Raw genomic sequence first — 57,671 nt, forward strand, 5'->3', positions numbered from 1 at the left:
ACGCGCCCCGCAAGGGAACGGCGTTCGCGGCGGAGACAGAGTCTGCGGAGGCAAGCGAGGAGCCTCGGGAACTCGCTGCCGCCGGGGCCTAACAAGGCCCATTATCGCAAGGACAAATCCCCGGGAAATGCCCCGGGGATTTGTCGTATTAACAGGGGTGAATTCTGGGTAGGCTCTGTCCATGCTGATTGTCACCTCAAACAAGATTCCGGGCCATAGGATCGACGCCGTCTTCGGCGAAGTCATGGGCCTCACCGTCCGCTCGCGGGATCTCGGCGCCCAAGTGATGGCTGGTTTCCGCTCGCTCGGCGGCGGCGAACTGCCCGAAATGACCAAGGCGCTCTATGAAAGCCGCCAGGAAGTCATGGCCCGGATGGTCAACGAGGCACAGCAGCGGGGCGCCAACGCCATCGTCGCCATGCGCTTCGACACGTCCGAGATGGGCGGCAACTGGACTGAAGTGTGCGCCTACGGCACCGCGGTGTTCGCCATTCCCCTGGCCGAAGGCGAGCCGGGCGCCACAGGCCAGTCGATCTACCTGACGAGCGCCGCATCCAAGCAAGGCGCATCCGAGCAATCAGCGCAGCCCGCGACGTCGGCCGCGGCCCAGGAACACGAGGCCTCACCGGAGATTTAACTTGCCCTGAGTGCAAAGTTGCACTTAGTGTAAGTACGTGACAACCACCGACACCACCGCCCTCCCCTCGCGCCGGGAACAGAACAAACTGGCCAACCGCCAGGCGATCGCGGACGCGGCCCTCGCCATGTTGCGCAGCAAAGGCGTTGGCAACTTCACGGTGGAAGACATCGCGGAAGCGGCCGGCGTATCCCGTCGTACCTTCTTCAATTACTTCCCCAGCCTCGAAGCCGCCTTGGCCTCCGTAACCGAAGGCTTCCTGGACCATGCCCTGGAGCAATTCCGGCTGCGCCCCTCGGACGAACCCATCCTCGATTCGGCCCGGGCGGCCCTCATGGCGCTGGCCGACCCGATGACGGTCTCCCCCATGGCCGAGCTCTTCAGCCTCACCCACGACAACCGGGCTTTGGTGCGCTCCGAACTCGAAGCCTGGGACCACTGCACCACGCAGATCATCGATGCCGCCCGTCTCCGCCTCGGTCCGGGTGTCGACGAGCTCTATTTGCGAGCCCTGGCCGGGTCCATCATTTCCTGCGGCAAGGCAGCCATGAGCGTCTGGTTCGAACAACACGGCCCGGATCTTTCCCCCGAATCCCTCGCAAGCTTGCGGCAGCACTTGATCGACGCGATCGGTCTTCTCGGTTCAGGCTTCACGGCACCCGCCCCTCACGGCACGGCACCCGCCCCTCGAAGCCCGGCGTCGCACAATCAGCCCGCAGCTGATCCCCACCACTCGGCATAACCACACACCGAAAGATCGGTTCCGATATGGCACTCCTGCTCTACCGTCTTGGCAAGTTCTCCTACCGTCACCGCTGGCTGGTGATCTCCCTCTGGCTTGCCGTGCTCGTGGCTGTCGGCGGCTCCGCCGCTGCCTTCCACGGCACCATGTCCAACAACTTCCAGATCCCCGGCACGGAGACCCAGCAGATGCTGGACAAGCTCAAGAAGGACCTTCCGGCCTCTTCGGGTGGTTCCGCGGGTATCGTCTTCGAAGCCGGCGACGCCGGATTCAACCAAGCCGGCAAGGACGCCGTTGCGTCGGCCCTCGCCCAGCTGGAAAAGCTTCCGGATGTGCAGTCCACGGTCAACCCCTTCACAACCCAAGCCACCTTGGACAAGGCGCCGTCCGACCTTGCCGCCGGGGAACAGAAGGCGGCCGCCGGGCAGGCTGAGCTGGACAAGGCCCGTGCCACCCTCGACGCGGGCGACGCCCAGCTCAAGGCTGCCGAGCAGCAAATGACCGCTGCGGGCATGCCGGCAGCCCAGATCGAGGCCCGACTTGCCCCGCAAAAGGCCGAACTCCTGGCCGGGCGCCAGAAGCTCGACGCCGGACAGAAGCAAGCCACCGACGGCGCCGCCGCGCTTGCCTTGGCCAAACGCGAGGTGACAGCTTCCCAAGGCATGCGGTTCGTCTCCACGGACGGTAAAGCTGCGATTGCCCAGGTCCAGTTCAAGACCTCCATCAATGGCCTGACCCCCGCCGTCCGGCAGCAAGTCCAGGACATCGTCCACGGAGTCTCGTCGGCCGGTGTCACGGCCCTGGCCAGCAAGGAAATCACCGAGGACGTCTCGCAGTTGTTCGGTGTCTCCGAAATCATCGGCATCGCGGTGGCTGCGATCGCCCTCATCGTGATGCTGGGAACGCTCGTCGCCGCGGGCTTGCCCCTCCTGATGGCGATCATCGGCGTGGCCGTTGGTGTCGGCGGAACGTTTGCCCTCACCGGCGTCATCGACATGAGTTCCATTTCCCCGATGCTCGCGCTCATGCTGGGCCTCGCCGTCGGAATCGATTACTCGCTCTTCATCGTCAACCGCCACCGCGGACAATTGCTTTCGGGGATGGACGCGGAGGAATCAGTGGCGCTCGCCACGGGCACCTCGGGCAACGCCGTCCTTTTCGCGGGCCTCACTGTCGTCATTGCGCTTGCGGCGCTCGTGGTTCCGGGGCTCCCGTTCCTGGCCGTCATGGGCGTGTCGGCCGCTGCGACGGTGGCAGTCGCCGTCGTCGTCTCCCTGACGCTAACGCCGGCAGTCCTCTCGCTGGTGGGCCGCAAACTGATCTCGAAGCGGGCCTGGGCCAAGGCGGAACACCACAACGCCGAACCGGAGCACGCCGCTGCGGACCGTGCCGAGGATCACCGGCGAAGCAGCCGTGGGTGGGGCGGCCTGGTGACCCGGCACCCCGTGATCTGGCTGCTTGCCGGCGTCGTGCTGCTCGGGGTGCTGGCCCTTCCGGCCTCCCAGCTGCGCCTCGCTTTGCCCGACGGCGGTTCGGAACCGGTCGACTCGCAAGCGTTCAAGGCCTATGACCTCACCCGGACCAGCTTCGGCGAAGGCATGACCGGCCCCATCGTTGTTGTCGGCACGTTCCCGGACGGCCTCAGCGACGACCAGGCCAAGACCAAGCAGTTCGACGTCGCGGATAAACTGCGCAGCGTCGACAACGTCGTGGCGGCCGTTCCGGTAGCCCTCAGCCCGGACCACCGCACCGCCGTCTTCCAGGTCATCCCCAAAGACGGACCCGCGAGCGCCAGCACCGTCCAGGTTGTCTCGGAACTGCGCGCCAAGGGTTCCGAAATCCAACAGGCCACGGGCGCCACCATCGGGCTGACGGGGCAGACAGCCGGCAACATCGACGTCTCCGCGAAGCTCGGTGCCGCGTTGCCGCCTTACTTGGCGATCGTCGTCGGGCTCTCGCTGGTCCTCCTTCTCCTGGTGTTCCGCTCGATCGTGGTTCCGCTGCTCGCCACCGGCGGCTTCCTGCTCTCGCTCGCGGCGGCGTTCGGCGCCGTGGTGGCCGTATACCAGTGGGGCTGGCTGGGCACCGTGTTCGACGTTCCCAACCCCGGAGCCGTGCTGAGCTTCCTGCCGATCATCCTGATTGGTGTGCTGTTCGGCCTCGCCATGGACTACCAGGTGTTCATCACCTCCGGCATGCGCGAATCGTTCATGCACGGAGAGAACGCGAAGCAAGCGGTCCGAACCGGCTTCCGCCATGCCGCCGCTGTGGTCACGGCCGCCGCCATCATCATGGTCAGCGTGTTCTCCGGGTTCATCTTCAGCCACCTGACCATGGTCCGGCCGCTCGGTTTCGCGATGGCGTTCGGCGTGCTCGTGGATGCGTTCGTGGTGCGGATGACGATTGTTCCGGCCGTGATGTACCTGTTGGGCGAGAAGGCCTGGTGGCTGCCGCGTTGGCTGTCCCGGATCCTGCCCGACGTCGACGTCGAGGGCGCCAACCTCCAGCGCACGACGCCGGCAGGCGAGGCCAAGGAACTGGTGCACTAAGCGCCTGGTTGCCTTTGAGCGGGCGTCGGTTCTGTGTCCAGAACCGACGCCCGCTCACCTTTAACGCCTTTTCCCCAAACGCTCGCTCACGTGGGTGAGCGAGCGTCGGCTCAAACACCCACATATGTGAGCGAGCGTCGGAGGAAGGCCCCGCGTACTACGCTTGAGCCGTGACCCGATTGATCCTCGCTTCCCAGTCCCCCGCCCGCACCAAGCTCCTTACCGACGCCGGCATCCACCACGAGGTGCTCGTCTCGGACGTGGACGAGGACGCGGTGCAAGCCCGGTACGGGGTGACCGACGCGCACGACACCGCGCTCCTCCTGGCCCGCGCCAAGGCCGAGGCCGTCGCTTCCCTGCCCGACGCCGAGGGGGCCCTCGTGATCGGCTGCGATTCCGTATTCGAGTTCGACGGCGAATCGCACGGCAAGCCCTACACGGCGGACGTTGCCAGGGAACGGATGCTGCGCATGAGCGGCTCCAAGGGCGTCCTCCACACAGGGCACTGGCTGGTGGACTGCCGCGACACCGCAGCGGACATGAACGACGGCGAGACGGCCGACGGCACCGGGGCCACGGTGGGTGCCGTGTCCAGCGCAGAAGTCCACTTCGCGGAGATGAGCGAGGACGACATCGACGCCTACATCGCAACCGGCGAGCCCCTGCATTGCGCGGGTTCGTTTACGATCGACGGCTTGGGCGGCGCCTTCATCCGCAAGGTCGACGGCGACCCGCACGCCGTCGTCGGGCTCTCCATCTCGACCCTCCGCGATCTGCTCGGGCAGGCGAACGTCGGAATCACCGAACTCTGGACCCACAACGGCTCCGGCATGCCCACCGAATAGCGGCCGGCCAAGTGGCCGGGCCGGTCGCCCGGTTGCGGCCTTTGTAGCAACCCTACAAAGACAGGCCGTCTTACACACGGAATCCCCCATCAATATGGGCGGAACCCTCAAAATCACGCTAGGCTCCCTGAAGGACAGAAGGAGTCAACTTGTCAGCTAATCCGGCGCAGCCCATTTCCAGCCCTCTCACCAAGGTCTTGATCGCCAACCGAGGCGAAATCGCGGTCCGCATTATCCGCGCAGCCCGCGACGAAGGCATCGCCTCAGTGGCCGTCTACGCAGACCCGGACCGCGACGCCCTGCACGTCCGGTTGGCAGATGAGGCGTACGCGCTGGGCGGCAACACCGCCGCTGAGTCGTACCTCGTGATGGACAAGTTGATCGAGGTCGCCAAGCAGTCGGGCGCGGACGCGATCCACCCCGGCTATGGCTTCCTCGCCGAGAACGCCGAGTTCGCTGCCAAGGTCATCGACGCCGGCATCACCTGGATCGGCCCGTCCCCGGACGCCATCTCGGCACTGGGCGACAAGGTGCAGGCCCGCCACATCGCCGAAAAGGTCGGCGCTCCCCTGGTTCCCGGCACGGCCGACCCCGTCAAATCCGCCGACGAGATCCTGGCCTTCGCCCAGGAATTCGGCCTCCCGATCGCCATCAAGGCCGCCTACGGCGGCGGCGGACGCGGCATCAAGGTGGCCCGCACCATCGAGGAAATCCCCGAGCTTTTCGAATCCGCAGTGCGCGAGGCCATTGCCGCCTTCGGCCGCGGCGAGTGCTTCATCGAACGCTTCCTCGATTCCCCGCGCCACGTCGAGACCCAGTGCCTCGCCGATGCCTACGGAAACGTCGTTGTGGTCTCCACGCGCGACTGCTCCCTCCAGCGCCGCAACCAGAAACTCGTGGAAGAAGCCCCCGCACCGTTCCTGAGCCCTGAGCAGAACGAGCGACTGTACGAGTCTTCCAAGGCCATCCTCAAAGAGGCCGGCTACCTGGGCGCGGGAACGTGTGAGTTCCTCGTGGGCCAGGACGGCATCATCTCCTTCCTCGAGGTCAACACCCGTCTTCAGGTGGAGCACTGCGTTTCGGAGGAAGTCACGGGCATCGACCTGGTCCGCGAGCAGTTCCGCATTGCCCGGGGCGAGAAGCTCGGCTACGGGGATCCCGAGGTCCGCGGCCACTCTTTTGAATTCCGGATCACCGGCGAAGACCCGGGGCGCAACTTCATGCCCGCTCCGGGAACCATCAGCACCCTGAAGAACCCGACGGGTCCCGGCGTCCGCATCGACTCCGGCGTCGAGCAGGGCGATGTCATCAGCGGGAACTTCGATTCCATGCTGTCGAAGCTGGTCGTCACGGGCGCCACCCGTGAACAGGCCCTCCAGCGTTCCCGCCGCGCCCTCGAGGAAATGGTGGTCGAAGGCATCCCCACCGTCATTCCTTTCGACCTCGCAGTGGTAACCGATCCTGCGTTCGCTCCGGCCGAAGGCCCGTTCAAGGTTCACACGCGCTGGATCGAGACTGAGTTCGTCAACAACGTCCCCGCGTGGACACCCACCGGAACCGGGACAGAAGCCGCCGACGCCGGTGAGCGGCAGCGCGTCGTCGTCGAAGTGGGCGGCAAGCGCCTGGAAGTTGTCCTTCCCGCGACCCTCGGCTCGGTTTCCGCGGCTTCCAGCGCCGGCACCAAGGGCGCGAAGGCCAAGAAGCGTTCCCGCTCGGCCGGCGCCACGGCTGCGGTTGCGGGCGGCAACGCCCTTACTTCGCCAATGCAGGGCACCATCGTCAAAGTGGCGGTAGCCGCCGGGGACGTGGTTGCCGAAGGCGATCTGATCGTGGTCCTCGAAGCCATGAAGATGGAACAGCCCCTCACTGCCCACAAGGCCGGCACCATTCACGGTCTGGTGGCCAAGGCAGGCGAAACCGTCTCCGCAGGCGCCGTCATCGCGACGATCGAAGACTAAAGCAGCACTTAAATGGTTCCGGACCCGCACCCATGGGTGCGGGGCCGGAGCCATTTAACTCGAGCCTGTTAATCGCGAGCCTGTTAATACAGGGTCAGGCGACGTTGTTCTCGTAGTCCGTGTCCTTGGTTTCCTTGGACAGGAACAGTGCCACGAGCGTCAACACTGCCATGGCGCTGAGGTAGACGCCCACCAGGACCGTGCTGCCCTTGGCTGATTCCCAGAGCCAGACCGCGATGAACGGAGCCACGGCCGCGCCGAGGATGCTGGACATGTTGTAGCTGACGGCGGAACCGGTGTAGCGGACGTTGGTGGGGAACAGTTCCGGAAGCAGCGCACCCATGGGCCCGAAGGTAAGGCCCATCAGCGTGAAGCCGAGGATCAGCAATGCCATGGTCCCGACGAAGCCGCCGCTGAACAACGGCACGAAGAGCAAGCCGAACACCAGGATTCCCGCCGTCACGGCCAGGAGCATCTTGCGGCGGCCATACTTTTCGGCCAGCGGGCCCGCCACCAGGGTGAAGATGCCGAAGAAGACGACGCCGGCAATCAGCATCCACAGGAAGTCGTTCCGGCTGAAGCCAAGGCCCGGGACGAACGCCGCGGCGGCCGCGTCCGTCATGGGCTTTCCGGCCTTCACCGCTGCGGCCTGAGCGCCCGCCAGCGTGGGCTTCGTGCCGTAGGTCAGGGTGAACGTGGTCATGAGGTAGAACAACACGTACGTCGCCAACATGATGAAAGTACCGAGGATGAGCGGGCGCCAGCTTGTCTTGAACACGCGTCCGATGGGCAGCTTGGCTACTTCGTTCGACTCCAGCACCTTGGTGAACGCAGGAGTTTCAATCAGCTTGAGGCGCACGTAGAGGCCAAGGATCACCATGACGGCGCTGAGCAGGAACGGCACGCGCCAACCCCAGGCGGCGAAGGCCTCGGGAGTCAAGGTGTAGCTAAAGACCAGGAAGATGATGTTGGCCAGGATGAAACCGATCGGCGCACCCATCTGAGGGAATGTCCCATAGATCGCGCGTTTGTTGGCCGGCGCGTTCTCGGTTGCGAGCAGCGCGGCGCCGCTCCATTCGCCGCCGAGGGCCAGGCCTTGGGCGAAACGCAGGACTACCAGCAAGGTGGGTGCCAAGAAGGTCCAGCCCGGGACCTGGGCAGTCGGGAGGCAGCCGATCAGGAACGTGGCAATGCCCATGGTCAGGAGGGACGCAACTAGGGTTCCCTTGCGACCGAACTTGTCACCGAAGTGGCCGAAAATGATGGAGCCAAGTGGCCGCGCGACGAAGGCGACACCGAATACCGCGAAGGAGCTCAACAGCTGGGTGGTCTCGTCCGCCGTCGGGAAGAAGAGTTTGGGGAAGACGAGCACGGCTGCCGTGGCATAGACGTAGAAATCGTAGAACTCGATGGACGTGCCAATGAGACTGGCAAAGATCACCCGCCCCCGCGAGTTGACCGGCTTGACTGACTCGCTTTCCTTGGATGCAGCGATGGAAGACATGTAGTGGTTGCTTTCGTTCACGCCGGCCCGGCGTTCCTGAGCCTGCCTGCAGATTATTTGAGAGTTCAATAATAGTTCCGGGTATCCAACAAATGGACAATTCCGTCCATTATGCGGACACTTCGAAAAGTCTCATCCTGTGGTCCGCGCCACAACCTCACCATCGCCTCACGCACCGGTGACCCCCTCCGATAGGTGAATGTCACAGCACGTTTACACACCGCGACGGTCCGCGAAACGCGCTCTCCCTAACGTGGAAGGACAACGTCCCCACAAAGGAGGCACCCCGTGACAGTTGACCGAAGCACTGAAATCCTCACCACCGAGCAGGCGCCCACCGCCCTCGTCCCCGAGCTTGAACACCGCCCTGGCCGCTGGATTGCCAACTGGGATGCAGAGAACAAGGAACAGTGGGAAGCCGCGGGCCGTTCCATCGCCAAGCGCAACCTGTACTGGTCCATCTTCGCCGAGTTCCTCGGCTTCGTCGTCTGGCAGCTCTGGTCGATCGTTGTCGTCCAGCTCCCTGCTGCAGGCTTCAAATTCGACACCAACCAGATCTTCTGGCTCATCTCGATCCCCAGCCTGGTCGGCGCCACGCTGCGTATCCCCTACACCTTCATGGTTCCGAGGTTCGGCGGCCGCAACTGGACCATCGTCTCGGCCCTCCTGCTGCTGATCCCGACGGCGGGCCTCGCCTTGTGTGTCTCAAACCCCGGCACCCCGTTCGGCGTCATGCTGCTGGTCGCCGGTCTCGCTGGCTTCGGCGGCGGCAACTTCGCCAGCTCGATGGCAAACATCACCTTCTTCTACCCTGCCCGTGAAAAGGGTTGGGCGCTGGGCCTGAACGCCGCGGGCGGAAACCTCGGTGCCGCCGTCGCGCAGCTTGTCGTCCCGATCGCCGTCACCGTCCTGGCCGCCGGGACCGTCAACCTGCCCATGGCCGGCCTCATCTGGATTCCCCTCATCCTTGTCGCTGCGTTCGGCGCCTGGAAGTACATGAACAACCTCACCAGCGCCAAGGGTGACGTCGCAGGCTCCATCGCCGCACTCAAGGAACCGCATCTGTGGGTCATGGCTTTCCTGTACATCGGCACCTTCGGCTCGTTCATCGGCTTCTCCGGAGTCTTCCCCAAGCTCATCAAGGACTACTTTCCGGCCTTTTCGTCCATGCACCTCGGCGCGGTTGTCCTCTCGCTCGCCTTCCTTGGCCCGCTGGTCGGCTCCCTTGCCCGTCCCTACGGCGGACGCATGGCCGACCGCATGGGCGGAGCCCGCATGACCGTCACGGCGTTCGCGGCGATGGCGGTCATCACGTTGACCATGATCTGGACCCTTCCCCTCAAGAACTTCTGGCTCTTCCTGCTCCTGTTCCTGTTCCTCTTCACCGCAAGCGGCTTTGGAAACGGCGCCACCTACCGCATGATCCCGGTCATCTTTGCCACGTCCAGCCGGGCAGCGCTCTCCGGTGCAAAGCCCGCCGAAACGGCCCGGCTCGCGGCTTCCTCCCTCGGCCTGATCTCGGCGATCGGCGCTTACGGCGGATTCGTCATCCCCCAGGTGCTCAACGCATCCAGCGCTTCCGGCTCCTACACCCCGGCGTTCTATGGCTTCGTCGGCGCCTACGTGCTGATGCTCATCGTCTGTTGGGCCTGCTACCTCCGGAAGGCCAACCGCAACGCGATGGGACACATCTAACATGCCCAATGGCGCCAACACCCACTGCCCGTATTGTGCGCTGCAGTGCGCCATGACCCTGACCCCGGCGGCGCCCACAGCGCAGCCGGGGTCAGGGGTTGCGCAGCCGGGGTCAGACCCCGCTCCCGCGGCAAAGGCGCTTCCGCTCCTGGAAGTAGCCGGCCGCGACTTCCCCACCAACCGGGGCGGGCTGTGCCGCAAGGGCTGGACATCGCCGTCGTTGTTGAACCACAGCGGACGCGTCACGGAACCCATGCTCAAAGGGTCCGACGGCGTCCACTGGCCGGTTACGTGGGACCAGGCACTCATGCTGGTGACCGGAGCCGTCAAGCAGACCCGCGAGCAGTACGGTCCCGACGCCGTCGGCGTGTTCGGTGGCGGCGGACTCACCAATGAGAAGGCCTACCAATTGGGCAAGTTCGCCCGCCTGGCGCTCGGAACCTCGCGCATCGACTACAACGGGCGCTTTTGCATGTCTTCAGCTGCGGCAGCCGGAAACCGCGCGTTCGGCGTGGACCGCGGCCTTCCGTTTCCCGTCGAGGACCTTGATTCGGCAAGCGTCATCTTCCTCCTCGGCTCCAATGTTGCCGAGACCATGCCGCCGTTCGTCCAGCACCTGCAGGGCGCGCGGGATTCCGGCGGGCTGATCGTGGCCGATCCCCGCCGTTCCGCGACCGCCGCATTCACCGGTGACGGCGGCGGCATCCACTTGCAGCCGACCCCGGGAACGGACCTCGCCCTACTGTTGGGTATCTCCCACGTGGTGGTCCACGAAGGCCTCGCCGACACCGACTACCTCCAGGACCGCACCACGGGTTACCCCGCGATCGTTCGCAGCCTCGCCGGCTTCTGGCCGGAGCGCGTCCAGTCGATAACCGGCGTGCCCGCCACGCTTATCCGGGACACCGCCCGCCGACTTGCCGACGGCGCCCGGCGCGGCGGCAGCTACATCCTGACCGGCCGCGGCGTCGAGCAACACGTCGACGGCACGGACACCGCGACGGCAGCGATCAACCTCAGCCTCCTCCTCGGCCTGCCGGGATCTGCCCGCAGCGGCTACGGCACCCTGACGGGCCAAGGCAACGGCCAGGGCGGCCGCGAGCACGGTCAAAAGGCCGACCAGCTCCCTGGCTACCGCAAGATCACCGATCCCGCCGCCCGCGCCCACGTCGCCAAAGTGTGGGGCGTCGACGAATCCCTCATCCCCGGCCCCGGACTTCCGGCCGTGGAGCTCTTGAATTCTTTAGGACAGCCCGACGGTATCCGTTGCCTTTTCGTGCACGGCGCCAATGTGGCAGTGTCAGCCCCCGACGCCGGTGCCGTGATCGAGGGCCTGCGCAGCCTGGATTTCCTTGTCGTCTGCGATTTCTTCATGTCCGAGACGGCGCTGGAAGCCGACCTGGTCCTCCCGGTGACCCAGTGGGCCGAGGAAGAAGGCACCCTGACCAACCTCGAGGGCCGCGTGCTCCGCCGTCGAAAGGCACTCAGCCCTCCCCCGGGCGTCCGCAGCGAATTGTGGCTCATGGCCCGGCTCGCCGAATCGCTCGACGCACCGTCCACGTTCAGCGACGATCCCGAGACCGTCTTCGAGGAGCTCCGGCTTGCCTCGGCGGGCGGCCTGGCCGACTACTCCGGAATCGACTACGCCATGCTGGACCGCGGGGAAGCCGCCTACTGGCCTTATCCCACCGGCAGTTCGGGAACGCCGCGGCTCTTCCTCGACGGTTTCGCGCACGCCGGCGGACGCGCGGTGATGGTCCCGGTGGCGCCGCAGAAGCGGTCCCGGCACTCCGCCGTCGTCGGCTCTGATCCTGATCCGCTGACGCTCGTCACCGGGCGGCTGCTGGAACACTACCAATCGGGCGCCCAGACCCGCCGCGTGGCCGAACTTGCGGCGGCGCAGCCGGAACCGCTGTTGCAGATCCACCCCGCGACGGCGGCTGTCAGGAAAATCTCCGACGGGGACTTCGTCCGGGTCTCCAACGAGCGCGGAGAGGTCGTGTGCCGGGTGGAGCTCAGCAACAGCATCCGGACGGACACCGTCTTCCTCCCCTTCCATTTCCCCGGACCGGGCAGCGCCAACCTGCTCACCGAAGCGGTCAGCGATCCTATTTCCGGCATGCCGGAGTTCAAGACCAGCACGGTCTGGGTCCGTAAGGCGGCACTGCCAATTCAAGTCAAGGAGGCGTCGTGAGCGAGCGAATTGTGGTGGTGGGATTCGGGCCGGTCGCGGCCCGGCTGGTGGACGAGTTGGTGCCTGCCGTGCGGAGCGGCCTTGTCCGGTTGCTCGTCGTCGGACAGGAAGCCGAAGCCGCGTACAACCGCGTCATGGTGGCGGAACTCGGCGTGGGGCGGACCACCGCGGAGGCACTCGCGATGGCGGACGCTGCCGCTTTGGCGGCCGACGGCGTCGAGGTCCGGCTGGGCGTCACGGTCAAACGCATCGACCGCGCCCGCCAGCAGGTGGTCCTATCGGATGGGACCACGCCCGGTTACGACCGCCTGGTGTTCGCCACAGGCTCGCGGCCCGTCATTCCGAACCTTACGGGTATCAACCCCGATCCTTCGCACCCTGTACTCCCTTCAGGGGTGACGGCCCTCCGCGACCTTCGTGACGCCGCGCAATTGCGCGACGCCGTGACTGCCGGCAAGCGCGTGATCGTCCTCGGCGGCGGTGTACTCGGCCTCGAAACTGCCTTGGCTGCGGCCGAAGAAGGCGCCCTCACCACAGTGGTTCACAACGGCGCCTTCCCGCTGGGCCGCAATATCGACCGCGGAGGCGGGGCCGTTCTCGCGGCGAGCTTGCGCAACAGCGGGATCACCATGGTGGGCAACGCCCGTTCCACGGCGGTGGAACACAACGGCCCGCACGGAATGTTTTCCGCCCTGGTACTCAACGATGGATCGAGGGTCGAAGGTGACCTGCTGGTTCTGTCCTGCGGCGTGCGTCCGCGGATCGAACTGGCCGAAGGTTGTGGGTTGCCTGCGGCCACCGGGATCCTAGTGGATCACCACTTGCGGACCTATCACGAGCCGCACATGTTCGCGATCGGCGACTGCGCCGAAGTCCGCTGCGCCGATGCCGAGTGCCCCGAATGCCGCACCGCGCTCGGTCCTTCAGGCTTGGTGGGTCCGGGCTGGCGGCAGGCCGAGTGGCTTGCCGAGTATCTGATCCTCCTTGCAGAGGGCGGCCAGGGCGCTGCGGACACCTTGGCACCGCTCCCGCAGGAGAAGCCCGGCGTCGTGGTGTTGAAGGCGCGCGGCATCAACCTGGCGGTTGCCGGGGACAACAGCGCCGAACCGTGGGATGACGAGTTATTGTCCGCCGGCGTCTCCGAGGGGATGCCGCGGCGCCAGGTCGCCCAGTGGGCCGATCCGGAACACGGCCGCTACGTCAAAATGACCACGCGGGGCGGCGCGCTCGAAGGACTCGTGACGGTAGGCATGCCGCGCACGGCCGCGGAGCTCGTGATGCTGTTCGAACGCGGCTCCGAGCTGCCCGCAGACCGTTCGCTCCTGCTTCGACTGGACGGTCCGGACCAACTCGGCCTTTCCGCTTCGAATGATGACCCGCAGCGCACGGTGTGCCGCTGCGCCGGCGTCAGCGGTGCGAGCATCGAGGAAGCCGTGCTGGATGGCTGCTCTTCCGTGCCGGAGGTTTCCAAAGCGACCCGCGCGGGGACCGGGTGCGGCGGGTGCCATGGGGACATCAAGGGGATTATTGAAAAGCACTTTCAGGGGGTTGCGGCGTAGGGGCTCGATCTTGGGTTCGGCGTTGTTGCGGTTGCCGATAGCTGCCCGTGCATCGCCTAGCCTGACAGTTTCCATCACACGGACACACGTGGTCACAGCTGAAAGTAGCGGTTCTTGCGTGGTCTTTGCCGTGGGTCGATGTGGGGTGGCGGGATGAACCAAGGCAAGCCGGTTCGGACTTGGATGAGTGGATCAGATGGTGGTGGTGGCTGCACAGCAAGCTGCAAATAGTCCAGCGTGCGGGAGAGTTCCTCCACACGGGAAGCAAACGCGGCGGAATCCTGCAGCCCCAGCGGCCCGACGTCGTCCACCGCCGTCCGTGCCAGCGAGCGCAACGCCGCGAGTGCGCCCACCAGAACCCGCTGCGGATCACCGCCGCCGCCGTCGTGACCGCGGTCGCGATCCTCGGGCGGATCCAGCAGGGCGAGCCGGCGCGGCCCCGGCATTTGACCCGGCGCTTGGGCAGCCGCCGTCACCTTCCGAGGACCGCGCACCTTACGGAACACGACGAACCCGCCGCCGGGCGCAGCGGCCTGGCGGGTAGTGGGATGTCCGATCCACCGCGAGTACGGAGCGGTTTGGATGGCGCATCTGGTTTCACGCGACGCAAAATGCCCCACGACACGCGAATACGCGCGTCGCGGGGCATTTAATGTGTCACAAATCCGAATGCGAGTCGAGAGCCATGCCCTACATATGCACGTGCAACCGTCGCGCAGCTTCCGAGATGGACCCGGTCAGCGAGGGGTACACGGTAAAGGTACTCGCGAGGTCGTCGACATGCAGTTTCTGCTTCACTGCGACGGCGATCGGGAAGATCAACTCGGAGGCGTTCGGTCCAACGACGACGCCGCCGATCACGGTGCCCGAACCCTTGCGCGCGATGATCTTGACGAAGCCGTCCTTGGAATTGCGCATCTTGGCGCGGGCGTTGCTCAGCAAGGAGAGCATGACCACGTCACCCTGGTATTTGCCGGATTCGAGGTCGGCCTCGGAGACGCCCACGGAGGCGATTTCCGGTGAAGTGAAGATGTTTGACGCCACCTGGCGGAGCTTGATCGGCATGACCGCGTCGCCCAGGAAGTGCGCAACCGCGATGCGGCCTTGCATGGCAGCGACCGAGGCGAGGGCCAGGATCCCGGTGCAGTCGCCCGCCGCGTAGATGTTCGGCGCCGTGGTGCGGGACACGCCGTCGACCTTGATGTGGCCGGACTCCGTGACAGCCACGCCGGCTTCTTCCAAGCCCATTCCGTCAGTGTTCGGGATGGAGCCAACACACACGAGGCAGTGGCTGCCCGAGACGGTGCTGCCATCGCCGAGCGTCACCTTCACGCCGGCGTCGGTCCTCTCAACCGCCTCCGCGCGCGAGCGGGACAGAACGCGCACGCCGCGTCGCTTGAAGACACCCTCAAGGACCTGGGCCGCGTCGGTGTCCGAGCCGGGAAGCACCTGGTCGCGGCTCGAAATCAGGGTGACGTTCGAGCCAAGGCCGTTGTAGGCGGAAGCGAACTCTGCGCCGGTGACGCCGGAACCGACGACGATCAGGTCTTCCGGAAGCTCCTCGAGGTTGTAGATCTGTGCCCAGTTCAGGATGCGCTCACCGTCGGGCTTTGCCGTGGGCAGCTCGCGCGGGTGGGCGCCGACAGCGAGAAGAATGGCGTCGGCGGTGATCGTCTTGACGCCGTCCGAGGTGATGACCTCGATGGTGTGGTTGTCGAGGAGCTTGCCGGAGCCCATCAGGATTTCCACGCCCAGGTTTTCGAGGCCCACCCGGATGTCGTCGGACTGCTCCCGCGCGAGGTGCAGCACGCGGTCATTGATGTGTGCGAGGTCCGCGCGCATGCGCGGCGCTACATCGCCGCCGTCGACGGCGAACTTGACTCCCAGCTCCCCCGCCTCGCCGACGCGGGTCATGAGATCCGCCGTCGCGATCAGGGTTTTGGAAGGTACGACGTCGGTGAGGACGGCTGAGCCGCCGAGCCCGGCGCGCTCGATGAGGGTTACCCGCGCGCCCAGGTGCGCTGCGACCATGGCCGCTTCATATCCGCCTGGACCTCCGCCCAGGATCGCGATTCGTGGTGAGCTGAAGTCTGGATGCATGGTCACAATGTTCAATTCTCACTTAATGCCGGCGGACCTGCCACTAAGCCCCGCCTGAGGACGCCCGCCGAGGCCGTTTACCTGCCCGACTGCGCCCTGTTCAACAGCGCGCGCGGCACTGTAGTTTGTACCAGTGAGTAACACAGAGCTGATGAAAACAGACCCATTCGAGGCCGCCAAAGCTGCGGCCGACTACATCGCGGCGGAGACCGGCGTCGAATCGCACGACGTCGCGCTCGTCCTCGGCTCAGGCTGGGGCGCGGCTGCGGACCTCATAGGCGAAACGACGGCGACCCTCACGGCGTCGGAGGTTCCCGGCTTCCATGCTCCTGCCGTTGAGGGGCATGTGGGCACCATCCGCTCGGTCCTGACGAAGCAGGGCAAGCGGGCCCTCGTCCTGGGCGCGCGCACCCACTACTACGAAGGCAAAGGCGTCCGCGCAGTGGTCCACGGCGTGCGCACGGCCGCGGCGGCCGGATGCAAGACCTTGGTGGTAACCAACGGTTGCGGCGGATTGAACGAGGCCTGGACCCCCGGAACTCCCGTGCTCATCAGTGACCACATCAACCTGACGGCGGCTTCGCCCCTTGAAGGCGCCACGTTCGTCGACCTCACGGACCTGTACTCCTCGCGCATCCGTGGCCTGGCCCGCGAAGTGGATCCGACGCTTGATGAAGGCGTCTACGCCCAGTTCACAGGCCCGCACTACGAAACTCCGGCCGAGGTCCAGTACGCCAAGCGAATCGGCGCGGACCTGGTGGGCATGTCCACTGCTTTGGAAACGATCGCCGGCCGGCATGCAGGCATGGAGGTCTTCGGCATCTCGTTGGTGACAAACCTCGCCGCAGGCATCAGCCCGGTACCGCTGAGCCACCAGGAAGTCATCGAGGCGGGCCAGACGGCGGGTGCACGCATTTCGCGCCTCCTGGCGGACATCATCGCCAAACTTTGATCGAGTGCCGGGGGGTCAAAGCTCCCCGGCGCTTCGGGCCCGGGCGGCACCGTAGAATTTGAGTGATTCTCCGCCACTGCCACCGAACCGGAAAGGACCGCCGATCATGACATCCGCGCCTTTCCGGCTATTACGAACAACCCTGATCGGCGCAATCATCCTGGGCTTGGCCGCGGGTGGTCACCTTGCCGGCGGCGGAAACCTTCCGGCGCCAGCCATTTTGACGGCGCTCTGTGCTTTGACGATCCTCCCTGTCGCCATCCTGACGCGCGCCCGGCTGTCGTTTCCGGCCCTCGCAGGACTACTAGGGGCCGGGCAGCTCTGTCTTCACTGGGCGTTCGGCGCCCTGTCCGGGACCTCCACCGCGGCCCAATTACCGTCCGGGCATGCTGGACATGTCCCTTGGTCGCCGGCACCCGACGCCGTAGGCGTCATCGCCTCGAGCCACGCCGCGGCAAGCGACTGGCAGATGCTCGCGGCGCACACCCTGGCAACCGCGGGCACTGCGCTGGTGCTTGCACGCGGCGAACAAGCGCTGTGGGCCTTGGCATCGTGGCTGCGACCGTTGGTCCAACTGCCGGCTCCAACAGCGATTCAGCCGCTCCGCGCCCCAGCCCCCTGCACGCCTCCGGCTGTGCGTCCTCGCGGCCTTGCCGGACTGCGGCTTCCCTCGCGGCGCGGTCCACCCACCCTGGTGCCCGCCGCCTAAGACCCGTCATCACACACGGAAAGGGTCCCGGCGGCGACTCGCTGCCTTCACCGGTCCGGACCCACGTCCGCCCGGCCACCCACCGCTTTTCATTTGTGAAAGGGCACCTTGCCATGAAATCCTCACGCCGCCGTACCCTCAAAACCGCCTCCGCTGCCATGATGGCCGCGGGGCTGCTCGCCTTCGGCGTCTCAGCCGCCTCAGCACACGTCAACGTCAATCCCGACGACCCCGCAGCTGGTGGCTACACCCACCTGACCTTCAACGTCCCCAACGAGTCCGCGACAGCCAAGACCAACAAGCTCGAAGTCGCCCTCCCCACCGATACACCCTTCAACTCGGTGTCCGTGAAACCCGTTGAGGGCTGGACGGCCCAGCTCGTCACCACCACCCTGCCCAAGCCCATCACGGTTGCCGGAGCAACAGTGACCAAGGCGATCAGTTCAGTGGTGTGGACTGCGGACGCCGCCCACCAGATCGGGCAGAACGAATACCAGGCGTTCTCGATCTCCGTGGGGGTCCTGCCCGACGCCGGCACCACTGTGTCGCTGCCGGCGACCCAGACGTACACCGACGGCTCAGTAGTGAAATGGGACGAGAAGACCGTTGCGGGACAGCCCGAACCGGAACACCCGGCTCCTTCGTTCGTGACCACAGCTAGTGACGATGCCGCGGCTTCCACGTCCTCACCGTCCGCGACACCTGCTCCGTCAGCTGCGGCGTCGACGAGCGACGCCGGATCCACGGCCGGCTGGTTCGGCCTCGCGGCCGGCCTCATCGGCCTGGCCGTCGGCGTCACAGCCCTGGTGCGGACCCGCTCGACCCAAGCTGCCAAATAGCGCCACCACGAACAGCGGAACCGCCCCCGGCATCCCAACTGACTCGCAGTACTTGTCGTTAAAACGCCCCATAACGACAACAAATGCGAGTCAGTTGGGGTGGGGGCGACCGGACTGTGACGGCTGCCATAGCTCGTGACCTCGGCATTCAATCTCTTTGACGATAGCTTTGTTCCTATGACATCGAGCGATGCCGAATTTGAAAAGCTGATATCCGACGCCGGCGAGTGGGCTGCCCAGGACCCGGACCCGATCACTGCGGCAGCACTGGCCGAACTGACCGGACTCGCCTCCAGCGGCGTCGCTGCAGCCCGTCAACAGCTTGAAGACAGCTTCAGTGGAACCCTGCAGTTCGGTACCGCGGGACTCCGGGCAGCCCTCGGCCCAGGTCCCAACAGGATGAACCGCGTGGTGGTGCGGCGCGCAGCGGCAGGTTTGGCGGCCTTCCTCAAGGACGCCGTTGAGGCGGCTTCCCCCGGAACGCGGCCGCGCGCCGTCGTCGGCTATGACGCGAGGCACAACTCGGATGTCTTCGCCCTGGAAACGGCGGCAATCTTCACGGCCGCGGGAATCGACACCTTCCTGATGCCTTCGGCGCTTCCTACCCCGCTGCTGGCGTACGCGGTCCGTTCCCTTGATTGCGACGGCGGCGTCATGGTCACAGCGAGCCATAACCCCCCGCAGGACAACGGATACAAGGTGTACCTGGGCGGCCGGGCTGTTGAGGAAAGCGGCCAAGGGTCCCAGATCGTGGCGCCCTACGATTCGCAGATAGCCGCAAGCATCGAAGCCGTGGGCTCTTTGGATTCCATTGAACTGGCTGAATCCGGCTGGACCGTGCTCCCCGGCTCCATCACCGGCGAGTACGAGGCCGCAATGGCCGGCCTGGCCGACGTCGAAAACTTTCCGGCCCGCGAGCTGAAGATCGTCCTGACCCCCATGCATGGCGTGGGCGGCGAGACTGCGGTGTCGGTACTCAATGCCGCGGGCTTCACGGACGTCTCACTCGTGGAAGAGCAAGCAGCCCCGGACCCGGATTTCCCCACGGTCAGCTTCCCCAACCCGGAAGAACCCGGCGCGCTGGACCTGGCTTTGGCGGCAGCGGCGCGTTTGGATGCCGATATCGTGCTGGCCAACGACCCCGACGCCGACCGTGCGGCCGTGGCGGCGAAGGACCCGGACACGGGTGCTTGGCGGATGTTGCGCGGCGACGAAGTAGGAGCCCTGCTTGGGGCACATGTCGTGGCCCGGCACGCCGCCGACGTCCGGCAAAGCGACTCAAGCCGGGGTGTATTTGCCAATTCGATCGTCTCGTCCCGGCTGCTCTCCCGCATCGCTGCTGCGGCTGGCTTCGCGCATGAGGAGACCCTGACAGGATTCAAGTGGATTTCCCGAGTGCCCGGGCTGGTTTACGGCTACGAAGAGGCCCTGGGCTACTGCGTGGCACCCGAACTCGTCAGGGACAAGGATGGCATTTCGGCCTCCTTGCTCATCGCCGAACTGGCTGCGGCGGCCACGGCCGAAGGAAAGACGATCTTCGACACCTTGGACGAGATCTACCTGGTGCACGGCCTGCATGCGAGTGACCAACTCAGCATCCGGGTGGCGGACCTTGGATTGCTGGACGCCATGATGAACCGGCTCCGGGCCGATCCCCCGGAATCCTTCGGCGGATCCGCCATCGAGACCTTTGTGGACTTGGCCGAGGGAAGCGAGCAGTTGCCGCCGACGGACGGCCTCCTCTACCTGACCAAGGACCTAAGCCGCGTCATCATCCGGCCCAGCGGCACCGAGCCGAAGCTCAAGTGCTACCTGGAGGTCATCAAGCCGGTCGGATCGGCGGCGGAACTCGCGGAAACCCGGCAGGCAGCGCGAACCACTTTGGATCACATCCTCGCGGACGTCCGCGAGGCGCTCGGGCTCTAGTTAGACTTCGACCTCGATGAAACCGTCAACCATCCGGGTCTTGAATGCCGGAAGCCGGAGCCCGGGGTTGGAATAGCACTCACCGGTCTGCAGGTCGTAGACCTCCTTGTGCAACGGCGAGGCGATGGTGGGGCGTGATCCCCGGGAACCGGTAATGCCGCGGGCCATGACGTTGGCCAAAGTTGCAGGGTCCTGCTGGGCAACCGCGTAGACATTTTCGGCGTCGACACGGAAGAGCGCCACCTGCACGCCGTCGATCAACGCTGCCTCGCCCCAAGCCGGCTCCAGCTCATCCAACGGGCATATCCGGTGCCAGCCCGACGCCGTCGACGCGCTCGTCAGTTGTTCTTCCCGTTCCAGAATGACGGTCATGTCAACCCTTTCCACTATGCCTGCGTCGGGACAAATGCTGCCCTTCCTTTCAGGCCCTGGCCGCGCAGCAGCCATACCTTCAAGGTAGGCGGGCAGTGTTTCACTCGATCGCAGTCAATGTGTCCGGTGCGTAAAAGAGACCTCACGCGACCCGACATCCAATCGTGACCCAGAAGTTAAGACCACGAAACAAAAGGGAAACTGAGGAGAAACTGCCCGTCCGTAGTCTGAAACGACAAGTTGCGGAGCACGTTCTGCGGCGTATGCGAAAGGCCACCAGTGACCGGACACACCTCCACCCCAGAAAACCTGCGCCGTATTGTCGTGGCGGGCGGGGGCCCTGCGGCCCACCGTTTCGCCGATGCCATGCATACCCGCGGTCTTGAGGGCTGGCACGTCACGGTCCTGGCCGAGGAAGATCACGTTCCGTATGACCGGGTCACCTTGAGCAAGGCACTGACCGACGTGGACTACGACCTCAGCCTGGGGGACATGTCCATGTGGGAGCACGAGGCCCTGGACCTGCGCACGGGCGAACGAGTGGTCAAGATCAATCCCGAGGCCAAGTCCGTGGAAACCGCGGCCGGCAATACGTACGGCTTCGACCACCTGGTGGTGGCCACCGGCTCGGACGCGGCACGGCTCCCCTTCCCCGGCGGTGAGCTCGCCCATGTCTACCGCACCCTCGACGACGTGTGGGCCATCAACAATGCCATCGCCGAACTCAGGGAGACGCTCGGGCGGACCGTCAGGACCGTCACCATCGGCGGCGGCCTCCTCGGCTTGGAAGCAGCAGCCGGCACCATGGAGCTGGGCGCGCAAGCCACTGTCATCAACGGCTCGCGCTGGCTTATGAACGCCCAGCTGGATGAGGGCGCCGGCCAGGCATTGGGCCGGCTGGTCGCTGCCAAGGGACTCGAAGTGCTGACGGGAACCTACCCCGCCGAAGTATTGTCCGACGACGACGGCCGGGTCACCGGAGTCCTCATGAAGGACGGCCGCATCATCCCCGCGGACATGGTCATCGCGTCCATCGGCATCCGCCCCCGCGATGAACTGTTTCGCGCCGAGGACAATGCGGACGGCGCAGAACAGCTGTTCGAACTCGGCAAGAAAGGTGGCGTGGTCATCAACGACCATTGCGCCACGCCGGTCCCCGGTGTTTGGGCCATCGGTGAGGTGGCGAACTTCGAGGGCATGTGCCTGGGACTCGTGGCGCCGGCGAACACCATGGCCGAGATCGTGGCCGACCGGCTGCACGGCGGGCAGGCGACCTTCCCCGGCTTTGACACCGCCACCAAGCTCAAGCTCTCCGGCGTGGACGTTGCCAGCTTCGGCGACGCCTTCGCCACCACCGAACACTCCCTGGAAATCGTCTATGCCGACCCGGCCCGGGGCGTCTACCAGAAAATCGTCACCACCGACGACGCCAAGACCCTCCTGGGCGGCATCTTCGTCGGCGACGCCACCCCCTACATGAGCCTGCGCCCCTTGCTCGGCCGCGAACTTCCCGCCGAACCCGGCGCCTACCTCACCGCCGCGGGCGGCGGCGACGCGCCCGACACCGAACTGCCGGACGACGCGATCCTGTGCTCCTGCAACAACGTGGCCGCAGGCAGCGTCCGCGACGCCATCAACGGTTGCGGCTCCTGCGACGGGAACGCCCCCGTCCAGGAACTCGGTGAGCTGAAGACCTGTACGCGGGCCGGGACGCAGTGCGGCTCCTGCGTCCCGATGCTCAAGAAACTCCTCGAAGGGGAACTGAAGAAATCCGGCATCGAAGTCTCCAAGGCCCTGTGCGAGCACTTCAGCCTCTCCCGCCAGGAGCTCTTCGACGCCATCCGTGTCCTGGAACTGACCTCCTTCGAGGACATCCTGGCGAAATACGGCACCGGCGCGGGCTGCGACATCTGCAAGCCCACCATCGCCTCGATTCTCGCCTCGCAGAACAGCGAATACGTCTTGGGCGCCGGGCGCGGCACCCTCCAGGACACCAACGACCGCGCCCTGGCCAACATGCAAAAGGACGGCACCTACTCCGTGGTCCCCCGCATCGCCGGCGGCGAAATCACGCCGAAGGGCCTCGGGGTCATTGCCGCCGTCGCCGAGAAGTACGGGCTCTACACGAAGATCACAGGCGGGCAGCGGATCGACATGTTCGGGGCCCGCCTCGAACAGCTCCCGGAGATCTGGAAGGAACTCGTCGACGCCGGATTCGAGTCCGGCCAGGCCTACGGCAAGAGCCTGCGTACCGTGAAATCCTGCGTCGGCTCCACCTGGTGCCGCTTCGGCGTCCAGGACTCGGTCGCCATGGCCATCAATTTGGAACTGCGCTACCGTGGACTGCGCAGCCCGCACAAGCTCAAAATGGGCGTCTCCGGCTGCGCCCGCGAGTGCGCCGAAGCCCGAGGCAAGGATGTCGGCGTCATCGCCACCGACAAAGGCTGGAACCTGTACGTCGGCGGCAACGGCGGCTTCCTGCCCGCCCATGCCCAACTCCTCGCCCAGGACCTGGACGACGACACCCTGATCACATACATCGACCGTTACCTCATGTACTACATCCGCACCGCCGACCGCCTGCAGCGCACCGCCCGCTGGCAGGAAGAACTCGACGGCGGCCTCAAGCACATCGAAGACGTCATCATCCACGACTCCCTCGGCATCGCCAACGAGCTCGAGGCCGCCATGGCCCGGCATGTAGAGAACTACCAGGACGAATGGGCCGAAACCCTCAAGGACCCGGAACGCCTGCGCCGCTTCCGTTCCTTCGTCAACGCCCCCGACCAGAAGGACGAGGCCATTGCGTTCGTCCCCGAACGCGGCCAGATCCGCCCCGCCACCAACGAGGAAAAGGGCGGCGTCCTCATCGCCAGCACCATCCCCGTCCGCGGCCAGGACTAAGGAGCACCAAGCCATGCAGCTCACCCTCGACCTCACAGGCCGCGACGTTCTGGTCACCGGCTCGGCCCACGCCGCACGCCAAGCGGTCCGGCGCTTCGAAGCCGCCGGCGCCGTCGTCCATCGGCTCAGCACCCCCGACGGCGCCGGCGCTGACGGCCCGCTGCCCGAGCGCCCCTTCCTGGTCGCGGCAGTCGACGACGGCCAGCCCGGATGGGAACCCCTGCTCGAACGCTGCCGCGAAGCGGGGATTCCTGTCGCCAGCGAACCTCCCGCAGGCGGGTCAGGCCACGTCACCTTGGTCGGCGGCGGACCCGGCGCCCTTGACCTGCTCACGGTGGGCGGGGTCAACGCGCTGCGGGACGCCGACGTCGTCTTCTACGACCGGCTTGCCCCCTACGCGGAGCTGGCGCAACTCACGTCCGCGGAGATGGTGGATGTCGGCAAGCGCCCGGGGCACCACAAGGTCGCCCAATGCGACATCGAAAAGCTCATGGTGGACGCCGCATTGAGCGGCAAGAATGTGGTCCGGCTCAAAGGCGGTGACCCCTATGTGTTCGGCCGCGGCGGCGAAGAAGTCAGCGCCTGCGTGCAGGCGGGTGTCCCCGTCCGCGTCATCTCCGGCGTCACGAGCGCCATCTCGGTCCCCGCGGCCGCAGGCATTCCCGTCACGCACCGCGAGGTCAGCCACATGTTCACGGTGGTCTCCGGCCACGCACCCCTGACCGAAAAAGAGCACACGCACCTCGCCGGGCTTGGCGGGACCATCGTGGTCCTGATGGGCATCGGGACCCTCCCCCAACTCGCCGCCGGGCTAAGGCGGGCCGGGATGGATCCCGCAATGCCTATGGCCGTCGTCGAACGCGGCTACCGCCCCGGACAACGCACCACGATCGCCGAACTCGGTACCATCGAAACCGCGGCCGCCGGCTGTACCAACCCGGCCGTCCTGGTCATCGGCGAGGTGGTCCGGGTGGCCGAAGCCAACCGCAGCCACGCCGAAGCCACGGCAGACCTGGACCGCCTCGCAGCTTCCCTCCTCGAAGCCTGAAAGAATACACATGACTACGTTGAATGCCCTTGATTCCCTCGATGCTGGCTCGGCGTTGGCCACCCAGGCATTAAACGACGACGCGCCCTTGGACGGTTTCCGCATCGGAGTGACTTCACACCGGCGTTCACGCGACTTGATCGAGGCGCTCGAACGGCGTGGCGCTTCGGTGCTGCACGCCCCGGCGCTGAAGATCGCCCCGGTCCAGGAAGACGTGACGCTCATCGAGGACACGAAAACGATCATCGCCGCCAAGCCCGATATCTGCATCGCAACCACCGCCTACGGCATGCGGCGCTGGTGCGAGGCCGCGGACTCCTTCGGCATCGGCGAGCAACTCCTCGACGTCCTGGCCGCCTGCCGCATGTTCGTGCGGGGACCCAAGGCGCGGGGTGCGGTCCGCGCGGCAGGACTTGCCGACGTCGGGATCAGCAGTGACGAAACCACCGCCACGCTGGTGGACATGCTCCTTCACGAAGGCGTCCGGGGGAAGACCGTCGCCGTGCAATTGCACGGCTACACCGACGTCCGCCAGCTGGAACGCCTAAGGATGTCCGGCGCGACGGTCCTCACCGTCACGCCCTACCGCTGGGTCAAGCCCGACGGCGAAGACAAGCTGCCGCGCCTTATCGAAGCCGCATGCTCTGGGGACTTGGATGTGCTCACCTTTACGAGCGCGCCCGCGGTAGACGCCATGTGGAGCACGGCCCACGAGATGGGCCTGTACCGGCAGCTGGTCGATGCCCTCAAGACCCAGGTGACCGTCGCCGCCGTCGGGCCCGTCACCGCACAGCCGCTGATCGACGCCGGGCTCTCTCCGCTCATCCCGGACCGCTACCGCATGGGTGCGCTCATCCGCCTCGTGACGGAACACCTGGCCTTGAACCATGTGCGCCGGCTCGACACGCCCGCCGGGCATATCGAGCTCCGGGGCCGCTGTTTGAGGATCGATGGTTCCGTGGTGGAGCTGGCCCCGGCTCCGCTGCTCCTGCTGCGGGCGCTTTTGGGAGCCGGGGGCGCCGTGCTGTCCCGCGAGGCGCTATCAGACCTACTGGAATTGCGTGGCTCGGTCCATGCCTTGGACATGACGGTGAGCCGCTTGCGGTCCTCGCTGCCGGACGGGAAGCTCGTGGAAACCGTAGTCAAGCGGGGCTATCGGCTCCGCGTCTAGCCCTGGCTCTTGTGGACGAGGTAGATGGCACCGGTGGTGACGTCTTCCTCGAGTGCTTCCAGGGTGCGGCCACGGGTTTCGGGAACCTGCTTGACGACGAAGACCAGGGCGAGCGCCCCGACGACGGCGAAGAGGAAGAACGTGCCGGTGATCCCGACCCCCGCGACCAACGACGGGAAGAACAGCGAAAGGAAGCCGTTGACGACCCAGAGGAAGAAGATCGAGACGCCGGTGCCGAAGCCGCGCATGTGCAGCGGGAAGACCTCCGACAAGTAGACCCACACCGCGACGTTCAAGAACGTCTGCATGGACCCGACGAAGGCAACCACCAGGAAGAGGATCAGGTACGGGCGGATCGGGTTGCCCACGGGCAGCATCATGGAGGCGAAGCCGATGAGCAGGTGGCAGCTGGTGGTCAGCGTGAGGCCCAGGATGAAGGTCTTGCGACGGTCGATCCGGTCCATGAGAGACAAGGCGATGACGCCGCCGATCACGGCGATCACGCCGGGCGCGATGTTCGCGATGAGCGCGCCGCTCTCGTTGAAGCCAGACTCGACGAGCACCGTCTGGCCGTAGTACATGATCGAGTTGATGCCGGTCAGCTGTTGGGCGACGCCCAGGCCGATGCCCACGAGCAGGATGCGGAACAGGTTCTTGTTGCTGAAGACCGCACGCCAACCGATCTGCTGGCTCTGCTGCTCTTCCTTGGCGACGCTCTCGACCTCGCCGAGCTCGGCAAGGGCACGGTCCTCGGAGCGGACGGACTGCAGCACGGCGAGGGCTTCGTCGTGCCGGCCCTTCTCGACGAGCCAGCGCGGCGACTCGGGCACGCGGAGCATCCCGAAGAACAGCGCGATCGCCGGCAACGCGCAGACCGCAAGCATGATGCGCCACACGCCGGGGATGTCGCCCCACACGATGCCGATGATGGCGTTGACCACGAAGGCGGCCAGCTGGCCGACGACGATCATGAGCTCGTTGCGGCCCGCGAGGGAGCCGCGGATCTCATACGGGGCCATCTCTGCGAGGAACACCGGGACCACCGCAGAGGCGCCGCCCACGGCAAGACCGAGCAGGACGCGGCCGACGACGAGCACGCCGAAGCTCGGTGTGAACACGCACACCAGGGTGCCGGCGAAGAACAGCACAGCCAGCAGAATGATCGTCTTGCGCCGACCCCACCCGTCGGAGACGCGGCCGCCCGAGAGCGCGCCGATTGCCGCGGCGAAGACGAGCGAGCTGGCGACGATGCCCTCGGTGAACGGGGTGAGGCCGAGCTCGGCCGTCATCGGCCGGAGCGCCCCGTTGATGACCCCCGTGTCATAGCCGAACAGCAGACCGCCGAAGGTGGCGATCAGGGCGACCATGCCAAGGCGCTTGCGGTGCGGGCCGCTCGTCAGTGGAGGAAGCGCGATTGCGCTGCCGGCTCCCCTATGGCTTTGCGTTGCAGACATCAGGACTCCTTTGTCTTGTGATGCGGGTCATACACCCGCGCTGAATTACAGACTAACGCGCGAAAGGGTTAAATGTAAGGTCAATCTAACAAATGACTTAATTGAGACCTCTGCGCCGTGGGAAGATGAACCCATGGGTCTTGACCGGCAGCTTCGTCCCGCGACACAGAGCGATGTGGCCCGTGAAGTCGGCGTCTCCCGCACGCTTGTGTCTTTCGCCTTCCGCGATGCACCCGGTGTCAGCGGCGAGACGAAACAGGCCATCTTCGACGCGGCAAAACGTCTCGGCTACCGGCCCAACGCGGCCGCCGCCGACCTGGCACGCAAGCATCGCTCCGCCGTCGGGCTCTATTTGATGGACATCCACAACGAGGTCTACGCCGACATCCTCAGCGGCGTCAGGATGGCGCTCCCCCAGGCGCGCAACCGACTCATCCTGAGCGTCTCCCAGTCTATCGACGGCGTGGATCCGGGTGCCGTGGAATCGCTGATCGAGGCGCGGGTGGGGATCATCATCGCCGCAACGCTGCTCGACCCGGACGAACGGGTGCAGGAACTTGCACAAATAGTCCCGATCGTCAGCGTCGCGCGGCCGGTACCCGGCGTCGACAGCGTCTATTCGGACGACGACGCCGGCGCCCGCGCCGCTACCGAACACCTCCTCGGCCTTGGACACACCCGGATCGCCCATCTGGCTGGACCCGATTATCACGGCCACACGGTCCGGCGGAAAAGCTACGAAAAGACGATGCGCGACGCCGGCCTGGTTCCCTGGACCGTACCGGCGGATGACTTCACCCAGGCTGCCGGACAGCGTGCCGCAGTTGAAATTCTTGGCTCAGCGGACCGCCCGACCGCCGTCTTCGCCCACAATGACCAGTTCGCCATGGCGGCACGCGAAGCTGCCTACGCCAGGGGCCTCGCCGTTCCCGGGGACCTGTCGCTGGTGGGCTACGACAACTCACGGACCGGCCGGCTCCACGGCATCGACCTGACGTCGGTCGACCTCCACGCGATGGAACTGGGAAGCGTCGCCGGAGCCGTGGCCATGGACCGGCTCAACAATCCCGAGGCTCCCGTCGCGGACGAGCGCCTCACGCCCGAACTGGTCATCCGCAACTCGACGGCGGCGCCCAGGCGCTAAGTCCGCGTCATGGACAGATGCCCGGCCCGGTGGGACCATGGCCGTAGATTCGCTGTTGGTCCCGAGGAACGGCCATGAAAAACTTCGCACAGCTGCATGCGGCGATGCACAGGTCCTTCCACAGCTTGCTTCCCTCACCGGTCCCACGCCGCCAGACCAGACTCAGCGGCCAGTACGCCAAAGTGGATGGCATCAATCATGTGATGCCGCTTGAGTCGAACGACTCCCCCATGCTGATGGCGGCCTTTCCCATCAACAAACGCGCCGCCGCTGGACTGCTCCCAGGCAAGGAATTGCGGCCCTTCAGCTTCGGGGGCAAGGCCCTGCTGATGGTCATGGTGGTCAACCATACGTCGACGGATATCGGCACATACATCGAATATTCCCTGGCCATTGCCGTCACCCACGGCAGCCGGCCCGTCCCGCCGTTCCTGCCGCTCATCTTCCAGAAGTCGTTCAGGCTGGGCCTCTTCGTGTTGGACCTGCCGGTCAACACCGAAATCTCGGTCAAGGGCGGCAAGGGAATCTGGGGCATGCCCAAGCATCAGGCCAACCTCGACTTCGTAGTCACGGACGCCACCGTCTCAGCCCAGTACGACCAGGACGGAATGCTGGGCTGCTATGTCGAAATCGAAAAGCCTCCTCCGGTCGGGCTCCCGGTGGGGCTCGCCGTCTCCAACTACTGCGCCTTCCGTGGGATGCTCTGGAAGTCGGACAGCTATGTAGAGGGCACGGCGAACGTCACCTACGGCAGGCAGGCCAAGGCGCGGCTCGTCTTGGGCGACGCTCCCGGCGTCGCACCCTTGAAAGCCCTCCAGGTGGCACCCGAGCCAGTGTTCACCGGGTGGCTTCCCCACGCTCATAGCCTCCTGGACGACCACGTCGAGGGCTGGTTCCTTACGGCTTCCACGCAAGCAAGTGCGGCGGCCCTCGGGGGCGCAGGCACGATGGACAGCGTCGTCGGGCTTGGCCAAGGTCAGCAGTGGTTGGCGCCTCCGGACCGCTCCCGCACTGCGCACTAACTGTCCCGAATTGTTGCCGCGCCCGCGCCCGTGTGACCCAGCTCATTACCGGCCGGTAACCATTAGGGAACGGGTCACCGCCAAATGGCAACAACGGGGAAACACCACCGAAAAACCCCGCGCCTACGCTGGGCACAGGCACATCCACCACAGCTCAGTTCAGCGAAGGGACCCGCCATGTCCATCACCCCGTCCGCAGGCTCCATCCACCTCGTCATCGCCGGAGCCGGGCCCGCAGCCCAGGCCCTGGTCCGTCGGCTGACAGGCAGCAGCGCTACATCGCGACAGCCGGGAACGGCTGCATTCCACGGCACCATCACCGTCCTGAGCAACCGCGACGATTGCCCGGATGAGCTCCTGGAGCTCGCCGCCCTCCCCCAGGTCTCCATGCGTTTCGGCCAGGCCGCGAGCTTCATCGATGCCGACGCCCGCACGGTCACCACCACGGAGGGCCTCGAGTTCCCCTACGATCAGCTGGTCATTGCCACCGGCTCCTCCCCCATGTTTCCCCCGGTCCAAGGCGCCGCGCGGAGCCTGAGTTACTCCACCATCGACGACGCCGAACAGATCGGCACCGCAGTCCAGGACATCACCCGCGTTCTGGGCCGTCGGCCGCTGGGCATTTTGGTTGGCACCGGTCCGGCAGCCGGCCAGGCCGAGGCTGTGCTGCGTGCCCGCGGAGTCCGGCCTATCCGAACCACCTTGCGGCCGGCCGCTGTCATGCCTTCCGTCGCCGGTTCGGCCCTGCCGGCCACCGGGATCATTTTCGAGGACGGGAGCAGCATGAACGGCGATCTTGTGGTGCTCGCCGAGGAACGGCTCCCCCGCAACGGGCTCGCTGAAAGCGCGGGCCTGCAAACAGCTCCCGACGGCGGCATCAGGGTGGGGCGCGACTTCGCCACGTCGGTGCCAGGCATCTGGGCGATCGGCGACGCCGCCTCCCGGGACGGCATGCGCCTTGGTCTCGTGTTCTCCTCGAATGCAGCGGCGGCCCATTGCGCCGCCCGGCTCGAGGAAGACGCCAGGCTCCGCTCCTCCAGCCCCGCGCAGTCCCCGCGTTCAGCACGCTCCGCCGTCGCCGCGGCCTGAGACGACGCAGCCGGGTGCCTTCGCCGGACTGGGGGCCGGGGAGCCCGATACCGGGCGCCCCGGCGCCCCACAGGGAGCCTCCGCGGCGCCCGGGCAGTGTGGCAAGATGGTCATTTGACGAGCCGCGACCCGTGCGGCACATCCGGCCCGCCACGGAAGGACCTCCATGAGCAACGAAGCCTCCCCCGCACTGGACAATAGTGCAAGCATCGCCTCCTACATCGACCACACGCTCCTCAAGCCAGAGGCCAGCGAAGCCGAGGTGCGCCAGATCTGCGCGGAGGCCGCGGAGTACAAGTTCAAGTCCGTGTGCGTCAATCCGATTTGGGTCAAGACCGTCACCAAGGCACTCAAGGGTTCCGGAGTGCTCACCTGCTCGGTCGTCGGATTCCCGCTCGGCGCCACACCCAGCGACGTCAAGGCTTTCGAAGCACGCGGCGCAGTGTTGGACGGTGCGGATGAAGTGGACATGGTGATCAACATCGCCGCGGCCCGCGCTGGAGACAAAGGCGCGTTGGTGGATGACATCACGGCCGTAGCGGAGGCGGTCCACGCGGGCGGAGCCATCCTGAAGGTCATTATCGAGACCGCCCTGCTGAATGACGAGCAAAAGGTCCTGGCTTGCGAGGCATCCGTGGAGGCAGGGGCGGACTTCGTCAAGACCTCAACCGGCTTCAACGGTGGCGGCGCCACGGTGGAAGACGTGGCCCTCATGCGCAACACCGTGGGGCCGGACCTCGGCGTCAAAGCCTCCGGCGGAGTACGCTCCCTGGCCGATGCACAGGCTATGATTGCTGCTGGTGCAACACGTATCGGTGCGAGCTCCGGAATTGCCATCGTCAAAGGTGAACAAGGTTCATCCGCGTACTGAGTTTCCCGGCAGCCGCCATAGTTTTTGAGCCCCTCGGGGCCGAGGAGGAAAGCATGTCACAGAACACCAGCCAGCCCATCGAAAAAGAGAACCCGCTGGGCCAGAGCATTCTGCTCTTTGTGATCAGCATGGTCCTCTTCCTCGGCGCCATCTACTCCCTCACGTTCCTGACGCTTGAGAACACGTGGCCGATGGCCGTCTGCCTGGTCCTCTTTGGCCTCGCGTTCTGGATCCCGCAGACCATCCTCGGCCGCTCCAACTCGGCCGGCGAGAGCTAAGAACCCAACTTCAAACGCTGTGGCCCCGGACTTCGGTCCGGGGCCACAGTCGTTTAAGCGTCACTCCACCACTTCTGACCTCTTTTGAACGCGGACGACGGCGACACGCCCCAAAAGAGGGTGTGTCGCCGTCGTTTTCCCAGCAAAGAATGTCGAAACAAGTAGTACCACTCGCTTTTGACAGCGAAAGACGGGTAACACCACTCGTTGTTAGTTAAAGACCGCCCATGCAAGCATTTGGTCATCGATTGAATGGGCAATCGAAGCAAGGGTTGGAATTTTCGAATTCATTGCCGCTGTCGCCTGTTCTGGGGAACACCAATTCACAAAGGAGTCTCACTCATGCGCAAATTGAGCAAAAAAGGAAAAGTCTACGCGGCAGCGGCAACAATCGCCCTCGTGGCGGCAAGCGGCGGAGCGGCCTACGCCTACTGGACCACCACGGGCAGCGGTTCCGGTTCCGGAGCAACAGGGACGAACACCACCATCACGGCCGTGCAGACCAGCGTCGTCAGCGGTCTGCAGCCGGGCGGGGCAGCTCAGCCTCTGAGCGGCAATTTCAATAACCCCAACACGAGCCCGGTTTACGTTGCTGACGTGACGGCGAGCATCGCAAGCGTGACCCAGGCCGCTGGTGCAGGCGGAACATGCGATGCGAGCGACTTCACGCTCAGCGGCGCGCTGATGACCGTCGGCCACGAAGTGGCCAGCGGTACGGGCGTCAGCAGTTGGGGCGGTGCGACGATCGCGTTCAACGATAAGACCGACACCAACCAGGATGGCTGCAAGGGCGCGACTGTTAACCTCGCCTACGCCAGCCACTAGGCAAGAACTGGTGGGCCCACCAGCTTGTGCTGCCTCCACAGAAGCCACGCAAAAAAACCCAGAGGAGCAAACGGTGCCACGCATTCCGGAGTTATTCCGATCGCCGATCCGCACCGTTCGCGCGGGAGCGAAAGTGCTTCTGGCCGGCCTTCTCTTGGTGACCCTCACATCGGGCGTCGTGCTCGCCGCCGGCAGCAATGGCAACCAGGGCGTCCAAATGGGCATCACCCTGCAGCTTGCCCCAAGCAGCAGATCTGTCACCCAGGGTACCTCGGCAAGCTACAACGTGGTGGTCCAGCCCTCGGGCGGGTTTGTTGGGAACGTCTCACTGACAATCTCGGGACTGCCAGCGGGCGCCACAGCATCGTTTTCGCCCGCAGTCGTCGCCGCCGGGCCAGGATCGGCAACCTCGAACCTTGACGTGTCCACGAGTTCCGCCACACCCCTTGGCAACTACTCCCTGAGCCTCAAGGGCACCAGCGGAACGTTACAGGCCGCCGTCGTCGTCGTTTCGTTGACGGTGAGCGCCGGGCAGCACGCACCGTTCACCATCTCAGGCGGTCCCACCGGTCTTCTGGCCCCGGGCAGCGTCGTACCGATCAATCTGCAATTGACGAATCCGGGCAATTCCATCCTCAGCGTCACTGGCCTCACTGTTTCCATCGCGGGAGTCACAAGGACTGCCCAGGCAGTGGCAAACAACCTGCCATGCAATCCCTCGGACTACCTCATCGCCCAATTCAGCGGCAGTTATCCGCTCTCCACCCCGCCGGGCAATTCTTCGCTCTTGGGAAATGGAATTCCTGCAAATCAATGGCCGCAGATAAAGATGCTGAATAGCTCGCTCAACCAGGACGGTTGCAAAGGCGCAACCCTCCAGCTTTCCTACTCCGGAACGGGACAGGGCAATTGAAATGCGGGCGAATGACATGAGAGCGAACAGGCGGATGAAGGCGGGATCCTTGACCGCAGCCAAAGCAGCCGTGACGGCCCTCCTGCTGACCCTGGTGTTGGGCGTCGGTTCGGCCTACGCGTACTGGTCCACGATCGGAGCAGGCAGCGGCGCGGCAGCCACAGGCACCATGCAGACCGTCACGGTAGACGCCCTCGTGGGCGGAGACACTCCATCAACAACACTTGTCCCCGGCGGTAGCGCAGACGTGATCGTCCGGGCAAGCAATCCAAACGCCTTCGCGGTGCAGGTGTACAGTTTCACCGCCAACGGCACCGCGACGGCGGATGCATCCCACCCGCTGTGCACCACCACGGGCGTGACGTTCAACGCCCCGGCCGCTCCTTTGGCGCCAACGTTGTCCATACCGGCAAACTCCTCCATTCTGATCACCCTGCCGGCAACCGCGTCGATGTCGACGGCCTCACAATCCAGCTGCCAAGGCGCCGTATTCCACCTTCCAGTAACGATGGCGGTCCGCAAATGAACAAGCCCAGGCACTCTGCAGGCAGCGGACGCAATCGAGTGGTCCGCCGTCGCGTGACGTGGACGCTCCTTGCGGTACTGTTCATCTCCTGGGGCGGCCCGGCGGCCAACGCCTATTGGCAGTCGCTGAGCAGCAGCAACTTCGGGGCGGCAAAAGCCGACAGCATGCCGCAAGGCGGCACTCCCGCTGCGTCCCTGAGCGGCACGAATATCACCATCAGCTGGGCTGCGGTCTCCACACCGGCCGGACATGCAGTGACGGGTTACACCGTCGCGCGCTACACCTCTGCGAGCGGTGGTACCGCGGTAGCCGCAGGAGGGGGCTGCGCGGGCACGGTGACCACCCTCAGCTGCATTGAACAAAGCGTGCCGGGCGGCTCCTGGTTCTACACCGTGACGCCCGTCATCTCCTTGTGGGCGGGCGCGGAAAGCGCCCGCAGTGCTGCCGTAAATACCGATTCGACGCCGCCCACTATCAGCGTGACGTCAATATCCCCGACGCCGAACGGTTTGGGCTATGACAACACCAGCCCGGTGACCGTGAACCTCGCCGCCGTGGACAACACGGGCGGATCCGGTATTGCGAACATCAAGTACGCGGTCGACGGCGGCAGCGCGGTAACGGTAAACGCGGCCACAGCCGCAGTAAGTGTCAGTGGCAACGGCACCCATACGGTGTCCTATTTCGCCACCGATGTCGAAGGGAACTCCAGCACACCCCAGACCCAGACGGTCAACATCGACACCACAGCCCCGACGGTCAGTTCCGTGACCATGGCCAACGGCGGGGGCGGCGGCAACGCCGGACGCGCAAGCACTGGCGACACGCTCACCATCGCCTTTTCCACGGACATGGACCCACACACCCTTTGCAGTGGCTGGGACTCCACCTCCGCCAGCCAGACGGCCAGCGGCATGGCCAGCATCAGCACTGCCGAGGTTTTGACGTTCAGCAGCACGAGCTGCGCGGTACCGTCGTTTGGCAGCGTCGCCCTTGGCGCCGCCTACAACACCAGTACCACGTCGTCCTTGGACTTCACCTCGTCCACGATGACCTGGACCCAGTCCACTGGGACACTGGTCATCACCCTCGGCATGCCGGGTACGGGGGGCACTGCGGGAACCGGCCTCTCACCGGCTACTCCCGTGTACAGCCCGGTCACGGGTGCAGCGGACAAGGCGGGCAACCATGTTGGAACCATCACCTCCGGCGGCAAGTCCAAGTTCTGAATTCCACCGTCATCCACCCAGGCCCAACATGAGCGCCAGGAGTGCCGGCCACTTGTTTCGCAGCAATGCCCACGCCGCAAGCCCGAATCCAACCATGGCATAGCCGCCCACGGGTATCAGGACAAGCCATTCCCGCCGGGAACCGGCCTTGCCAAGCAGGGGGATGGAGAAGGCGCCGTTGGACCGCCAGATCCCGCTGACCAAAGGCAGTTTGCGCCAGAACTTCGGCGGCTTGATGACGATGGGCCACAGCAGCGGCACTCCCCCGGTGGTGATCATGTCGCCCACGATGTGGACCACGACGCCGGTGAGCATGGCCAAGGGCAGCCAGCTCCACTGATGCGGGGCGAACCACGTGACCAGGCCGGCCATGGCAAGGGCAAAGACCCAGTTGGTGATCCACCCGGATTTCGGGAACAGCTTGAGTGCTTTGGCGGCCAAATTGACCATGAACATGCACAAGAGCCCGGCCCCGATGGACAAACGGCCCACGGGAGTATCCAGCTGGAGCTGGGCAGCCATGGCGGCGAGCACCACGAATGCCGAGGCACCCAGAAGCGAATGGGTTCCCTGCCGGTGCCCTCCGCTGGCCTTCTCGATCCCGACGGCAATCACGTTGGACAGCGGCGGCAGTGAGTGGGCGATGGTGCTTGCGCGGTGGTCCCAGTCGCACACCAAGGCAGTCCCCGCCGTCGTCATTGCTCCTATGAGGATTCCGGTGGCGTCCAGCGGGTACCAGCCCAGCGCGTACGGGCCGGTTGAAGCGATAGCTATCCACGCCGCGGCCCCGGACGCGGCGTGGTGTCCTCCCATCATCGGCTAGCCTGCGGTCTGCGAAGCGCTGGGTGTCGGCGAAGCCGAGAAAAAGATGGCTTCGATCACGGTGTTGGCCCACTCGAGGATCTCGGCGTCCTGCAGGTCCCGGCCGCCGATCCTCGCCGTCTTCGGCTTGGGGAGCAGCACGGCGTCGAGGGCAGGCTTGATCTGCGAGCCCGGGTACATGCGGTTGAGCCGCATGACCTTTGATTCAGGCAGCTGGGCCGGCGAGAAACGGATGAAGTTGCCTTGGAGCGCGACGTCGGACAGTCCGGCTTCGCGGGCACCCACCCTGAACCGGGCGACGGCGATCAGGTTCTTCGCGGGCAGCGGCGGCTCACCGTAACGGTCCACGAGTTCAGCCAGGACCTCGTCGATGGCGTCGTTGGTGATGGCTGCGGCCAGTTTCCTGTAGGCCTCGAGGCGAAGGCGTTCGCCCGGCACGTAGTCGTGCGGCAGGTGGGCGTTGACGGGCAGCTCGATCTTCATGTCGGCAGCCTTCTCTTCCGCCTCGCCGCGGTATTCGGCCACGGCTTCACCCACCAGCCGGATGTACAGGTCGAAGCCGACTCCTTGGATGTGCCCGGATTGCTCCCCGCCCAGCAGGTTGCCGGCGCCGCGGATTTCGAGGTCCTTCATGGCCAACTGCATGCCGGCGCCGAGCTCGTTATGCGTGGCGACGGCTTTGAGCCGCTCGAGCGCCACCTCGCCCAGGGGCTTCTCGCTCGGGTACAGGAAGTACGCGTAGGCGCGTTCGCGGCCACGGCCCACGCGGCCGCGCAACTGGTGGAGCTGCGACAGGCCGTACTTGTCCGCGCCGTCCACAATCAGGGTGTTGGCGTTGGAAATGTCCAGGCCGGTTTCGATGATGGTGGTGCAGACCAGGACGTCAAAGCGCTTCTCCCAGAAGTCCACGATGATCTTTTCCAGGCGGCTCTCGGACATCTGCCCATGCGCCACTTCGACGCGGGCTTCGGGAACGAGTTCCCGGATCTGGGCGGCGATGCGCTCAATCGAGGACACCCGGTTGTGGACGAAGAAGACCTGGCCTTCGCGCATGAGTTCGCGCCGGATCGCCGCGGAGGTCTGCTTGTTGGTGAACGGCCCGACGTAGGTCAGCACGGGGTGCCGTTCCTCCGGCGGTGTGGCCAGTGTGGACGTTTCGCGGATGCCTGTGAGGGACATTTCCAAGGTACGCGGGATGGGGGTGGCACTCATGGCAAGGACGTCCACGTTGGTGCGCATCTTCTTGAGCGCTTCCTTGTGTTCCACACCGAAGCGCTGCTCCTCGTCCACGATCACCAGGCCGAGATCCTTGAACTCGAAGTCCTTGGACAACAGGCGGTGCGTGCCGATGACCACGTCAACGGAGCCGTTCCTGACTCCTTCTATGGTCTCCTTGGCCTCCTTGGCACCTTGGAACCTTGACAGCGGCTTGACCCGCAGGGGGAATCCGGAAAAGCGCTCCGTGAATGTCTCGTAGTGCTGCTGGGCGAGCAGGGTGGTGGGAACCAGCACCGCGACCTGTTTGCCGTCCTGTACCGCCTTGAACGCAGCGCGGACGGCGATCTCGGTCTTCCCGTAGCCGACGTCGCCCGAGACCAGGCGGTCCATGGGGATCTCGCGTTCCATGTCGGCTTTGACCTCGTTGATCGTGGTGAGCTGGTCCGGCGTCTCCACATACGGGAAGGCTTCCTCGAGCTCCCGCTGCCACGGCGTGTCCGGCGCGAAGGCATGCCCGCGCGAGGCCATGCGGGCCGAGTACAGCCTGATGAGCTCACCGGCGATTTCCTTGACGGCCTTGCGGGCCTTGGACTTGGTGCTTGCCCAGTCCGCTCCGCCCATCTTGCTCAACGACGGCGTGTCGCCCCCGACGTAGCGGGTCACCTGGTCCAGCTGGTCCGTCGGCACGAAAAGCCGGTCGCCCGGGGCACCCCGCTTGGACGCTGCGTACTCGAGCACGAGGTACTCGCGGAGACCTTCATCGTTCGGGGAGGAACCGGCCACCTTGCGCTGGATCAGCTCCACGAACTTGCCGATCCCGTGCTGTTCGTGGACCACGAAGTCACCGGCGTGCAACTGGAGGGGGTCGACGGCGTTGCGGCGCTTGGAGGGCATGCGCCGCATGTCCTTCGTGGACCCGGCCGAGGTGCGGCCCAGGAGGTCCGCTTCCGTCAGCAGCCCTAGTTTGAGGCCGTCCAGGACAAAACCGCGTCCGACGGCGGCAGTGGTTACCTCGATGATCCCGGCCTGCGGTTCGTGGGCCAGGGATTCGACGCGGGAGCACGGGATATCCGCATCATGGAACAACTCGGCGAGACGCTGGGCAGGCCCAGGGCCATCGGTCGCCACCACGATGCGCCATTGCTCGCGCACGTGGGAACCGATGAATTCGAGCATTTCCGCGACGTCACCCTGGTAGCCGCGAGGTTCCCGGGCGTGCAGGTTCAGGACGTCGATGTCGAGGACCAGTTCCTCGTCCGTCGCCAATGATGTGATGGACCACCAGGACACGCCGTGGGCCAGGGCTGCGCTCCGGGTGTCCGTTAAGGATCGGAAACTGGCCGCATGCAAGGCGGAAGCGGCCTGGGAGCCCAACACCGAGTCGAGATCGAGGGGCGCCGTCCCGCCGTCGGACGCCGTGGACCAAGCCGCCTCGAGGAACTCCTCGTTGGTGGCCGCGAGGTCGTGCGCGCGGGTGCGGACCTTCTCCGGCTCGATGACCACACCGATCGAACCGGCCGGCAACTGGTCCACGAAAGGCACCATCGCGTCCACCAGGACCGGGGCCAGGGACTCCATGCCCTCGACGGCGATGCCGCCGGCGATCTTTTCCAACATGTCCGCGGCGGCCGGCAAGTCTGCCTTGAGCTTGGCCGCCCGGGACATGACCGACGGCGTGATGAGGATTTCCCGGCACGGCGGGGCGTGCAATTCGGTGGGGTGGTGCACGCCCGGGCCGGAGAGCGAACGCTGGTCTGCCACCGCAAACCAACGCATCTGGTCCACCTCGTCGCCGAAGAATTCCACCCTGATCGGGTGGTCTTCGGTGGGTGGGAAGACGTCCAAAATACCGCCCCTGACGGCGAATTCACCGCGGTGGGTAACCATGTCGACGCGCGAATAGGCAGCGTCGGCAAGGCGGCGTACCACGTCGCTGAAAGGCATTTCCTGCCCCACGCTCAACGTCACGGGGACCAGCTCGCCCAAGCCTGCCACGACCGGCTGGACCACGGCGCGAACCGGTGCCACGACCACCCGCAGGGGGCCCGCCGTCGAGCTCTCCGGGTGGGCCAGGCGCCGAAGGACCGAAAGCCTGCGTCCCACGGTGTCCGAGCGCGGGGAGAGCCTTTCGTGCGGCAGGGTTTCCCAGCTGGGGAAGGCCGCTACCGAGTCCGCGGGAAGGTAGGCGGCCAAAGCCGCGGTGAGGTCCTCGGCTTCCCGGCCCGTGGCCGTCACGGCCAACACCACCGCGCTGTCGTCGAGATTCCGGGAGGCGAGGCCGTCGGCCATCTCCGCCAGCAGCGCAGCCCTCAAGCCCGCCGGGGCGCTGATCTGGTAATCGCTACTGCGTTCACTAAACGCGCGCGAAGCCTCGGGCCTGACCCGCGAGAACGTCCGGTCCTCACCCAGGGCACGCCGCAATCCATCAAGCGATGCGACAGCAGCGGCAGGGCTGATTCCGGAGTTGACCGCTGACGGTTGGCCTTTGGGGCTCATTTGGCTCTCCTGGGATGGGGGAAGGCAGCACGAAAACCCGAAATTCTCTCGAATCCCGGGGCGTTCCTAGCCTACCCCGACCACACCGTAGGATGTTTGGGAGCCGCAAGAGCTTTCAACCGAGATATTCACGGAGGACCCCATGGCCCTGAACGCATCCACCACCCTGCCCTACGGCGTCGACCGCGTAGCCGCTACTTTCATTGACGAAGACTTCCTGCGCCACACGAGCGAGTACGTCGGCGGCACGTTGGAGTCATTCCAGATCGACGGCGACGTCGCCGGCGCCTTCACCACCACCACGGTCCGCACGCTGCCCACCACGCGCCTTCCGGAGATCGCCCGCAAGTTCGTGGGCGAGAAGCTCACCGTCACCCAGACCGAGAAGTGGGACGCCCCGACCGCCGACGGCTCCCGGAGCAGCAACATCTCCCTGAAGATCTCCGGCGCCCCGCTTGATGTCACCGCAGTCCAGCGCCTCGTGGCCGACGGCGGCAACACCCGCGTCGAGCTCGAAGGTGCCGTCACGTCGTCGGTCCCGTTCCTCGGCGGCAAGATCGCCGACGCAGCAGAACCGATGGTGGGCAAGGCCTTGAACATCCAGTCGCAGCAGGCCCAGGCCTGGCTCGAAAGCCACTAGCATGCAGCTGGGAGCCGGGCTGTCGATCGTACTGATCGTCGCAGGTGCGTGGTCCCTCATCGTGTGGCCACAGTTCCTGCGGCGTGTCATGGCAGACTCCCGTGCCCGCGACTCCAACGGGAAAGCCACGAAGTTCCTCACGGTGCACGTCGTGTTGGTCACCATCTCCATGGTGCTCGGACTCGCGACGGCGGTCATCGGGATCGCGGCGCTGCTCACGTAACGCCCCTTCCGGCCCCAACTAGCTCGCATTTGTTGTCGTTATGAGGGCTCATAACGACAACAAATGCGAGCTAGTTGGGGGCACGGCAGGGTGGGTGACCGTTCCGCTAAAATAGAACACAGGTGCGCCGGGAAGTCTGGTCGGCAATAGTTTTGTCGACCCCCGCACTTCCCAAGGAGCCACATGGCGAACCGTCCGCACCCCGCTGCCCCTTCCACGGTTTTCAGCCGATCCAGTCTCCCGGAATACCAACGGATCCTGGCCATTCTGCGCACTGAAACCGTTGGAGGGGCACTCCTGCTCGCCGCCACGGTGGCCGCGCTCGTCTGGGCAAACTCACCCCTCGCGAACGGCTACTTCGCGCTGCGCGACGTCAAGATCGGCTACGCCCCCTGGCATCTCGAATTGAGCCTGGGCCACTGGGCCTCCGACGGGCTCCTGGCCGTGTTCTTCTTCATTGCGGGGCTGGAGCTCAAGCGCGAATTCGTGGCCGGGGAACTGCGGAAGCCCGCAAAAGCCATCGTCCCGGTGGCGGCAGCAGTGGGCGGCGTGGTCCTTCCCGCACTCATCTACGTGGTCGTCAACCTCGGCTCGGGCCCGGAAACGCTCCGGGGCTGGGCCATTCCCACCGCCACGGACATCGCCTTCGCCCTGGCCGTCCTCGCGGTCATCAACACGCATTTGCCAGCTGCGTTGCGGACCTTCCTCCTGACACTCGCGGTGGTGGACGACTTGATTGCCATCGGCATCATCGCGTTCTTCTACTCGAGCGGCCTGGAGCCCTTCATGCTGCTGGCCGCCGCCGTGCCGCTGGCCCTCTTTACCGTTTTGGTCCAGAAACGCGTCCGGAGCTGGTACCTGCTGCTCCCCCTGGCCGCAGCCACCTGGGCCTTCGTCCATGCCTCGGGAATCCATGCCACCGTCGCGGGTGTCCTGCTCGGTTTCGCCGTGCCGGTCGTGGCCTCCGGCAAGAAGGGCGAGCCTGCGACCGGGCTCGCCGAAAGCTTCGAACACCGCTTGCGCCCCTTCTCCGCCGGCTTTGCGGTGCCTGTTTTCGCGTTTTTCTCCGCCGGCGTGGCCTTGGGCGGCGCCGGGGGCCTCGGAGCTGCCCTGCGCGATCCCGTGGCGATCGGCATCGTGCTGGCCCTTGTGGCGGGCAAAGCGGCAGGAGTCTTCGGCACCACATTCCTGATCACCAAGACCACCCGCGCGCGGCTCGATGACGGCCTCGGGTGGATCGACGTCGCGGGGCTGGCCATGCTGGCGGGCGTCGGGTTCACCGTCTCCCTTTTGATCGCCGAGCTGGGCTTCGGCACTGGCTCTCCGCACGATGACCACGCGAAAGTGGCCATCCTCGCCGGTTCCGTCGCCGCCGCGGTGCTTGCCGCCGTCGTGCTCAAAGCCCGGAATCGGCACTACCGCCGGGTCACGTGGGAGGAACAAGCGGACGACGGCGGATGGGTTGGCTTTTAGCGGTTGCCGCGCAGGAACCGGACGATCCTGCCGGTCAACCGGCCCGGCCGCCTCGCGAGATCAGTGAAACTCGTCCTGTTCAGGACGGTTTGTTCCAAGGAGGCCACCCTTCGTCCGAGCTCGTCCACGCTTGAATTTATCCGCTCGGCCAATTCGCGCAACGCATGGATCGAGCCTTCTTGCTGGCCGTGCATTTGGGCCAAATAAAGCAACGTTCCGTATCCGGTCTTGCCTGCCTCTTCGCGAAGGTAGACGTCACGGACGTAGCGGTCGAACTTCTGGTGGTCATCGGCACCGGCTATGACGCTGTTTCCCATGTCGCCGCGCTCTGATGGTCGATGGCACCAAAATGCGAGAGGCTCGCCGTCCAGCAATTCGATGGGGGAATCCGAAAGGAAACGGAGGTTGAACTCCCAATCTCCCACGGCGTCCAACGCTTCGTTGTAGACCCCGATCCTCTCGAGGATGGAACGGCGGTACAGGAAGGAAATCGGCACCACCCGGTTGGTTCGAAGCATATCTGACAGGGTGATTGCCCGAAGCTCACGCTCAAACCCTTGGGAGCCGGTCTGCTCGATGACTCCCCCGCGGATCTCCTCATAGACGATATCCGTCCGGACAGCCACGCCCTGGGCCTGCGGCGTCCCGTCGAGGAACCCCACGGTCTTCTTCAAGAAGTCCCTGTGCCAACGATCGTCGTCGTCGTGAATGGAGATGAACTCCGAGGCGCTGGCTTGGATTCCCGCGTTGGACGCGGCCTCCATGCCTTTGCTGGCCCCGTGGTGGAGGATCGTCAGCTTGCCGGCGGGAAGGTGGTCCCAGGTCCTGGCGAGCGCATCCACGGGAACCGGATCCCCGCCGTCGTTCACGACGACCACCGCAACATCCTCAAAGGACTGGTCAAAGATGTCCTCGAGCGCCCGGCGCAGGAGGACCGGCCGGTTCTTCGTGCGGACGACGACGGCGACGCGGGCCTGGGCGTTCATCGACGGCCTCCCGAAACACGGCGCAGCAGGCCGGCGCCCCGGCGCAACAGGGAAGCGGTCCTGAACGATCGTGATCGCACTATTCGTTCCTTTTCTTCCATCGCTTCATTCCGTTCATGCAACAGCAGGTCCCGTTGCGAGCGGACATCGTCCCACTCCGTCCAAAGGCTGGCGATTCCCCCGCTCAAGGCACGGAACTGGCCGCGTTGCCCCCTGGCCTGCGTGGCCCATTCCGAGTCCGATCCAAGCGTCACGACGTCCCCCAGCCCCTTAGCTGCCTCGGCATCCGTTGCCGAGAAAATGCTTGCGACGGCGTCCCACCAGTTCTCGTGGACGGCACGTATCCCGGGACGCAACGATTCGAGGTGCTCACGGATCTCCGCGCGCCTCGCCCAGGCCTCGGCGATGGCGTGGTCGAAACCACCGATGTCGAGGCTGTTCAGCGGCAAGGCCCAGTCCTGCACACCCCAATTGCCCATGGCTCCGTGCAGTCTTACGTCCGAGTAGGCGTCATTCGCGAGCGCAACCACGGGCACGCCTGCCGCGAGGCCGAAGACCACAGGGTGGTAGCGGTTTGTCAGCACCAGATCCGCTGCCACGGTCAAGGCCGCGGCGGCGGGGGCAGGAAGGACGGGGCATACGTGAATCCGGCCGCTGCGGGAGTGCGCCACAACCGTCTCATGGGACTCGTGGTCACCACCCTGGCCATCGTGGCCCAGAGGACCCACATGTGGGATGAGATACACCGGAAGCCCGGTCAGCTCCACGGCACGGTCCAGCGCTTCTCCCAATTTCGCGAGGCTGCGGGTTCCGTCCCGCCAGGATTCAGGACCGAAGGTCGCCGCGATGAAGGGGCCGCTCGGAAGCCCGGATTCCTCCCCGGCTGGATCGTGCAACCTTGCCGATCCGGCCGGCATCCCTGGCGTTCCGGGCGGGACCAGGAAGCTCGCGTCGTCCAGGACCCTGGTCAGTTTCCCGGAATCCAAGCCCATCTGGAAGCCCAACGCATAGGAGGATGGCTCCCGCGCGCCCACCAATGCCGCGTAATCCAGGAGTTCGTGAAGAACATGCTGGTCCTGGGGCAACAGCGTGGGACCAAAGGTCTGGCCGCTCACCACCAAGGGCTTGCCCAGTTCCTTTGCGATGAGGCCAAGTGCCACGCGTTCGTACAGCAACCATCCGTAGAGGGAATTCATGTTGCCGCCGCCCGCGATCAGCACGCCGTCGGCCGACTTCACTTCGTCGATGACCTGCCACACGGAATCTTCCGGGGGCAAGGCAGTCCGGTCTCCGCGAGCGGCCCGGCGGACGAGCTCCAAGTGCTTAGTGCGTTCGGCGGGCGGCCAAGGGAACACCAAGGTGCCTATCGCGTCTGTGCCGTAAAGTTCCCTGGTCTGTCCCGGGTCACGGGTGAGGAGGACGATTCCGGCGTGCAACCGGGCTCGAAGCTCATCGGCCGCGGCGATTGCCATCGCCTCGTCACCTACGTGGTAGGCCACCTGGCCCAGGTCGCCTTGCACAAGAATCTTCAACACTCGGTCCTTCCCTCACGGCACGCAGCGGCTGCATTGGCTTGAGGCCTATGCACTTCCGGATGCGCTGAAACAGCCTATCGTTCTTCTCCCGGGATCTCCGAACCGCGGTGATTCCCCGGGTTTTGAGTGCTGTTACCCAGGAAATGCCCTGATGGGAATGATACGAGTAGCCGAAATTTCGATTGGAGTAATGAGCCGTTCAAGTAGGGTGGTTGGCACGCTGTTTGGGCGGAATCGGCAGGAATACCTTGCTGATATGGACGCGAATAGTATGGAACGAGTGTGGCATGGGGCCCACAGGAAAGCCCACGAGAAGAACTGGTCATTGATCTTTGTGTGGGCAATTCTCGGTATCATGTCAATTTCGGTGCTCATCGCAGCGGTACCCAAATGATGCGATGACTAGGCCAACGGTACAAAAAAGCTCGGACCGGTATTTGCGGGTCCGAGCTTTTCTTTTCTTTGTTCGTCCGATTTCCAACGTCGTATTGCCAGCGGTGAACGACGCAGCATGGCTGCGTTCGAGCTTCCGTTCTTTACTGCACCAGCCCCGCGACGGCGGCAAGGATGGTGGTCGCGACGAGGACGAGCAACATTCCCACGACCACGAACTCCGCCCGGCGGACCCGATGCTGGCTCCGGCGCCATTCGCGCCTGCTCTCCAAGGTAATCATGCTTCGAGGCTAGGTCCGGCCAAGTGCGCGACATAGAGTGGACGCTACTCGACCTTCGGCTCCGCGCATTAGAGAGGCCGGGATACCCCTTGGCTCGCCTCGGCCTGGCGCAGTGCGTCCTCCGCGGCAACCCATGCGAGCATGGCGCACTTGACGCGGGCAGGATATTTGGCCACCCCGGCCAGGGCAGCAGCATCCTGGAGCAATTCCTCATCAGCTTCCAGCTTGCCGCGCGAACGCATCAATTCCCTGAAGTGATCGATCGTGTGTCGAAGGGACACCGGGGACATGCCCGGTGCCATTTCACTGAGTATGGACGCGGACGCCATCGAAATGGCACAACCGTCGCCGTCCCAGTGGATTTCGGTAACGGTTTGTCCATCCCCGTCGGCGCCGAGGCTGAGCCGGAGGGTGATTTCGTCCCCGCACACGGGATTGAGCTGGTGGCTCTGTCCCGTCCCAGCCTGTCCCGCGTCCCCGCGTCCCGCGTCCGCTGCGGCCGGAAGCTTGGCAAGGTCTCCCCCGCTGCGGGCCTTGGAGTGCTCCAGGATCAGCTGCTGGTACAGGGAGTCCAGGCCGCTCATGATGCGGCTCCGGCCGCGGTTACCCCAAAGTAGGGCCTGACCTGGGCAACGGCCTCAACGAGCATGTCGACTTCTTCGGAGGTGGTGTACAGGTAGGTACTGGCCCTCGTGGTAGCGCTCAGGCCAAGCCTGCGGTGCAGGGGCTGGGCGCAATGGTGGCCCACCCGGACAGCGATGCCCAGGTTGTCGAGGTACTGCCCGACGTCGTGGGCATGCACTCCGGCGACGTCGAAGGCGGCAAGTCCGGTCCGTTCTTCCCCCGGCCCGGGTCCGAGCACCCGCACGCCGTCGATGGCGCTGAGGCCCGTGACAAGCTTTTGGCCGAGCTCCGCCTCGCGAAGGGCAATCCGGTGCATTCCCGTTTCACTGAGGTAGTTTGCGGCGGCGGCGAGGGCCACGGCCTGCGAAATAGGCTGGGTTCCGGCCTCGAAGCGCTGCGGGGCCGGCAGGTACCGGGCTTCTTCCATGGTCACCGTGGTGATCATGGAACCGCCGGTCAGGAACGGCGGCATGGCATTGAGCAATTCGCTGCGCCCGTAGACCGCGCCGATCCCCGTGGGCCCCAGCATTTTGTGGCCGGAGAAGACGGCGAAGTCCACGTCCAGGGCCTTGAAGTCCAAGGGCAGGTGCGGCGCGGACTGGCAGGCGTCGAGGACCACCAAGGCGCCTACCTCGCGTGCCATGCGGACCAGCACGTCCACGGGGTTGATGTTGCCGAGCACGTTCGAAGTGTGGGTGAAGGCCAGGATCCTGGTGCGCGCGGTGATGAGGCGTGCCGCTTCCTCAAGGCGCAGCGCACCGGCGTCGTCAATGGGGATGTACTTGAGTGTCGCCCCGGTCCGCCGGCACAGCTCCTGCCAGGGGATCAGGTTGGCGTGGTGTTCCATTTCGGTGACAAGCACTTCGTCACCCGGCTTCAGGGCGAAACGCCCGGTGCCGCCTGCGGCCCTGTCCACGCTGGCGTTCGACAACGAATAGGCCAGGAGGTTCAGGCCAGCGGTGGCGTTGGCGGTCCAGATCAGCTCATCGTCCTGCACGCCCACGAAACGAGCCACGGTGGCACGCGCATCCTCGAAGGCGTCCGTCGCCTCCACTGCAAGGTGGTGCGCGCCGCGATGGACGGCGGAGTTCCGCTGCTCATAGAATTCCTGCTCGGCCTCAAGCACGCTCCGGGGGTTCTGCGAGGTGGCTCCGGAATCGAGGTAGACCAGCGGTTTGCCATTGATTTCCTGCTCAAGGACGGGGAAGTCGTTGCGGATGCGACGGACTTCATCGTCATCGAGTGCGGAAACCTGGGCATCTCCCCACGCGGGGGTGGAAACCATTGTCAAAACCGGTGCTCCTTGTCAGGACTACGTTTTGTTGGGACTACGTGGCAGTCACGAGCGGCTGACCGCCAGGAGTGGCGGCGTCACCTTGTAATTGTCCCACCAATCGGCTTCGCTGCCTTCATCCCGGGAGCAACGGCCCTACTCCTCCGGCTTCGCCAACTCGTCCCACAGTTCGGAAAGCTTCTGCCTGCGCGAAACTCCGAGCTTGCCGTAAACCCGCTGCAGATGGGCGTTGACCGTGTTCACGGCGATCCCCAATCGGGCAGCGACTTCCGCACTGCTCAGCCCGGAGGCCACCAACGCAGTCACTTCGCGTTCACGCTGGGAAAGCTTCACGACGCCGGGAAGAACCGAGGATCCGGCCTCCGGGCCCGCCTGGTGGGGCTCGTCAAAAACGAAAGCCTCCTCATGGTCGGTCGCTTGCTGGGCTTCTCCCATGCTTACCTGTCCTGTTCCCATTTCCTGTCCCGCTTCCTGTCCGGACGGCATGCCGGACTCCACACTCCACACCAGCTCGGACACTCCCGCCCCCAGCTGCCGGTATCCCCGGCTGCCGGTGCGGGCGGCCAGGCCGAGATTCAACATTTCAAGCGCCCGGTGTCCCTTCTTGGCCGCGGAACCGGCAAGTTGGAGCAGCTTCCGGTGCGAGTGTTCCGTACCAACCAGCACTGACCGTGCGGCGGACGAATAGCTTTCGGCGAGCTGCGAAGCAAGATAGTTGCCGCCACTGGCCCGCGAATCGTAGGCCGCCAGGGCGCGACGCACCTGGTTGACATCGCCCAGCAACCACGCAGCCGCGGCAAGTCCTCCGAGGGCCGGTGGCAGGAGTCCGTCAGGGTCGGCTTCATCCAGGCGTGCCTTGGCCTGGCGGAACTGTTCGCACGCCAGCTCCAGGCTCCCCTGCCGGGCAAGGACGAGTGCCCTGTAGAGATGCGCAGACCCGCCGAAGTAGCTCATCCGGTTGCTGTAGCTGGAACTGCCGGCGCAGAACATTTCGGGGCCGCCCCATTGCCCGCGCCAGATCAGATTGGACCCGTGGATGGTCAGCACGGTCGAGTGGAAGTCCACGGGGCACCGCGGCAACCGCCCGAGGGACTCGAGGGCCAGCGTCGAGAGCGCGACGGCGTCCGCGAACCGTCCGCTGACGGCCATCCCTTGCGAGACGAGCGCCATCAACAGCACGCCGGCCTGGGTCGGCGGCGGTGGATGGCCCTCCGTACGCAATCCAGGGTCGACCAACTGGCTGTGGCAAAGCCTTTGGAACAGCTCGCCATTGCCTGAAGGCCAGCTGCCGTTCTGGGCGTCCAGATACAGCTGGAGGACGTCCAGTTCGTCCCGGACGGCCGCATAGTCCGCATGGGCCGGCTCGCCCTTCTGGAGGCCGACGGCGGCAGCCTCCAGCCGCCGTCGGGCATCCTGGAGGACCGCCTGCAGCACGTTGGCCCCGGGCGACGTCGGCAAGAGCGCATGCAGGAGAAGCCACACCGCGTGGGCGAAATCCACAGTCAGGACGCCGGGGGTGTTTGCCACCAAGCCCTTGAGGATTGTCACGGCTCCGGGGAAATCCCTGGTCTGGTAGAGCGCCCTTGCCAGTTCCACACCTGCAAGCAGTGCGAGCTCGGGCGCCTTCACGGCCTCGGCGGCCCGCCGCGCCCTTCGGTTGTCGTGAATATCGTTTGCGGCGATGGCCACCGCCAGAAGATCGGCATCGGGGACCGGCATGCCACTTGCCTGTTCGAGATCCACGCGACGGAACAACGCCCAGATCGAGTCCTCGGCGGCGGGTGCGGACGCTGCGTAGATGCTCCGGTGAAGTTCGAGGATCCGCGCGGATCCCAGCTGTTGCCGGGCCAGTCTCCCCTCGATGGCGTGGCTGAGCGTCGCGGTCTCCTGGCTGTCTTTTTGGATACGGATCGTTCCGTCGGCACGCAGCGCGTCGATCGCGCGCTTTTGGACAAGTTGCTCAAGGACCGCCAGCGGTATCGGCTCTCCCACGGCGAGAAGGTCCACTACCTGCCTCTGTGGCACGGAATAGCCCTCAAGGCGGTGGCGGGTCAGTTCGAGCGCCTGCGAACCGTCCAGGCGTATCGGTCCGGACAACATCAAGGAATCGGCCTGCTCCACGATCTCGCCGCGAGCTGCGGCTTCGTCCAAAAGCAATTTCGCGGTCTGCAGGTTGCCGCCGGTGAGGGCATGGATGTCCCGGACGAGGCTGCGGGCGGCGTGGCCGCCGAGGCGATCATCGAGGAATTCGCGAAGTTGCTCCTCTGTGAGATCGTCCAGCGTCACAACGGCCAGCTGCCGCGAAACCACGGACTCCATGAGTTCCATCCTCAGGGGCCGGTCCGAGCGGTGGGTGGCAATCAGGCGGATGTCCGGTTCGACAAGCAGTTGGCTCAAGAGCCAAAGGGACATGTCATCCAGGAAATCGAGGTTGTCCAGCACCAGCAAGGCAGGGGATCCGGGGGTCGCAGCGCCACGCACGGCCTTCCGGCAGGCCGCCACGATGGAACCGGGCCACACTTTGGCCCTGGCCGGCAGGTCCGGAACAAGCGCCATGGCGATTCCGAAAGGAATATCCGCGAAAGACTCCGAGACGTTGTGGGCGATCACGCTGAAGGATCCGCCCAGCACTGAGGCCGCCGCGTCCAAGAGGGTGGTCATTCCTGAGCCGCCCGGTCCCGAGATGATCATCCCGGCCGGTTCCGGCCCTGACAAGCCAACGACAATCTCCTGGAGCTCGGCTGCCCGAATGATCGGGGGCGAGGTGTGGGTCCCTTCGGTATCGTCCATGGTCCTGTCTCATCTTCGGGCCGCCGGACACACGTTCCTGACGGCTGTGGCACGGACCGGTGTCATTTCCACACGTTACCTCCGGGTTTCAGTCCTGGATTGAGTGGTAACTACTTGGTTTTCCGGGGTTACTTGCATGAAATATTCCCGCTCCACGCGGCCCTCGACGACGGCTGCGAGGCCGCTAAACAGAGCCTCCGCGCGGCCTGCCACGGAGCCTCCCGGCGAGCGCCGGCGGAGCCTCCCGGCAGGGTGCCGAAGGAGCCTCCCGGCAGGGTGCCGAAGCATCGTTTCCAGCCCGTGTCTTCCCCCGGATGTGCATCCGCTGTTATCGCCCTGTGATCTGACTGTGTAAGCTGGTGCCGCAAGAGTAAGTTCCGGCTGGCTACTTCTGGGGAGTTGAAGCGCAGCCGATTCCCGTAACAACTCTGTCGTGACACACCATTTGGCCGTGTACGACGCTGCGGCATTTTCGCCTGCAGATCGCCTTATCCATGCCCAGGTCTCGTATGTCTATGTCCCCAACAGATATGTCACCCAAAATATGAAACACCTGATCACAGCACTTGTCGCCGTGGCGCTCCTTGCCTTCGGCGGGTTCGCCACCATCTCCGCTGTCCAGTCCTCGCACAAATCCGCCTACCAGGCCGGAGACCGCTCTTCGAGCACGAGCACGCGGGCAACCCCCGCACCTTCCGCCACCTCCACCCCCAAGGCCACGCCGGCGCCGACGCCGACGCCCAGCAATGTTCCGGCCTCGACGCCGTCGAGCAAGCCCGCCCCGGCGACGCCCGCGCCGGCCACCACAGCCGCGAGCGCGCCCGCCCCGACGGCGGCGCCGCTGCCCGTCACCGGGACCTACCCGCTGCACACCAACATCGTGAGCACCACCTTCTGGGTGGGCGAGATCTTCAATGCCAGCCTTTCGGACGGCTCCCAGGTGTGCTCCACCTACAACGGCCAGTGGGCTTTGCAGCACACCGGCGTCAACATGGGAACCACTCCTTCCAGCGCGAGCGGTTGCCCCGGCAGCACGTACGGCGGTTGTGACGGAGTCAGCTCCGGCACCGGCACGAACTTCACCTGCGCCACGGAACAACGCGTGGCCAGCAATGGATACTTCCCGCTGCACCAGCCCAAGCCTTTGCAGAACCCGTTCTACCTGGATCTGCCATACGACGACGTCAATGACAGCGTCGCGTTCGCCCAGCGTTGCAATGTGATTCCCTGGGCCGCCGCGGACAACGCCAAAACAGGCGTCAACCACTGCGCGGACTCGAGCTACAGCTACATGAAGAACGCTTGGGTCCAGATCACCGGCCCCAATGGCGGCGTGTGCTACGGACAAGTTGAAGATGCCGGTCCCTCCAGCGGCTCCCTGTACCACGATTCCGCCTACGTATTCGGCGCGAACAACGCCCGTCCGGCCAACAAGTCCTTCTCCGGCGACCCGAGCCAGGGTGCGGGCATGGATGTGTCTCCTGCCCTGAACGGTTGCCTGGGCTTCGCTGAGCTGAACGGCGACAATGACCACGTCTCGTGGCGCTTCGTTGACCGCGCCAGTGTCCCGGCTGGTCCGTGGCTCAATGTTGTCACCACGTCCGGAGTCACCAACTAGCGCAACACGCGTTCCCGGGGCCCTTAAGGTCGGCAAGACACTGCGGACTCCGGAAATGTCAGACGCCCATGCCGCACAGCCGCAAAGGCTGTGTGGCATGGGCGTCCGCGTGTCCGCTCACTGGGCGCGGCAGCGTCTTAGCCGGTCCGCACGACGGAAGGCCCCGGCGTCGCGATCTCCTGGGATTGGCGTTGGATTCTCCGGACCGGGCTGACCCAGACTCCCGATGAACTCGACGAGTACGCCCTGGGCAAGACCTGGAGGCAGATCACTGCGTCCAGGATCCGCATCAGCGGAAACAAGGGAGCCATCAACAAAAAGCGCGGGTTGCGCATCGAAACTGCGGCAAGGACCGTCAGGAAAAGATCAGGCAGGAAGACGCCGATCAGGACGTCCTGGGGCCGCAGGACACCCGACAGGAAGACAAAGACGTCCGATCGATTTCCAAAGATCCACACCTCGATGGCCGCGAGGGACGACAGCAGGAAAGCCGGCACCAGAAGCACGAAGAAGAGGCAGCTGGCCACGAGCTCAACAATGTACAGCCCGAGCACAAACCAGAATCTGCTGAATTGCAGGCCGTGCCGGCGGACGGTCTGCCAGAAGCCGAGGATCCATCGACGCACTTGCTTGATGTAGTCCTTCAGGTTGTCCGGATCCTGGGTGTACGCAACGGCGGCAGAGGGATGGAATGCAATCCGTCCCAGTTTTTTTGCATGGATCTCAAACGTCATGTTGAAGTCTTCGATCACCAGTCCGGGCGCCAGGACCTCGATTTTCGCGAGCGCACTGGTTCTGTACATGCTGGCGAATCCAGGCACGATGGAGACGACATTGGCTCCGCGGGCTGCCTGCCCGTATTTGAGCAGCAATTGGACCACGATGTACAAGCGCTCCCGGTAGGCCACCAGGAAGCGGCCGATCGCCGTCGGAGGCGCCGGGCTCATGATCGACTTGGCGCGTCCCGCGACGGCAACCACGGTGGGATCATCAAACAGCGGGAGCCCTGTTTCGAGGTAATCCGGCGTCGGGCGGGTGTCCGCGTCCAGGAGCATGACCACCTTGAACCGCTTGCAGAGATCGAAATGGGCGATGCCCGCTGCGAGCGCGCCAGCCTTGCCACGGTTCGGTTCAAGGTCCAGGACCTTCACCCCGGCGGCCCGGGCAATGGCCGCGGTGTCGTCAGTGGACATGTCCGAAACGACGTGGATGTTGCGTCGGGGAACCAGCGCGGAGGCGGCGAGGATTGTGTCCTTGATGACCAAGGCCTCGTTGTGGGCGGCCACGAGGACCGCGACATTCGACGGGGAGACACGCACTCCCTTCGAACGATGGCGGGCCCGTTGACGTCGAGGGATCGGCGCCTTGCGGCCGCGCAGCATGGCTATCCACCCGAGGATCCGGTAAGTCAAGCCCCGGGCACGCCACGACTCCTCACCCGCCAAACGGATCAGACCGGCAAGCGACCAAAAGATCGTGCTTACCCCCAGAACCAAAAAGATCGAAAGAACTATCACGGCGACGGAGCTCCAACTGTGTCGTACATTTCGTAGTCATCGGTAGCAAGCTGGCCATCGCTGAAGAGGTTCATTCCAAAGCTGATGGCCTCGGCTCCTGCCGGCACGGGCGGCGTTTCCCAGACCGCCTGCTCGTAACTGGTGTTGGCCGCGAACCACGGACTGGCTGTCCAATAGGTCCACGTGCCCAGCTTGTTGCGGTAATACACTTCAAATTGGGTCTTCGCGGTGGACTGGTACCAAGCCCTCAGCGAATAGCTGTGGCCAGTGCTCACGCTCGGAGCGCAGGCGCCGAGGTCGAGGACGGGAAGCAGTTTGGCGTCACCGGAGGAGTATTCGGTCACGTCCAGGCGTCGGGCCACCGCGCCGGTGTGTCCCGGGGTCAAAGTGCTCAGGACCACGGCGTTCCTGCCGTAGGACGACACCTGCCAGCATTGCGGCAAGCCATACTTTCCAGCGATCTCCAGCCCCGGATTCCGAATGGCGTTCTGTCCTGGTGCTGCCGGCGCGGCCACGGGACCGTTCACCACCGGTTTCGCCACGCCGCCGATCACGTCATGTATCGTGCGCACGGCCATGGTCCCTTGTTGGGTCTTGGCCGCCAGCCATGTGGCGAACTGCTCGAACAAAGCCGGGCTGATGGAGCGGGGACTGCCGCTGTTATCGATGTCGTAGAAGGTGAGCTGCAACCAGCCTCCGGCCTTTTCGGCCTGCGCCACGGTCGCCTCAAGGTCTGCCAGCGTCCAGTTGCTGCCGACCTCCGATGTTGCCCGTGTCCGGAAGGGGTCGGCGGGGCGGACGGTTTCTGCTGCCGCGCAACCCACGCAGTCAACGGGGGTGGTGATCTCGCCGAGGCCCCGCGCGCTGTTGTAGCCGCATGCGGCCACCAATTCCTCCGACTTCGGCGTCGACGCCGCAAACGGATAGGCAAAGGAAGTGACCTTGAAGCCCCAGTCGGTAAGGTTCGCCCGATCGTTGCAGATCTGCCTCGACGCTTCGTCCGGTTCCACCGACGTCACATCGGCAAGGGTGACGGTATGGCCGCCGATTTCATTCTGGTCCGCGGCCAGGGTGTGGAGATTGTCTACCGTCATGTAGTCGGGTGCGCCGACAAAGCCCGAATCGATGAAGAAGGTTCCCCGGAGGCCGTGCTCCTTCAGGATCTTGGCCGCATCCATCTGGCTTGCCCGGCCCGCATCGAACGTCAAGCTGACGGACGAGAGCGGGTCGGCAGAAGATGTGGGGCTGCTGTTCGCGGAGCCGCCGGCAGGAACTTTGTTTCCGTTGATCAGCGAGGTGGCGCCCGTCAGCAGGAGCAGTACCGACACCCAGGAGACAGCCCATAAGCCCGCCCGTTTCCTCGACGTGCGAACCGGGCCGGATGCCATGCCCTTCCCCCGGGCACTCATCGCCAACCCGCGCTGCCGGTTTTCCTGAAGGGGCCGGTGGCGACTGGGGGAAGCCTCGGTCTCAAAGGCTTATTCACCACCGGCCCCCGTTCAGGGGCCCTCTCTGCGAGGGCGCACTGCCGTCGGGCAGCTCCATCAATTGGCGCTGGGTCCATGGGAGGATCCGTGATGGTTCCCCCAAAAACAGGCTCGAACTCCAGGCAAACGCCTTCTCGGATTAATCCGCCGTGTCCTGATGCCGCTCGGACCAGAGCGTCCGTTTCCATTGTGAGACCTGTCTTTCCCCCGTTGCCCTCAACCAACTGACAGCATCAGCCTATGAATCAGGGCGACGGCGGACACGAGTAGCCTCTACCCGTCTTTACACTCAACCTTGACGTCCGGACAACGCCACTACTCGTCCGCTACGCGCCGAAACCCACGGGGATAAAAGCCGGGTGGGAGCAGGGGCGAATCCGATCTGTTCGTGGTCAAATGGTGCAATCAGGGCAGTCGGGGTTAAGGATGGCGGGAGAGCGTGTCCAGGAAACAGGCAAGCGGCACGCGTGTTGCGGCCGGGGCGCGCGCCCGGCGGGCGGTTCGTGGCTTGCCCACCCCGGCCAATGGACCCCGCCGCCGGCTGTCGGCTTTCGCCCGGGCCTGCATTGCCGCGGTCCTTGTGGTGGTGGGGATGGGAGGCATCCTCGTGTGGCGGTTTACGACCGACGCAAACGGCTCCCTCGAGCCCCCGTGGTTTTCCGGCTACGTCGACGTCACCGTGGTCCCCCAGTACCCCTTCGAGACACCCGCGGGCGAGGGCACCAAGAATGTCACCCTGGCGTTTGTGGTGGCATTGTCTGGACAGGCGTGCACACCGAGTTGGGGTAGCACCTACAGCCTCGATGCGGCGAAGACCTCGCTCAAGCTCGAGGACCGGATCGCCAAGCTGCGGTCGAATGGCGGCGCCTTCGCCGTGTCCTTTGGCGGCTCAGTGAACAGCGAGCTCGCCAACTCCTGCCAGAACGCAGCAGATTTGGAAAGGGCCTACCGGGCCGTCCTGGAGCGCTACAACCCCGCAACCATCGACTTCGACATCGAGGGCGACAACCTGGCGGACAGCGCAGCATGGCAGCGCCGCGCGTCAGCGATCGCGGCCCTCCAGAAGGAGCGGATCAAGGAAGGACACGCCCTGTCAATTTGGCTGACCCTTCCGGTCACCCCACAAGGACTGACCGACGCCGGAACCTCGGCCGTTGACCAGATGCTCGCCGCCGGGGTCCAGCTGTCCGGCGTCAACATCATGACCATGAACTACGGTTCAAGCCGGAGTCCGTCGCAAAGCATGCTCGATGCCGGAACGTCGGCGGCCCAGTCCACCCACGATCAGCTCAGCATCATCTATCAGCGCGCAGGGACGACCCTCAACAGCGAGCAGATCTGGGGAAAAATGGGATTGACCCCCATGATCGGCCGGAACGACCTCCCTGGCGAAGTGTTTGACCTCGACGCCGCCCGGGGATTGAACTCCTTCGCCATCAGCAAAGGGGTTCAAAGAGTGTCCATGTGGTCCCTCAACCGGGACATGTCGTGCCCGCAGGACATGCCGGAGGACACGGCCAGCCACGTTTGCAGCGGCGTCGATCAAGGCACCCAACGCTTCTCCGATGTGTTGGGGGCGGGATTCCGCGCCAAACTGCCGTGACCCCGCAGATCAACCGGTAGGCGGATCGACCACCCAGGCGGTAGGCCGGCAAGCCGGTCGACCAGGGATCATGCGGGGCCTGGACGTTCCGCCCTGCCCTGGTTCTTGGCCTCGGCCGGCCGGGCGAGGTGCCGGCCATTGCCGTGCTGGAACAGCTTCTTGAGCCACTGCATGGATACCTCCAGTTTTCGAGGGACTGCTTGTATCGGATTGCTTGGACGGCGCGGCCTACTTCACTTGGCTTACCGTGACGATGTTGAGCCATGGTCCCGCCGGAACCTGGTCCCGCGGCACGAACTGCCAGTCGACTTTGTCCGACTCGCCATCGAGCTCGGAGAAACCGAGGCACCCGTTAAGCGCAGGTGAGACATCCATGCCGGCTCCGTTGAAGTTCTTGTTGGCCGGACGCGCATCATTCGAACCAAAAACGTAGTCCTTGTCGTGATACTGGCCCGGACCGGCATCTTCGATCTGTCCATAGCATTCGCGGTTGCCCAGCCGGATCCTGACCCATTGGTTCTTCATGTAGCTGAAGGAACGGTTCTGGGCGTTGCCCGCGAAACCAGGGTCGTTGGCCCAGGGGATGACGCTGGCCCGTTCCGCAAAAGCGACGGGATCGTTGACGTCGTCAAAAGGAAGATCGAGGTAGAACGGGTTCTGTTTCGGAGTCATGCTGGTTGGCGCATATCCTTTGGCCGGCGTTCTCGCCTCGGTCTGGCAGCCGTTCGTCACCACGCCATCACAGCCTCCGTAGCTCTGCATCCATTGGGAGTCGTAGGTCGAAACCACTTGGCTGCCGTCCGCAGCATTGGGATCAAAGATCTCGCCGACCCAAAACGTCGTGGACACAATCCCGGTGTGCCAGGGATATCGGCCGGCTGATTGGCTCGGACTCGGTGCCGGGCTTGGTCCTGTGCAGGCTGCCGTCAGCAGGGCCAGGAAAAATGCACAGCAGACGGCTGGGCGTTTCCAACGCTTGACCGTCGATTTCGCCGTATTCACCATTCACTCCCCTAGAGGCCTTTCTCGGGTGCTTCTCGCAGTGTACGTGGCCTTGGGTGGGGGTTCACCGGAAATTGCCTGGCAAATCCCCGCCCGCCGTCCCTCAGGACGAGCCGCCGTCAGCCTTTCGGGAAATCGATGTTGTAGCGATACAGGAAAGCAGCCATGGCGTCGCGGTTGATCGCCGTGGTTGGCCTGTACGTGCCATCCGGGAAGCCGGTGGTGATGCCTGTGGACGCCAACCACCGGATCTCGTTGTAGAACGGAGCGACTGCCGGTACATCGGAGAAGGTCGGTGCGTTCGCCGGCACGGCCGGACTGCCCTTGAGGCGGTAGAGGAAGGCGGCCATCGCGGCCCGGCTGACGGCTTCACCAGGGTGGTAGGTTCCGTCCGGGTAGCCTTTCGTGATCCCTGTTGAAGCCAGCCACCGGATCTCGTTGTAGAACGGAGCGCCGGGAGGAACGTCGGAGAACGTGGGAGCGTTGGCCGGCACCGCAGGGCTTCCGGAGAACCGGTAAAGGAACGCGGCCATCGCATCGCGGGTGATTGACGTGAGGGGACGGTAGGTATTATCCGGCCAACCCTGCGAAATCAAATTGTTCGACAGCCAACT

Annotated in this window: 47 protein-coding genes (2 of these 47 cut by a window edge); 30 read left to right on the forward strand and 17 right to left on the reverse strand. The window is 65.0% G+C overall.

Annotated elements, in window-relative coordinates:
• The 6 genes from KNN17_RS06210 to KNN17_RS06235 form a co-directional block, all read left to right on the forward strand.
• Positions 1-92: the end of a dicarboxylate/amino acid:cation symporter gene (locus tag KNN17_RS06210; protein ID WP_241707936.1), read on the forward strand. 1,321 nt of this gene lie to the left of the window's left edge; 92 of the gene's 1,413 nt are visible here — the last part of the coding sequence; the start codon falls outside the window, past its left edge; it ends in the stop codon at positions 90-92.
• An 89-nt stretch (positions 93-181) separates the two neighbouring features.
• Positions 182-637, forward strand: coding sequence for a YbjQ family protein (locus KNN17_RS06215; RefSeq protein WP_241707937.1), 456 nt, complete (start codon positions 182-184; stop codon positions 635-637).
• Between the two features lie 37 nt (positions 638-674).
• Positions 675-1,379, forward strand: coding sequence for a TetR/AcrR family transcriptional regulator (locus tag KNN17_RS06220; protein ID WP_241707938.1), 705 nt, complete (start codon positions 675-677; stop codon positions 1,377-1,379).
• A gap of 26 nt (positions 1,380-1,405) precedes the next feature.
• Entirely contained in the window at positions 1,406-3,928 is a 2,523-nt protein-coding gene (locus KNN17_RS06225) for an MMPL family transporter (RefSeq protein ID WP_241707939.1), read from the forward strand.
• Between the two features lie 170 nt (positions 3,929-4,098).
• Positions 4,099-4,773: a Maf family protein gene (locus KNN17_RS06230; protein ID WP_241707940.1), complete on the forward strand. Its 675-nt coding sequence runs from the start codon at positions 4,099-4,101 to the stop codon at positions 4,771-4,773.
• Positions 4,774-4,922: 149 nt separating this feature from the next.
• Positions 4,923-6,731 (forward strand): acetyl/propionyl/methylcrotonyl-CoA carboxylase subunit alpha, encoded by a 1,809-nt coding sequence (locus tag KNN17_RS06235; protein WP_241707941.1) that lies wholly within the window; start codon positions 4,923-4,925, stop codon positions 6,729-6,731.
• A gap of 94 nt (positions 6,732-6,825) precedes the next feature.
• Here the strand turns inward: KNN17_RS06235 and KNN17_RS06240 are convergent, their stop codons facing one another.
• The gene (locus KNN17_RS06240; RefSeq protein ID WP_241707987.1) at positions 6,826-8,235 is read right to left on the reverse strand and encodes an MFS transporter; all 1,410 of its coding nucleotides are present in this window, start codon (positions 8,233-8,235) and stop codon (positions 6,826-6,828) included.
• Between the two features lie 288 nt (positions 8,236-8,523).
• Between KNN17_RS06240 and KNN17_RS06245 the strand changes: the two genes are divergently transcribed.
• From KNN17_RS06245 to KNN17_RS06255, 3 genes are read left to right on the forward strand one after another with little or no spacing between them, the layout of a single operon-like run.
• Complete coding sequence (locus tag KNN17_RS06245) at positions 8,524-9,930, forward strand: MFS transporter (protein ID WP_372489633.1); 1,407 nt, start codon at positions 8,524-8,526, stop codon at positions 9,928-9,930.
• Between the two features lies 1 nt (position 9,931).
• Positions 9,932-12,124 (forward strand): molybdopterin oxidoreductase family protein, encoded by a 2,193-nt coding sequence (locus KNN17_RS06250; RefSeq protein WP_241707942.1) that lies wholly within the window; start codon positions 9,932-9,934, stop codon positions 12,122-12,124.
• Positions 12,121-13,683, forward strand: coding sequence for an FAD-dependent oxidoreductase (locus KNN17_RS06255; RefSeq protein WP_241707943.1), 1,563 nt, complete (start codon positions 12,121-12,123; stop codon positions 13,681-13,683). Before KNN17_RS06250 ends, KNN17_RS06255 begins: the two co-directional genes overlap by 4 nt.
• Positions 13,684-13,775: 92 nt before the next feature.
• On the opposite strand, the gene KNN17_RS06260 is transcribed toward KNN17_RS06255, so the two are convergent.
• Together KNN17_RS06260 and KNN17_RS06265 are read right to left on the reverse strand one after the other, a co-directional pair.
• Positions 13,776-14,129: a hypothetical protein gene (locus tag KNN17_RS06260; protein ID WP_241707992.1), complete on the reverse strand. Its 354-nt coding sequence runs from the start codon at positions 14,127-14,129 to the stop codon at positions 13,776-13,778.
• 244 nt (positions 14,130-14,373) lie between these two features.
• Positions 14,374-15,789, reverse strand: a complete 1,416-nt coding sequence (locus tag KNN17_RS06265; RefSeq protein WP_241707944.1) for an NAD(P)H-quinone dehydrogenase — start codon at positions 15,787-15,789, stop codon at positions 14,374-14,376.
• Positions 15,790-15,934: 145 nt separating this feature from the next.
• Between KNN17_RS06265 and KNN17_RS06270 the strand changes: the two genes are divergently transcribed.
• The 4 genes from KNN17_RS06270 to KNN17_RS06285 all read left to right on the forward strand — a co-directional run bounded on the left by KNN17_RS06270 (position 15,935) and on the right by KNN17_RS06285 (position 20,209).
• Complete coding sequence (locus tag KNN17_RS06270; RefSeq protein WP_241707945.1) at positions 15,935-16,735, forward strand: purine-nucleoside phosphorylase; 801 nt, start codon at positions 15,935-15,937, stop codon at positions 16,733-16,735.
• Positions 16,736-16,841: 106 nt separating this feature from the next.
• Positions 16,842-17,444, forward strand: coding sequence for a hypothetical protein (locus tag KNN17_RS06275; protein ID WP_241707946.1), 603 nt, complete (start codon positions 16,842-16,844; stop codon positions 17,442-17,444).
• Between the two features lie 113 nt (positions 17,445-17,557).
• Positions 17,558-18,283 (forward strand): YcnI family copper-binding membrane protein, encoded by a 726-nt coding sequence (locus KNN17_RS06280; protein WP_241707947.1) that lies wholly within the window; start codon positions 17,558-17,560, stop codon positions 18,281-18,283.
• 177 nt (positions 18,284-18,460) lie between these two features.
• A complete protein-coding gene (locus tag KNN17_RS06285) occupies positions 18,461-20,209 on the forward strand; it encodes a phospho-sugar mutase (RefSeq protein ID WP_241707948.1) in 1,749 nt (582 codons plus the stop codon).
• Here KNN17_RS06285 and nirD read toward each other — a convergent pair whose 3' ends face one another.
• On the reverse strand, positions 20,210-20,581 hold the full coding sequence (nirD, locus tag KNN17_RS06290) for a nitrite reductase small subunit NirD (RefSeq protein ID WP_078105873.1): 372 nt from the start codon (positions 20,579-20,581) through the stop codon (positions 20,210-20,212).
• A gap of 279 nt (positions 20,582-20,860) precedes the next feature.
• On the opposite strand from nirD, the gene nirB reads away from it, so the two are divergent.
• The 3 genes from nirB to KNN17_RS06305 are packed head-to-tail and all read left to right on the forward strand — an operon-like array spanning position 20,861 to position 25,704.
• Positions 20,861-23,485, forward strand: coding sequence for a nitrite reductase large subunit NirB (gene nirB / locus KNN17_RS06295; protein ID WP_241707949.1), 2,625 nt, complete (start codon positions 20,861-20,863; stop codon positions 23,483-23,485).
• 13 nt (positions 23,486-23,498) lie between these two features.
• Positions 23,499-24,533, forward strand: coding sequence for a uroporphyrinogen-III C-methyltransferase (gene cobA / locus KNN17_RS06300; RefSeq protein ID WP_241707950.1), 1,035 nt, complete (start codon positions 23,499-23,501; stop codon positions 24,531-24,533).
• Between the two features lie 10 nt (positions 24,534-24,543).
• Positions 24,544-25,704 (forward strand): uroporphyrinogen-III synthase, encoded by a 1,161-nt coding sequence (locus KNN17_RS06305; RefSeq protein ID WP_241707951.1) that lies wholly within the window; start codon positions 24,544-24,546, stop codon positions 25,702-25,704.
• Here the strand turns inward: KNN17_RS06305 and KNN17_RS06310 are convergent.
• Entirely contained in the window at positions 25,701-27,158 is a 1,458-nt protein-coding gene (locus tag KNN17_RS06310; protein ID WP_274619665.1) for a sugar porter family MFS transporter, read from the reverse strand. The two genes, KNN17_RS06305 and KNN17_RS06310, sit on opposite strands and share 4 nt — an antisense overlap.
• Positions 27,159-27,291: 133 nt before the next feature.
• On the opposite strand from KNN17_RS06310, the gene KNN17_RS06315 reads away from it, so the two are divergent.
• From KNN17_RS06315 to KNN17_RS06355, 9 genes are all read left to right on the forward strand, one after another.
• Positions 27,292-28,302 (forward strand): LacI family DNA-binding transcriptional regulator, encoded by a 1,011-nt coding sequence (locus KNN17_RS06315; protein WP_241707952.1) that lies wholly within the window; start codon positions 27,292-27,294, stop codon positions 28,300-28,302.
• A 74-nt stretch (positions 28,303-28,376) separates the two neighbouring features.
• Positions 28,377-29,324, forward strand: a complete 948-nt coding sequence (locus KNN17_RS06320; protein ID WP_241707953.1) for an acetoacetate decarboxylase family protein — start codon at positions 28,377-28,379, stop codon at positions 29,322-29,324.
• A gap of 177 nt (positions 29,325-29,501) precedes the next feature.
• Positions 29,502-30,413, forward strand: a complete 912-nt coding sequence (locus KNN17_RS06325; protein ID WP_241707954.1) for an FAD-dependent oxidoreductase — start codon at positions 29,502-29,504, stop codon at positions 30,411-30,413.
• Positions 30,414-30,579: 166 nt separating this feature from the next.
• Positions 30,580-31,284: a deoxyribose-phosphate aldolase gene (gene deoC / locus KNN17_RS06330; protein WP_241707955.1), complete on the forward strand. Its 705-nt coding sequence runs from the start codon at positions 30,580-30,582 to the stop codon at positions 31,282-31,284.
• 53 nt (positions 31,285-31,337) lie between these two features.
• Positions 31,338-31,562 (forward strand): hypothetical protein, encoded by a 225-nt coding sequence (locus KNN17_RS06335; RefSeq protein WP_078105872.1) that lies wholly within the window; start codon positions 31,338-31,340, stop codon positions 31,560-31,562.
• Between the two features lie 342 nt (positions 31,563-31,904).
• Entirely contained in the window at positions 31,905-32,387 is a 483-nt protein-coding gene (locus tag KNN17_RS06340) for a hypothetical protein (protein ID WP_078105874.1), read from the forward strand.
• 73 nt (positions 32,388-32,460) lie between these two features.
• A complete protein-coding gene (locus KNN17_RS06345) occupies positions 32,461-33,300 on the forward strand; it encodes a COG1470 family protein (RefSeq protein ID WP_241707956.1) in 840 nt (279 codons plus the stop codon).
• A gap of 49 nt (positions 33,301-33,349) precedes the next feature.
• Positions 33,350-33,826, forward strand: coding sequence for a hypothetical protein (locus KNN17_RS06350; RefSeq protein ID WP_308196775.1), 477 nt, complete (start codon positions 33,350-33,352; stop codon positions 33,824-33,826).
• Positions 33,823-35,055 (forward strand): OmpL47-type beta-barrel domain-containing protein, encoded by a 1,233-nt coding sequence (locus KNN17_RS06355; protein ID WP_241707957.1) that lies wholly within the window; start codon positions 33,823-33,825, stop codon positions 35,053-35,055. The genes KNN17_RS06350 and KNN17_RS06355 overlap by 4 nt, the downstream gene beginning before the upstream one ends.
• Positions 35,056-35,064: 9 nt before the next feature.
• Here the strand turns inward: KNN17_RS06355 and KNN17_RS06360 are convergent, their stop codons facing one another.
• Entirely contained in the window at positions 35,065-35,871 is an 807-nt protein-coding gene (locus KNN17_RS06360) for a metal-dependent hydrolase (protein WP_241707958.1), read from the reverse strand.
• A gap of 3 nt (positions 35,872-35,874) precedes the next feature.
• A complete protein-coding gene (mfd, locus tag KNN17_RS06365) occupies positions 35,875-39,591 on the reverse strand; it encodes a transcription-repair coupling factor (RefSeq protein ID WP_241707959.1) in 3,717 nt (1,238 codons plus the stop codon).
• A 142-nt stretch (positions 39,592-39,733) separates the two neighbouring features.
• On the opposite strand from mfd, the gene KNN17_RS06370 reads away from it, so the two are divergent.
• The 3 genes from KNN17_RS06370 (at position 39,734) to nhaA (ending at position 41,927) form a co-directional block, all read left to right on the forward strand.
• Positions 39,734-40,231, forward strand: a complete 498-nt coding sequence (locus KNN17_RS06370; RefSeq protein ID WP_241707960.1) for a DUF2505 domain-containing protein — start codon at positions 39,734-39,736, stop codon at positions 40,229-40,231.
• A 1-nt stretch (position 40,232) separates the two neighbouring features.
• Positions 40,233-40,454, forward strand: a complete 222-nt coding sequence (locus KNN17_RS06375) for an SCO4848 family membrane protein (RefSeq protein WP_241707961.1) — start codon at positions 40,233-40,235, stop codon at positions 40,452-40,454.
• 183 nt (positions 40,455-40,637) lie between these two features.
• Positions 40,638-41,927, forward strand: a complete 1,290-nt coding sequence (gene nhaA, locus KNN17_RS06380; RefSeq protein WP_241707962.1) for a Na+/H+ antiporter NhaA — start codon at positions 40,638-40,640, stop codon at positions 41,925-41,927.
• On the opposite strand, the gene KNN17_RS06385 is transcribed toward nhaA, so the two are convergent.
• From KNN17_RS06385 to KNN17_RS06410, 6 genes are all read right to left on the reverse strand, one after another.
• Positions 41,924-42,913, reverse strand: a complete 990-nt coding sequence (locus tag KNN17_RS06385) for a glycosyltransferase family 2 protein (protein WP_241707963.1) — start codon at positions 42,911-42,913, stop codon at positions 41,924-41,926. The two genes, nhaA and KNN17_RS06385, sit on opposite strands and share 4 nt — an antisense overlap.
• A complete protein-coding gene (locus KNN17_RS06390) occupies positions 42,910-44,448 on the reverse strand; it encodes a polysaccharide pyruvyl transferase family protein (RefSeq protein WP_241707964.1) in 1,539 nt (512 codons plus the stop codon). The genes KNN17_RS06385 and KNN17_RS06390 overlap by 4 nt, the downstream gene beginning before the upstream one ends.
• A gap of 536 nt (positions 44,449-44,984) precedes the next feature.
• Positions 44,985-45,122: a hypothetical protein gene (locus KNN17_RS06395; RefSeq protein ID WP_241707965.1), complete on the reverse strand. Its 138-nt coding sequence runs from the start codon at positions 45,120-45,122 to the stop codon at positions 44,985-44,987.
• 68 nt (positions 45,123-45,190) lie between these two features.
• Entirely contained in the window at positions 45,191-45,706 is a 516-nt protein-coding gene (gene sufU / locus KNN17_RS06400) for a Fe-S cluster assembly sulfur transfer protein SufU (protein WP_241707966.1), read from the reverse strand.
• Positions 45,703-47,037 (reverse strand): SufS family cysteine desulfurase, encoded by a 1,335-nt coding sequence (locus tag KNN17_RS06405; protein WP_241707967.1) that lies wholly within the window; start codon positions 47,035-47,037, stop codon positions 45,703-45,705. The genes sufU and KNN17_RS06405 overlap by 4 nt, the downstream gene beginning before the upstream one ends.
• Before the next feature lie 138 nt (positions 47,038-47,175).
• Entirely contained in the window at positions 47,176-49,830 is a 2,655-nt protein-coding gene (locus KNN17_RS06410; protein WP_241707968.1) for a LuxR C-terminal-related transcriptional regulator, read from the reverse strand.
• Between the two features lie 433 nt (positions 49,831-50,263).
• Between KNN17_RS06410 and KNN17_RS06415 the strand changes: the two genes are divergently transcribed.
• Positions 50,264-51,448: a hypothetical protein gene (locus tag KNN17_RS06415; protein WP_241707969.1), complete on the forward strand. Its 1,185-nt coding sequence runs from the start codon at positions 50,264-50,266 to the stop codon at positions 51,446-51,448.
• A gap of 137 nt (positions 51,449-51,585) precedes the next feature.
• Here the strand turns inward: KNN17_RS06415 and KNN17_RS06420 are convergent, their stop codons facing one another.
• Complete coding sequence (locus KNN17_RS06420; protein WP_372489635.1) at positions 51,586-52,965, reverse strand: glycosyltransferase family 2 protein; 1,380 nt, start codon at positions 52,963-52,965, stop codon at positions 51,586-51,588.
• Positions 52,962-54,353 carry a polysaccharide deacetylase family protein gene (locus KNN17_RS06425; protein WP_241707971.1) on the reverse strand — a complete coding sequence of 464 codons (1,392 nt, stop codon included), beginning with the start codon at positions 54,351-54,353 and terminating at the stop codon, positions 52,962-52,964. Before KNN17_RS06425 ends, KNN17_RS06420 begins: the two co-directional genes overlap by 4 nt.
• Before the next feature lie 538 nt (positions 54,354-54,891).
• Between KNN17_RS06425 and KNN17_RS06430 the strand changes: the two genes are divergently transcribed.
• A complete protein-coding gene (locus tag KNN17_RS06430; protein WP_241707972.1) occupies positions 54,892-56,055 on the forward strand; it encodes a chitinase in 1,164 nt (387 codons plus the stop codon).
• 228 nt (positions 56,056-56,283) lie between these two features.
• Here KNN17_RS06430 and KNN17_RS06435 read toward each other — a convergent pair whose 3' ends face one another.
• Entirely contained in the window at positions 56,284-56,727 is a 444-nt protein-coding gene (locus tag KNN17_RS06435) for a hypothetical protein (protein WP_241707973.1), read from the reverse strand.
• Between the two features lie 449 nt (positions 56,728-57,176).
• Positions 57,177-57,671, reverse strand: the 3' end of a protein-coding gene (locus KNN17_RS06440; protein WP_241707974.1) for an S-layer homology domain-containing protein. Its footprint extends 1,353 nt past the window's final position; the window shows 495 of its 1,848 coding nt (coding positions 1,354-1,848); its start codon lies beyond the right edge, outside the window; it ends in the stop codon at positions 57,177-57,179.

Origin of the sequence: Arthrobacter bambusae, assembly GCF_022606295.1 — a bacterium.
GTDB lineage: Bacteria > Actinomycetota > Actinomycetes > Actinomycetales > Micrococcaceae > Arthrobacter > Arthrobacter bambusae_A.

What these genes read in the sequence shown, in the direction of transcription:
- deoC (WP_241707955.1), top strand. Translation starts at nt 30,580, where the DNA reads ATGAGCAACGAAGCCTCCCCCGCACTGGACAATAGTGCAAGCATCGCC.
- nirD (WP_078105873.1), bottom strand. Translation starts at nt 20,581, where the DNA reads ATGACCGTCATTCTGGAACGGGAAGAACAACTGACGAGCGCGTCGACG.
- KNN17_RS06215 (WP_241707937.1), top strand. Translation starts at nt 182, where the DNA reads ATGCTGATTGTCACCTCAAACAAGATTCCGGGCCATAGGATCGACGCC.
- KNN17_RS06260 (WP_241707992.1), bottom strand. Translation starts at nt 14,129, where the DNA reads ATGCCGGGGCCGCGCCGGCTCGCCCTGCTGGATCCGCCCGAGGATCGC.
- KNN17_RS06275 (WP_241707946.1), top strand. Translation starts at nt 16,842, where the DNA reads ATGACATCCGCGCCTTTCCGGCTATTACGAACAACCCTGATCGGCGCA.
- KNN17_RS06340 (WP_078105874.1), top strand. Translation starts at nt 31,905, where the DNA reads ATGCGCAAATTGAGCAAAAAAGGAAAAGTCTACGCGGCAGCGGCAACA.
- KNN17_RS06325 (WP_241707954.1), top strand. Translation starts at nt 29,502, where the DNA reads ATGTCCATCACCCCGTCCGCAGGCTCCATCCACCTCGTCATCGCCGGA.
- KNN17_RS06410 (WP_241707968.1), bottom strand. Translation starts at nt 49,830, where the DNA reads ATGGACGATACCGAAGGGACCCACACCTCGCCCCCGATCATTCGGGCA.
- KNN17_RS06425 (WP_241707971.1), bottom strand. Translation starts at nt 54,353, where the DNA reads ATGGCATCCGGCCCGGTTCGCACGTCGAGGAAACGGGCGGGCTTATGG.
- KNN17_RS06435 (WP_241707973.1), bottom strand. Translation starts at nt 56,727, where the DNA reads ATGACTCCGAAACAGAACCCGTTCTACCTCGATCTTCCTTTTGACGAC.
- KNN17_RS06335 (WP_078105872.1), top strand. Translation starts at nt 31,338, where the DNA reads ATGTCACAGAACACCAGCCAGCCCATCGAAAAAGAGAACCCGCTGGGC.
- KNN17_RS06355 (WP_241707957.1), top strand. Translation starts at nt 33,823, where the DNA reads ATGAACAAGCCCAGGCACTCTGCAGGCAGCGGACGCAATCGAGTGGTC.
- KNN17_RS06310 (WP_274619665.1), bottom strand. Translation starts at nt 27,158, where the DNA reads ATGTCTGCAACGCAAAGCCATAGGGGAGCCGGCAGCGCAATCGCGCTT.
- KNN17_RS06395 (WP_241707965.1), bottom strand. Translation starts at nt 45,122, where the DNA reads ATGATTACCTTGGAGAGCAGGCGCGAATGGCGCCGGAGCCAGCATCGG.
- KNN17_RS06240 (WP_241707987.1), bottom strand. Translation starts at nt 8,235, where the DNA reads ATGTCTTCCATCGCTGCATCCAAGGAAAGCGAGTCAGTCAAGCCGGTC.
- KNN17_RS06320 (WP_241707953.1), top strand. Translation starts at nt 28,377, where the DNA reads ATGAAAAACTTCGCACAGCTGCATGCGGCGATGCACAGGTCCTTCCAC.
- KNN17_RS06280 (WP_241707947.1), top strand. Translation starts at nt 17,558, where the DNA reads ATGAAATCCTCACGCCGCCGTACCCTCAAAACCGCCTCCGCTGCCATG.
- KNN17_RS06370 (WP_241707960.1), top strand. Translation starts at nt 39,734, where the DNA reads ATGGCCCTGAACGCATCCACCACCCTGCCCTACGGCGTCGACCGCGTA.
- KNN17_RS06385 (WP_241707963.1), bottom strand. Translation starts at nt 42,913, where the DNA reads ATGAACGCCCAGGCCCGCGTCGCCGTCGTCGTCCGCACGAAGAACCGG.
- nhaA (WP_241707962.1), top strand. Translation starts at nt 40,638, where the DNA reads ATGGCGAACCGTCCGCACCCCGCTGCCCCTTCCACGGTTTTCAGCCGA.
- KNN17_RS06250 (WP_241707942.1), top strand. Translation starts at nt 9,932, where the DNA reads ATGCCCAATGGCGCCAACACCCACTGCCCGTATTGTGCGCTGCAGTGC.
- KNN17_RS06225 (WP_241707939.1), top strand. Translation starts at nt 1,406, where the DNA reads ATGGCACTCCTGCTCTACCGTCTTGGCAAGTTCTCCTACCGTCACCGC.
- sufU (WP_241707966.1), bottom strand. Translation starts at nt 45,706, where the DNA reads ATGAGCGGCCTGGACTCCCTGTACCAGCAGCTGATCCTGGAGCACTCC.
- cobA (WP_241707950.1), top strand. Translation starts at nt 23,499, where the DNA reads ATGCAGCTCACCCTCGACCTCACAGGCCGCGACGTTCTGGTCACCGGC.
- KNN17_RS06270 (WP_241707945.1), top strand. Translation starts at nt 15,935, where the DNA reads ATGAAAACAGACCCATTCGAGGCCGCCAAAGCTGCGGCCGACTACATC.
- mfd (WP_241707959.1), bottom strand. Translation starts at nt 39,591, where the DNA reads ATGAGCCCCAAAGGCCAACCGTCAGCGGTCAACTCCGGAATCAGCCCT.
- KNN17_RS06315 (WP_241707952.1), top strand. Translation starts at nt 27,292, where the DNA reads ATGGGTCTTGACCGGCAGCTTCGTCCCGCGACACAGAGCGATGTGGCC.
- KNN17_RS06285 (WP_241707948.1), top strand. Translation starts at nt 18,461, where the DNA reads ATGACATCGAGCGATGCCGAATTTGAAAAGCTGATATCCGACGCCGGC.
- KNN17_RS06305 (WP_241707951.1), top strand. Translation starts at nt 24,544, where the DNA reads ATGACTACGTTGAATGCCCTTGATTCCCTCGATGCTGGCTCGGCGTTG.
- KNN17_RS06360 (WP_241707958.1), bottom strand. Translation starts at nt 35,871, where the DNA reads ATGATGGGAGGACACCACGCCGCGTCCGGGGCCGCGGCGTGGATAGCT.
- KNN17_RS06375 (WP_241707961.1), top strand. Translation starts at nt 40,233, where the DNA reads ATGCAGCTGGGAGCCGGGCTGTCGATCGTACTGATCGTCGCAGGTGCG.